This window comes from Lyngbya sp. PCC 8106, assembly GCF_000169095.1.
In the GTDB taxonomy this organism is placed as follows: domain Bacteria; phylum Cyanobacteriota; class Cyanobacteriia; order Cyanobacteriales; family Microcoleaceae; genus Capilliphycus.
This window is the reverse complement of the sequence record NZ_AAVU01000006.1, coordinates 57,672-115,342: the sequence shown is the minus strand read 5'-3', so window position 1 is coordinate 115,342 and position 57,671 is coordinate 57,672. Positions and strand designations below refer to the sequence as shown.

Genomic DNA, 57,671 nt, shown 5'->3' with positions numbered 1-57,671 from the left:
ATTTCATTTAACCAATCTGTTAACAGGTTACTTAATTTTTAGTTTAAATCAAGAATGGCTTTGGGGATTTCAACTCCCTATTTTTTTAATCAATTTCTGTTTAATTTTAGCGTGTTTAATTTTACATTTAAACTTTTTACACTCAAAAACTAAACAGATTTTAGCCGCAATTTGTTGTGTTGTTGCTAGTTTTTCTTCCGCTCAAGGGTTAATAACTTGGTTGGCTGTTATTCCCCTACTTTTATCACAAAATCAAACCCAAATCTCTAAAACAAAGCAACTCTTGATTTGGTTAACTGGATTTATACTTTCTGCGGCTATTTATGCGATTGGTTATCAACAAGAACCCCGAATTATTAACCTTTCGTTCGCTGAATATATATTCACAGCAATTCATTTTTTTCTCAACCTTTTAGCCGCTCCTCTGGTACAAATACCAGTATTATCAAGTCTCATCGGCGTGATTATTTTATCTTTATTTATCGGAATATCAGCCTATTCGTTAAAAACGGGTTATTTAAAATCTCCAGAACCCTTAACTCAATTGGCACCCTGGCTGTCTATCGGCTTGTTTTCTCTCCTCACTTCTTTGTTAATGACGTGGGGGCGAGTCGAATGGGGTGGAAACTATCCCCTAACTGCAACTCGATATACAACTCATACTATACTATTAATTATTTCGCTAATTCAACTGTGTAGAGTTTTAATCACTAATCCTCAAATCTCAGGGAAACTTAACCGGAATAATAGCATTTTAATCTCTAGTTTTTGTGCAGGTATTCTATTTAGTTTAACCTCGGTGAGTTCTCACATCGCCATCACTCAGGCTCAATTAGAATTTCCGTATAAAACCAGTAGTCAAACCTGCTTAACGTTATTTTCCTATCTCGAAGATTCGGAATTTTTTAAAACTTCACCCAATAGATGTTTACTTCCGATGAGTAAATCAACCTGGTGGATTCGAGAGGGAGTAGAATCATTAGAGAAAATCGAGATGAGAAACTTTGCTGAAAATATACCCTTTGTTTCTCAACCGAATCAAGTTTATGGCTATATCGATCATCCGACAACCCCAGAAACCCCTCTAAAAATCAACACAAATGATATAATTAACCTCAGAGGATGGGCAATATTACCCGAGCAAAAACAACAACCCCGTTTAGTTTTTTTATCTCACGGTAAACAAAATTTATTCTTTGCAAATGCTGATGTGATGCGAGAAAGTCCCGATATTGCCGAATATCTCAATTCTAACCGCTATCGTTTAGCCCGTTGGGAGGTTGTATTCTCTGCGGAGTCCTTACCCATCGGGGAAACAGAGATTAAAGCTTGGGTTTATGATCCCCAACACCAGCAATTTGTTCGATTGCAGAGTCAAGTAAAGATTAGCATTGCAACCCAATAAGTCCATTAATTGTGAAAAAATTAAAGATTCAGTCAAATTTTTAGAAAAGTCAAAATTCTTTGTTAAGATGATCTTGGCGAATCGCTGCTTGGATGAGGCATGAATGTAATTCCCACAAAAATTCCGGAAGTTTTAATCCTAGAACCGAAAGTATTCGGAGACGAACGAGGATTTTTCTTTGAAAGTTTCAATCAAAAAAGTTTCGCAGACCAGACAGGTGTAACAACAGAATTTGTTCAAGATAACCACTCGCGATCCCGTCAAGGTGTCTTACGAGGCTTGCATTATCAAACCGAGCAAGTCCAGGGCAAACTCTTACGGGTTGTAGCAGGTGAAATCTTTGATGTTGCTGTCGATATCCGCAAAAGTTCTCCCACCTTTGGACAATGGGTTGGATGTATCATCTCGGCGGAAAACAAACGACAATTCTGGGTTCCGCCTAAATTTGCTCATGGATTTTTAGTCCTCTCAGAAGTAGCGGAAGTTCTGTATAAAACGACAGACTATTACGCCCCACAACACGAACGTTCAATTTTGTGGAATGACCCAGATTTAGGCATAGAATGGCCTGTAGATGGAATCACTCCAGTTCTGTCAGCTAAAGATCAAGACGGTAAAACCTTGAAAACTGCGGACGTTTTTCAATGAGACATATTTTACTCATCGGTAAAGACGGCCAATTAGGTCAGGAATTACAACAGGTTCTCGCCCCTTTGGGAGAGATCAAAAGTGTCGGACGGGACAGCTTAGATTTGGCGAACCCAGAAGCAATCGCTAAAATGGTTGCCGAGGTTAAACCTGATCTGATCGTTAACGCCGCCGCCTATACCGCCGTAGACAAAGCCGAAACTGAACAAAATCTCGCACAGGCAATTAATAGTACCGCTCCCGGCATTTTGGCGAAACAAGCCCAAGAAATTGGGGCGACGTTGATTCATGTTTCGACGGATTATGTGTTCGACGGTAGCCAAAGTCATCCCTATTTAGAAACTGATCCGACTCAACCGTTGGGGGTTTATGGTCAGTCGAAATTAGCCGGAGAACAGGCGATTTTGTCAACTCAAGCTAATGCTGCAATTGTGAGAACTGCTTGGGTTTACGGTGTCGGAGGGAAAGGTAATTTTGTTAAAACCATGCTCCGACTCGGTGCCGAACGAGAAGAATTACGAGTCGTTTGTGATCAGGTTGGAAGCCCAACTTGGACAGGGGATTTGGCGGAAGCAATCGTTCAATTGAGTCAACAGATTAATCCAGAAATTGCTGGAATTTATCACTATACCAATAGTGGTGTTACCAGTTGGTATGATTTTGCGATCGCTATATTTGAAGAAGCCAAACAACTCGGTTTTCCCTTGAAAATTCAACGGGTGGTTCCGATTTCTACGGCTGAATATCCGACTCCCGCTCGTCGTCCAGCTTATTCGGTTTTGAATACCCAAAAAATATCGGCAATACTAGGAAGCTATCCTCCTCATTGGCGACAAAGCTTGAGAAAAATGCTTTCAAAGTTGGCAAAGAAGGGTTAATCAGGTTAGGTTGGATTTGAGGTGTTTGAGGTCGGTCGAGAAACGGTTAAAACCCATTATAAACCTACCCCAAATTCTGCACCTTCTCAACATTTCCCGTGCAAATATTAAAGACTTGACCAATCTTCAGAGATTTTTTTTATGAAAGCACTCATTCTTTCTGGTGGTAAAGGAACTCGCTTACGTCCGTTGACTTATACGGGAGCCAAGCAGCTTGTTCCAGTGGCAAATAAGCCGATTTTGTGGTATGGAATTGAAGGAATTGTTGCCGCAGGGATTACGGATATTGGAATTGTCATCAGTCCTGAAACGGGAGAAGAAGTTAAAGCGGTAACAGGAAATGGCGAGCGCTTCGGTGCGAATATTACCTATATTTTACAAGAGCAACCCGCAGGTTTGGCTCATGCGGTTAAAATCTCCCAATTCTTTTTAGGGGATTCTCCTTTTATTATGTATTTGGGAGATAACCTCATTCAAAATCAATTGAGTCCTTTTGTTGAACAGTTTAAATCCAAACAATTAGATGCGCTGATTTTACTGCGAAGCGTTGAAAATCCCACAGCATTTGGGGTGGCAGTTGTTGATGAACAAGGACGAGTTTTAAAATTAGTTGAAAAACCCAAAGTTCCGCCTTCAAACTTAGCTTTGGTTGGGGTTTACTTTTTTGATAAAAGTATTCATCATGCCATTGCGAATATTCAACCTTCCGCCCGAGGAGAGTTGGAAATTACAGATGCCATTCAAAAACTCATTGAGACCGAGAAAAAAGTCGAAGCTTGTAGTTTAGATGGGTGGTGGCTAGATACCGGGAAAAAAGATGATCTCCTGAGTGCAAATCAGATTATTCTTGATGAATGTATTCAACCTTTAAACAAAGGAGAAATCGATGAAAAGAGTCAAATTATCGGACGGGTACAAATTGGTTCAGGAACAAAATTAATCAATTGTAGCGTGCGTGGCCCTGTTGTGATTGGCGAGAATTGTCACTTAGAAAACTGCTTTGTTGGCCCCTATAGTAGTGTAGCCGATGAGGTCACAATTATTGAAGCAGAATTAGAGCATAGCGTCATTTTACAAGGGTCGAAAATTATCAATATTCATCCTCGAATTGTCGATACATTGGTGGGACGACGAGCGTTATTAACAACTAGCCCTCAACGTCCGAAAGCCATGCGGTTTATGATTGGGGATGACAGCCAAATTGAACTCACGTGATTTACTGGATAACGGTTAATTATTACTCAACTTCATTAATTGAGCAGTTAATTAACTCAATTCCAGTTCAATCTGACATCAATTATCGAGTTATCATCGTTAACAATTCACCGGATGATAGCTCGATTTATGCTTTTAAAAATGAGTCAATTATTATTTTAGATTCTCCTGAAAATATTGGTTTTGGTCAAGCTTGTAACTTGGGATTAAATTGGGTTTATCAACAAAATCATCAAGGAATTGTTTGGTTAATTAATCCAGATGCTTATTTACCAAAAGATAGTCTGAAACAAGTCATTGAGTTTTTTCAAAGCTATCCTGATCTTTCTATTTTAGGAACCGTTGTTGAAGAACCGACGGGAAAAGTTTGGTTTGGGGGTGGAGAGTTTAACGCAAAAACAGGACAAATTATTGCTTTAGATGCGATCGCAGAAAATCCAGAATCTAATTTACCTTATATTACCATGAAATGGGTAACAGGATGTAGTTTATTAATTAATCTCAAAAAGTTTTCTGAATGTCCTCAATTTGACTCCGATTATTTTCTATATTACGAAGATTTTGACTTTTGTATGCGATATGGAAAACAAGGACATTCTGTTGTCATGTCTTCGCAAATTCGGGTTACTCATCAACCTTCATCCATTACCAACCGAAATCAACCCTTAAAAATTCAGCAAAGTATTTACAGTTATCTTCTCAGTTTAGAAAAGCATACAAACTTTTGGGTTTTGGGATATCGTTTATTGAGAATTACTCTTGTTTCTCTGGTGTCCTTACTGATTTCTTCCCAAGTTTCCGATCATAAACTTAGAGGAGTCTGGCTTTATTGTCAGAGATTACACCCAGTAAAAATCATTTCTAAACAAATAAAAAACAATTAAAATTTACTCATCGTCGGTTCAATCTTGATCTTCTATCGGTAACAAAATCTCAAATTCAGTTCCTTCTCCAAGGGTAGAATTTAAAATTAATTGACCCCCATGTTTTTCAACAATAATCTGATGACTAATTGCTAATCCTAATCCTGTCCCTTTTCCCACAGGTTTTGTAGTAAAAAAGTTCTCAAAAATTTTCGCTTGGATTTCGTCTGGAATTCCTAAACCATTATCAGAAATTTTAATGGAAAGGTAGTCTTTAGCCTCATTTAAACAACTCTCGTCTAAACTAAACTCATGATTGGATGAATGATGATAGGAATTGAAATCAGAATCAGATAAGAGTTTGATTTGAGTCTTAATACAGATTTTTGGGGAGTCGTTCCAATCCTTTTTCATCTGTTCTTCCAAAGCATCAATACTATTTGCAATTAAGTTCATAAACACTTGGCTTAATTGTCCGGGATAACAGGGAAACAAAGGTAAATTATCATAATATTTTACAACTTCAATCCCCATCTTCAGACGACTTTTTAAAATCAACAAGGTACTATCTAAACAGTCGTGAATATCGGTTTCTTGTTTGCGAGAATCATCCATATACGAGAAACTTCTCAGACTGCTGACAAGCTGATTCATCCGTTCAGACGACACTTGTATACTTTTTAATAAATCGGGAAAGTCTTGTTGAACAAACTCTAAATCCAAGTCTTCTTTTAACTGTTTGATGTCATTTCCTGAATCTGGAAATTTTTGTTCATAAGCGGCTAAAACCATTGATATCGTTTCATAACTCTCTTGAATAAACTTAGAATTTCCCGAAATACAATTGAGAGGATTTCTTAATTCGTGAGCTAGTCCAGCAACCATCTGACCCAGTAATACCAACTTTTCAGTTTGAATTAATTGGGCTTGAGTTTTTTCATGGAGTAACTGAGTTGCTAGTTGATGAAGATAAGATTGAGCGAGTAATAACTGTTGCGTATCCAGAACTTGGTATTCTTCAGGAAAGAGACGAACTACTATCGGTTCATAGAGCATTTCTGTATCTCTTTGTACGGCTTTATTCGCCGCTTCTAAAATCGGAGTATTCCCTGATAATAACAACAGTTTATCAGAAACAAAACGTTGAAGTAATCGAATAGAACGATTTAAAAATAGTTCTCGTCCATAGGGACGACTCAGCATTTTTAAAAATCGACGGTGAGAAATGATTCCCACAAACTTTCCTTGATCTGTTAGAATAATACCGGGAATAAAAGGATGAGTTTCAAATATACGAGTCAGAGCAATTCCAGGTTGTTCGATATCGACTGTAAAGCTGTAAAGCGGTAAGTCTTGAAGCGTTGATTCTAAATGGATCTCTTGAGTTAAAAAAACCGAAGGACTAGAGAATAAAGATTCTGATGTCATAACCATAATAAACTGAAATCTTCCTGACTAATTTTTTAACAAGTTTATCGTATAACCCAGATTATGTTTTTATAAAAAAAATCTACGATACAACTCAATGATTCATTGAAAACTAGATTTTTTATGCACTACAAACAACTAATCTTCTGGATTAATATACACCCCAAAAAATAAAATTTAATGCAACTTATTGCTGTCAATCATTCCCTGAAATATCTCTGAGCGAGTCTAAAAAAATTGTGAGTACCAACCAATAAACTTGATTCATTTTTAGATCAAAAGGATAAATTACTTTTAAAATCTAAAAACAACCCCCTAGAGCGGTGACTGTCGCAATATATTGATCTGTGCTGAGGATCTCAACTGATTAAGCTGTCTTTTCAACATAACTTGATGCAGTTATGCTTTCCAGTGTAGCCAATTGACCGTCCAAGTTAGGTTAAGAATAGGTTATATTTTAACAGATGTGACTTTCCTCTGAGTTTCACAAAGAGTGAGTCAACTCAATTTTAAACCAACTTGGGCGTTGAGAGGATTTCCCCGATCACCTTTGTAGCGAAACTTGGCGATCGCATCCGTAGAATTACTGAGATTTTCGATTTTCATCAACTATTAATCACACCCTAAACTGTAACATATCTTAATCAAAATATCCCAAATTATCAATCGGATGAGATAGATCTTTGATTAGAATTATGCTAAATTTATCCCCAGAAATTAATCCCAACAATGAGAGGATTATACTATGGGTTATGTTCACGAAATTAAATTTTTTAAAGATCAAAAATCTCAAAAATTAATGATCGCACTCTTTGACATTCCCCCGCTCTTTTGTGCAGAGTTTTGGCTGAAGAACATTGAGGCGAGTCAATATAATATATCCTCACTTCCGACTGGGTTGAAACTCGACAAAAAATATTCAGTTAAAGAACTAGGAATTCAACCCTTTCTCGATTCAGACAAACCTGATTTAAGTTCAATTTTTCAAAAAAACAAAACTCCAGTTGTTGATGAAATCGTGCGTTTATTCAAAGAACAAGTTAACTATAACAGTCAAAATGCAGGATTATTAATCTCTCAGCGAGATGTTGCAAACCATTTCCATATCACCATTTCTGACACTCATTGTTTCAACTTTGGAGGAAATGGCTTTGGCGTTTTTTCCATTCCCCAAAATGCTGAAATCCTTTCAACAGTTAAACTTTTAAACCGTCAACACGTCTTAGATCGATGTCTAATTGCCTATGAACTTTTTCAAGACTGGGACTATGGACTTTTAGGCTGGAACTGTGAACATTTTTCTCGACTGGTAACAACAGGTGTCGCCGTTAGCTATCAAGTCAAAGAATCACCCCTAGCCTGGTTAAATCATAATGGTTATCACCCCTTAGCCCAAGAAATGATGGATCAAGCCGTCAAAATCAAGTAACAAATGATAAATAACTGTTCTTGATGGATGCTCCTGATCCTGATAGTCTAATGAGGACGGTGATTCACTGATCGCTCGTGGCATCGGGTTACACCGTCTGAGCGCACGATCAGTTGCGAATCGCGATCTACTCAAGAACAAACATGGTAGAACCCCACTCAAAACATCCCATAGAACAGAAGACGACTCTTGTTGCCAAAGTATTTCAATCCCTAGATCGTCCTAACATCACATCCCCCCTGAGTAAGTCTCTGTCAACAGTTCCTAGCGAGAGACAGAAAACAAAAACATTAGTCGGAATCACCGTGCTGGCGAGTCTAGCCGTACTCAGTACCCTGATCGCCATTAGCATCTTAGTAGAAAACCATCGACTCAGCGATCGCCTTCAAGCCACAGAATCCCGTCAACAACAACCCTCAGAAAAAGAGAAAAAACAGCGCTTACAACAGCAAACCCTAGCAAACCGTCAATGTCCCGAATGTGATCTCAGTGGTGCAAACTTCCGAGACGCCAACCTCCGCGAAGCCTACCTGTGGAAAGCCAACCTCTCCAACGCCGATCTCTCCGATGCTTATCTAGAAAAAGCGGATCTGCGGGGAGTTAAACTTGAAGGGGCTGATCTCGGCTATGCGATGCTCAAAGGGGCAAACTTGGGTTATGCTAACTTCGTTCGGGCTAGACTCGCCAATACCGATCTCAGCAATGCAAATCTCTGGCAAGCGAACTTAAGAGAAGCTCATCTAGTCGATGCTAACTTACAACAAGCCGATCTACGCGGTGCTAAACTCGAAGGCGCAAATCTCAGCAATGCCAAACTGGTCCAAGCTAACCTCGAATCTGCTATCTTTGTCGGTGCAAATTTGGAAAACGCCAACTTACATCAAGCTTCCCTCAAAGGCGCCAATCTTGCTAAAACTCAAATGACTCGTGCTGATCTGGGTTTTGCAAACCTCCAAAAAGCGAGTCTCGGTGATGCACAACTCAGTCAAGCCAACTTAGAAAGTGCAGATCTCACCGAAGCCAAACTCTGGGTTGCTAAACTCGAAGACGCTAACCTCAATAATGCCATTTTAGAAAAAGCAAAATTAGGATTTGCCCAACTCAAAGGCGCAAATTTAGAAGACGCGAATTTAACTGATGCTATCCTCGAAGGCGTTATTCTAGAAGATGCTAACCTAGAAGATGCGAACCTCGAAGGTGCAAAATTAGAACAGGCGAACCTGATTGGAGCCTATCTCAAAGATGCTAACCTGACTGAAGCAAACCTACAAGGTGCGGATCTGCGAGGAGCAAACCTGACTAAAGCTAATCTTAGAAATGCCTATTTACAGGGGGCAAATTTGCGGGGGGCGAACCTGAAAGGGGCTAGCCTGAAAGGAGCGAATTTGCGAGATGTGGATCTGACTGGGGCGATTTTACCCAATGGAAAAATCTATTCAGATTAGAGGAGTTTGATGTTGCCCTTGTCAATCAATGTTCATACTTATTTACAAAATTGTATTGAATTGTATCGGCTGAATTGAAGTGATTCACGAAATGCAATAATAATGAACTTGATCAGTTGTCTAATGTTCTCACCGCAACTGAATAATTAGAGCCACAGTTTCTTAACTCCAGAATTGACACTTTTAACGCATCTTTTGAGATTCTTATGAGTAACTCCTCTCGCTTAAATCTTGTTCAACGTCCCCGTCGAATTCGTCGTACAGAAGCCCTGCGACGGATGACTTGTGAAACCCAACTCACCGTTAATGATTTAATTTATCCCCTGTTTATTATGGAAGGGGAAAATACCAAAGTTGAAGTGACTTCAATGCCCGGTACCTACCGTTATACCTTAGATTTGTTGTTGAAGGAAGTCACAGAAGCTCATGCTTTAGGAATTCCGGCGATCGCTTTATTTCCTCTCGTTGCTGAAGATAAAAAGGATAACGCGGGAACCGAAAGTTACAACCCTGATGGATTGATTCAACGCACTGTTCGGGCGATTAAACAAGAACTTCCCGACATTATGATTGTAACCGATGTTGCCCTCGATCCTTTTTCGAGCAAAGGTCACGATGGTATTGTCAGCGATGACGGAGAAATTCTCAACGATGAAACCGTCGAAGTTTTGGTGAAACAAGCCGTTTCTCAAGCAGTCGCGGGGGCTGATATTGTTGCGCCTTCTGATATGATGGATGGTCGAATTGGGGCGATTCGTCAGGGCTTAGATGCAGCTGGATATACGAATGTCAGTATATTAGCTTATTCTGCGAAATATGCTTCGGCTTATTATGGCCCGTTCCGAGATGCCTTAGATTCGGCACCGAAGTTTGGGGATAAAAAAACCTATCAAATGAACCCCGCCAACGCCCGCGAAGCATTAACTGAAGTGGAATTAGATATCGCCGAAGGGGCGGATATGGTGATGGTTAAACCCGCACTGGCTTACTTAGATATTATTCAGTTAGTGCGATCAACAACGAACCTTCCGGTTGCGGCTTATAATGTGAGTGGAGAATACGCCATGATCAAGGCAGCCGGGGAAAAGGGTTGGATTGATGAGAAAAAAGTAATGTTAGAAACCCTAACGAGCATGAAGCGAGCAGGGGCAGATGTGATCTTAACTTATTTTGCCAAAGAAGTCGCTTTAATTCTACACTAAACCGCACTGTTCTATTCTACAATGTAATAACTTTTGAGCCAAAGAGTTTTTTCCTTGGCTCGTCTTTTTATAAAGAATTAATAATTTTTATAAAGTATTGGCGATAAATAGAGCAAAATGGCGTAGAAATTGACCAATATTCAAAAAAATGATAACATTAAAGGTATAAAAACAAACTCAGCTTTAAAGAAATCCATCCTAAAATCAACCTTATTTAAAGACAAAAAATATTATAAATGCAACATCAAGAATACTTTCTGCATCAAATCACCAACCGGATTCGGCAATCTCTAGAATTGTCAGAAATCCTCAATGCAGCAGTTGAAGAAATTCGTTCCTTTTTAAAAGTGAATCGTGTTAAGATTTACCGTTTTGATACCGATGGGAGTGGTGAAGTCATTGCTGAGTCTCTAGAAGAAAATAGTCTTCCTTCGCTTTTAAACTTGAAGTTTCCAGCAACCGATATTCCCAATCGCGATCGACAACTCTTTCTCAAAGCAAGACAGCGAGTGATTGTAGATACCGCCACGCAACGCCGAATAACCAGTAACCTCGACAGTCAAACCACCGGAGAACAACTCCCCCAAGAAGACATTCGTTACGCCCCGGTTGATCCTTGCCATATTAAATATCTCAATGCCATGGGTGTGCAAGCCTCACTGGTGACTCCAATTTTACATGGGAAATATCTCTGGGGCTTACTCGCCATTCATCATCAAACACCTCGTCCCTACAAACCGCGAGAACTCCAAATTATTCAACTGATCGTTGATCAAGTCTCCATTGCCATCTCTCAGTCAGACCTTCTCCGTCGCACCCGAGAACAAGCCCGTTATGAAGCCATCATCAATCAAATCAGTCAACTGCTTCACTGTCCGCTTTCAATCAATCAAATTCACCAGCAAGTCCTAGAAGAAGCGGTAGCCGCCCTCAACGGTTCTGGGGGTCGATTATACATCGTTGCTGAACCCACAGGTGTCCCCTCCCAACTTTACATCACCGGAGAGCAACCCTGTCAACCCTTCCTCGAAGAAATCCCTCGATGGAAAAATTTTATTCATCGCCTCAGAAAACTCGACGGAGAACAGCCGGAAATAGAGTCAATTGAACAATGGCAACAAAATTACCAACACCTCCTGAACACTCAAAAAGTCTCCTGGAATCTCGCAGAACAAAGCCATCGGGTGATCACCCTCGCCCAATTGCAAGCCAATCCCCATCTCAAGCCAATCGCCAATGCGTTTGAGAGAACCAATATTCGTTCAATAGCCCTGATTCCCATCCAGTTTAACCACCAACAAGTCGGCTGTCTGACTATCTTTCGCAACGGCTACAACAGCGAAATCTACTGGGCAGGCCATCACAGTCAGGACGAACGGCACAAAATTCCCCGTGCTTCCTTTGAAGCCTGGCGAGAACAAAAATTTGACCAAAATCCGACTTGGAGTTCTCAAGAACTCAAACTCGCTCTTGCCATCGGACTTCATCTCTACATGGCGATCGCTCAAAAACGAGTCGAATCCATTATTCGTTATCAAGCCTGCCACGATGCCCTGACTCACCTTCCCAACCGTCTCCTGTTTGACGAACAACTTGCCCTCGCCCTCGCCAACAGCAAACAACAGCCAGAACTTTTAGGGGTTGCCTTTTTAGATCTTGATCGCTTTAAAGTGGTCAACGATACCCTCGGCCATGGCATCGGAGATCAGCTATTACAGCAAGTCGCCACCCGTCTCAAGCAATGTTTACGAAACTGTGACACCATTGCCCGTTGGGGAGGAGATGAATTCACCCTACTTTTCCCTCATCTAACCTCTACCGACGAAATCACCAAAATTGCTCACAGAATACTCGATAAACTCAGTATTCCCTTTGTGATCGACAATCAAGAACTGTATGTCACCGCCAGTCTAGGTATCGCCCTGTGTCCCTATGATGCTGAAGACGCCCAAACCCTACTCAAACACGCTGATGCCGCCATGTATCGCGCCAAAAAGCAAGGTCGTAACAACTTTCAAGTGTTTGCCGAAGAAATGCACCGTGAAGCCCTCAACCAATTAACCCTGGAAGCAGACTTACGACGTGCTTTAATCAAAGAAGAATTTTTACTCTATTATCAACCTCAAGTCGAAATCAGCACAGGCAAAATTGTCGGTTTAGAAGCCTTAATTCGCTGGCAACATCCTACACTCGGCTTCGTTCCCCCTGACCAATTCATTCCCCTCGCTGAAGAAATTGGCTTGATTGCACCGATTGGACAATGGGTGTTGCAAACGGCTTGTATTCAACATCAATCTTGGCAGGCTGAAGGTTTGCCTCCCGTGCGAATTGCCGTTAATTTATCAGCCCGACAATTCCATCAGTCTCAACTGATCAATATTATTCTCCAAACCCTCGAAACCACCGAAATCGATCCTCAATATTTGGAGTTAGAAATTACCGAAAGTGCCGCCATGCAGGATGTTGAATTTACCATCCAAACGTTACAAGAACTGCGAGAAATGGGCTTGCACATCACCATTGATGATTTTGGGACAGGTTACTCCTCCCTCAATGTTCTCAAGCATTTTCCCTTGAATACCCTGAAAATTGACCGCTCTTTTGTCCAAGATATTGTGGAGAATTCTCGTGATGCCGCGATCGCTCAAACCATTGTCGCACTCAGTCAAGGACTCAAACTAAAAGTCGTTGCTGAAGGGGTAGAAACACCTCAACAACTGTCTTTTTTACGTTCCATTCACTGCGATCTCGCCCAGGGCTATTACTTCTGTCCTCCGGTTCCCGCCATTGAAATCGCTAAATTGCTTCGTCAGTCTGACTTCAGTTTGAAACTCAATCCTTCTATCTGTTCCTAAACTCTCCCGACCCTGCGAGTGCATCTTTTTTTCGGACAATTCGTGCAATTTCCTACCGTCCCCGTCCCCGCTTTCAGTTAGACTGAGAATAGATGAGGTCTATTTTATTGCCTATCATGTCATCAACTGCAACACCCCTACCGCCATCACTTGATCGCATCGTTCAACGGTTCAAACGTGCATCTTCCAATAAACTGCGCTACGAACAACTGATCACACTTGCCCAAAAATTGTCCGAATTTCCGCCTGATGCTAAAATTCCAGACAATAAAGTTTCCGGCTGTGTATCTCAAGTTTACGTGATTGCCGATTTAGATGAAAACGGTAAAGTGCAATTTCAAGGAGACTCAGATTCCCAACTCACCAAAGGATTAGTTGCCCTATTAATTCGGGGTTTAAATGGGCTTGAGAGTGCAGAAATCGAAAAAATTGCCCCCGACTTTCTTCAAGAAACCGGCTTACAAGCCAGTCTCACACCCTCACGCGCGAACGGATTTTATAACATCTTTAAAACGATGCAGCAAAAAGCGATCGCCACTCAAAGCTAATTGACTTTAACCCCTCATTCCTCATTCCTCCTCGAGCTGCTTTTGTTGAATAAAAGATGATCAATCAAGATTATTTGTGGATAGAAACCCTAAAATTTAACGACCAAGGCTTAATTCCAGCCATTGCCCAAGACTATCACGATCACACGGTTTTAATGATGGCCTGGATGAATCACGCAGCCCTGAAAAAAACCCTCGAAACCGGAGAAGTTCACTATTGGAGTCGTTCTCGTGCTGAACTTTGGCACAAAGGGGCAACATCCGGGCATCTTCAAATTGTTAAAGAACTCTACTATGATTGTGATGCAGATGTATTGTTAATCAAAATCGAGCAAGTCGGAGATATTGCTTGTCATACCGGAGTTAGAAGTTGTTTTTTTAACTCTGTTCCGCTCAAAAATAATTCTAGATAAGTAGGAGTGCATGGCAATGCGCCCTCAAAAAAATTAGACAATAAAGTAAAAGTCAGAAGTAAGTGCGATCGCGTACAGGAGTTCAGAAATTTAGAATTACTTCTTACCTCTTGCCTGATCCGGCGTTCCCTATTCCCTGTTCCCTATTCCCTATTCCCTATTCCCTGTAAAGAATGGCTCTTAAAATTTATAACACCCAAACCCGTACTAAAGAAACCTTTATTCCTCTAGAACCCCAGCACGTTAAAATGTATTGCTGCGGAGTCACAGTTTATGACTATTGCCATTTGGGTCATGCCCGTTCTTATATTTTTTGGGATGTGGTTCGCCGTTATTTAGAATGGTTAGGATATACCGTTCAATACGTGCAGAACTTTACGGATATTGACGATAAAATTCTTAACCGAGCAAAAAAAGAAAACTCCTCAATGGAAGCTGTATCTGAACGCTTTATCGAAGCTTATTATGAAGATCTCCGGCGTTTAAATATTCGAGATGCAGATGCTTATCCTCGCGCTACTGATAATATTTCTGAAATTTATCAACTCATTCAACAACTCGAAAAAAAAGGGTATGCTTACGCCAGCAAAGGCGATGTTTTCTACAGTGTAGAAAAATTTCCCGAATACGGTAAACTCTCTGGGCGCAAACAAGATCAACTTCAAGCAGGCGCCAGTGGGCGAGTTTCAGGCGCTGAAGGGGAAAAGAAACATTCCTCTGACTTTGCCCTTTGGAAAGCCTCAAAACCCGGAGAACCCGCTTGGAAGTCTCCTTGGGGCGAAGGGCGTCCAGGTTGGCATATAGAATGTTCGGCAATGGTACGACAACTCTTGGGTGCAACTATTGATATTCACGGGGGCGGTGGAGATTTAATTTTCCCTCACCATGAAAACGAAATTGCTCAGTCAGAAGCGGCGAACTGTGAACCTTTGGCTCGTTTTTGGATGCACAATGGGTTTGTAACTGTCGGTGGTGAAAAGATGTCAAAATCTTTGGGCAATTTTACCACGATTCGCCAATTGCTGGAAACGGTTGACCCGATGGTAATTCGCTTGTTTGTGTTTCAAGCTCATTATCGTAAACCTCTAGATTTTACCCCGGATGCGATCACTTCCGCCGAAAACGGTTGGAATACCCTCTGTGAAGGGTTGTTGTTTAAATCTCAACACGGTGAAAAATTGGGGTGGCTGGATAAGAACGATTTGCCGCCCGCTCTGCATTCAGAAGCCGTTGAACGCTTCCAAATCGCAATGGATGACGATTTTAACACTCCAGGAGGTTTGGCGGTTTTATTTGAACTGGCAAAGGAATTACGCACCGAAGGGAATATCCTCACTCACGAAGGCAAAACCGAAACTCCGCTTCCACAGATCCAGCAAACCTGGTGGACTTTGGTACAACTCGCCGAAGTATTGGGGTTGGAAGTTAAACCCGAAGATACCTCAATACCAACAGCTTCAGGGTTAAGCGATCAGGAGATCGAAGACTTAATTCAACAGCGTCTCGCCGCCCGCAAAGCTAAAAATTATGCCGAAGGTGATCAAATTCGCGATCGCTTAAAAGAAGCGGGAATTACGTTAATTGATCGTCCGGGAGGAGAAACAGTCTGGCATCGATGAGTTGAGGATAGGGGTTGAGAGACAGTTATCACTTCTGCCTCTTTCTTTTCTAAAAAAGTAGCTTTTGTAACAGATTTTTAATTCTGTATTCTAAGCTACAAAAAATTGATAAACTAAATAAAGAGTCATATTTGACAGCAGTAAGGGGATTGAGGTATGAATACTCAAGAACAGTTAAAGTGTTATCGAATTGAGTTGAAGCGGGGTGATCGCCTCAGTCTGGTTGTGATCATTGTATTAAGTTCTTGGTCGATGGGATTACTTCCGATTGCGATGCTGCCTATGTCTATGATTTCTGCTGATTTCATTCCCCACGAAGCTAGTTTGTGGAAAAATTAAAGATAAATAATTCCTTAAATTGTCATCTGGGCAAAGCCGAGTGTCAAACAGACAAAGTTGATCTGTAACATAGAGAGTCTAGGGGTAGATTTTTGTCAACTTTCAGGAAAGCCAGACCCCGAGTAATAGAGCGAAATTGCCTAAATATAAGCATCTTAACGATCTCGAATGGCGTTCGTCGCGATCGCCATGTCGCCCTAATTTGTATCATAGATAACTTTAACAATCCTCGATCTGAGAAACAATCAGAACATCAAAAATTAAAATTTTAGAATACCTGTCCAAAAACAGATGAGAATGAGACAGGAAATATGTAAGAATATCATCCAATTCTTATGTTATAACAGCAGAGGTATTAAGTATGCAGACAAAATATGAATCCTCCTCAACTCCGACCGAAGCCCAACACTCAAGTCATTTATCACCAGTGAAATCAATCGGCACCTCCGAACTCTCTCCCGCAGTTAAAACCTCCTCATTGGTTGCTTTAGTTGCCATCATATTCGCAACCTTCATCGGTTCTTTGTTAGCAAGTCCTTCACCGGAAGAAATCGCCAGCGAAAGCGAAGAGATAGAATCACTCACCCCAACATCAACCGAAACCAGTCCCATCATTGTTGTTGAAGATCTAGAGACTGAAACCCCAGTAACAACGACAACAGAGACAGACAGCGATATTGCCACCTCAACCCCAACACCAGAGACAGACAGCGATATTGCCACCTCAACCCCAACAGCAGAGACAGACACGACTATGGGGACTCTGGACTCTGAGATTGACATGACCCAACCCGATGTTACAAACCCCACAGCAGGTTCAACAACTTCAACCCTAACCCCAGAAACAGAAATAGAAACAACCGCACCGACAGCCGATGCAACCGTTTCTCCCCCCGAAGCATCAACCCCACCCACATCAGGGCTACCCGCCGTCACGTCTTCACCCAGCGTTGAGGCAACTCAACCCCCAGTAGACACTGACCCCGCAGCGACCCCATCCACTCAACCGGATACCCTTAACCCCGTTGCTGAAACACCAGACAGTGAAATCGCTGCATCAACTCCCGAGACAGCAACAACAACAGAAGATACAATGACCGCAGCGGCATCTTCAGAAGTCGATACAACCCAGTTAAGCCAGAGTCTTTATAATCAAATTGACTCCACTTGGACATCTCCGGTCGATGGAGAGTCTGCTTATGTGGTGAAACTCAATAGCGAGGGTGAGATTATCGGATACGAAGCCAAATCTCAAGTCGCAAAGAACAACGTCAATAATACACCCCTGCCTCAATTAGTGAAGTCTGATGCCGCCTCGACTGACCCGGCTGCCCAATTTGAAGTGGTATTTTCGACTTCAGGAATATTAGAAGTGAAGCCTCCTCAGTAGTTTTTGAGAAGATTTCCCCCGATAAAAATCAACTGGGGCGGGTTTATAGAATTTGTCTATAAGAGATGATCGATTGACTCTGAACCCACCCCTACACCGAGTGTGTGGAGGATTGACAATTGGGGGTATTTTAGGTAAAATGGAATATAATGTATCAGGGTGAACACGCAACTACGCTTGAATTTTTGTTCAACAGACAAGCCTGCTCCCTGTCTTTGTGGTACTAATGATAGCGACTGGTGTAATTAATCTGATCGCTTAACTGTCGGAGAGTTTGAGCTAACTCTAAATCTTTATTGCGTAACTGAGTAATTTTTTCACAAGAATACATGACCGTGGTGTGGTCTTTTCCCCCAAATAATTCCCCAATTTTCGGCAAACTCAAATCCGTATGTTGGCGCATCAAATACATCGAAACCTGACGCGCCAGACTAATTTCTCGCCGTCTAGACGTCCCTTTCAAATCCTCAACAGAGACTTTAAACGTTTCAGCAACAATTTGAATCACCGCTTCTGGGGAAGATTCTTGAGGCTGTTCAGCCGGACTCAAAACGGGGGCAATACTTTCGACGGTCATCGGTAAACCCGAAATCGAAGTATAAGCAACCGCCCGAATTAATGCCCCTTCCAGTTCCCGAATATTAGACGTGTAACGACTGGCAATATATTCAACCACTCCTTCAGAAAGACGAACATTTTCATACTCTGCTTTTTTCTGCAAAATAGCCATCCGAGTTTCCAAGTCAGGCGGTTGAATATCAGCCACTAACCCCATCGAAAAGCGAGAACACAACCGTTCTTGTAAACGAGGAATTTGATTCGGAGGACGGTCAGAGGCGAGAACCACTTGTTTTCCGGCTTCATGCAACGTATTAAACGTATGAAAAAATTCCTCTTGAGTATATTCTTTCCCTTCAATAAACTGAATATCATCGACCAACAAAACATCAGCCGCCCGATAATGATCGCGGAAACTTTGCATACTATCTTTGCGAATAGCAGCAATCAAATCATTCGTAAACTTTTCTGTCGAAACATAAAACACCTTAGCATCGGGATTAATTTCAATCCGATAATGTCCAATCGCTTGCATCAAGTGAGTTTTGCCCAACCCGACACCGCCACACAAAAATAACGGATTAAACTCTCGTCCAGGAGACTCCGCCACCGCCAACGCCGCAGCATGAGCTAAACGACTATTCGCCCCAACCACAAACCGAGAAAACACATATTTAGAATTAAGATTAGGGGGTTTTAGGCGTTGATTTGAGGGCGTTTCAGTCACTGTAGACGGCCAAACCCGTTGTGATTTTGCCTGATCGAGAGTCATCTGGGTTTCAGTCGTCACGTAAATTTCCACCGGGTAGCCCAAAATATCTTGCGCCGCCTCCGCGATAATTTCCTTGTAATGTTTTTGCAACCAATTACGAGCAAAAGGATTAGGCGTGCGAATTACCAAACAATGATTTTCGAGTCGTTCCGCACTCGCCGTTTTGATCCACGTGTCGAATGTCGGCCCACCTAGTTGTACCTGGAGACGGTCTAAGACCTGATGCCATAAACTTTCAAGGGAAATTTCCACTGCTGACTTCCGATTTTAATAGAGTTGAGACACTGTGGGACAATAGACCCGTACACAAGCTGACATTCGAGCCTACAAACAATACCAGTGTGAACTACCCGGCCCTATAGAGAGCAGAGCTTCCATTTTCAACGGGAAATGCGTCCATCCACTTCAATCATGCCTAGATTACAAGTTTAACGAATCTTTTCATCGCGATCATCTAAATAGAGTAAGGAGACTCCACGAGAGCATCTGGGATTGACTGAGAAACCCACGCAGACAGCCCCTCAGGAATTGGCAACCGAAAGAAACAGAAACCGACCCGACCGTTTGTTCAGGACGAGGCTGGGGAATCTCCTGCGATCATCGAGTCAACCGTCTCCCGATCAAAACTAGAACCGGAAAAACTGCTGGTTCCAGCATCGATAATGTTACAGTTGAGAGAAGCAATTGAACACCTGTTCCTTGAAAATGGTTCAAACGATCTAAACTTCGGGAAAACCCGAAACCTGTAAGAATCCTATTAGTCAACCGGACAATCTGGCGATGAGTGGTACAACGGAAAAAGTTTTTTGGAAGCAACCCATAATCTATCTAGTGCTTCTGCTCACCGGGGCAGGAGGTGCTTTACTCGGCGAACGGTGGATAGAAAACCAAACCCTTCTCTCTTCAGAAGACAGCACTCAGGAGGCGATCACTCAAGTTCCGATTCCCCCAAAAACAGAAAAAGATGCTGATCAAGCAAGTTCACCGTCCTGGTTTGCCCAAAAACCTTCCATTCCCCTCCCCAAAACGGCAAACGCTAACTTTATTGTTTCTGCGGTTGAACAGGTTGGGCCTGCGGTCGTGCGGATTAACGCTTCTAGACGGATCGGACGTCGAGGATTAGATCGCTTTGATGAGCAATTTCCCGAAGACTTTTTTGGATTTGGAGGGCCGCGTGACCTCCCGGACGAATCTCCCACTGAACAAGGCACCGGATCAGGATTTATTATTAGCTCCGAAGGTCATATTTTGACCAATAGCCATGTGGTTGAGGATACGGATACAGTTCAGGTCGTTCTCAAGGATGGTCGTTTGTTTGAAGGTCGGGTTTTGGGGACAGATTCGGTAACAGATGTCGCTGTGATTAAAATTGATGCCAATAACCTACCTAGTGTTCGCATCGGGGATTCTGAACAGCTAGCCCCCGGAGAATGGGCGATCGCGATTGGTAATCCTTTGGGTTTGGATAACTCGGTTACAGTGGGAATTATTAGCGCGACAGGTCGCTCAAGTAGCGATGTCGGGGTTCCCGATAAGCGCATTGGCTTTATTCAAACAGACGCCGCCATTAACCCAGGTAACTCCGGTGGCCCGTTGTTGAACGCCGAAGGAGAAGTGGTTGGGATGAATACCGCCATTATTAGCGGCGCTCAAGGCTTAGGATTTGCCATTCCGATTAATAAAGCGCAACAAATCGCCCAACAGTTAATCGCAACAGGTCGGGCAGAACACGCTTATTTGGGAATTGAGATGGTGACACTCTCGAACGAGGTCAAACGCCGCCTGAACCCAGAATTAACGTCTCCCATTGCTAGCGATGAAGGGGTTTTGATTGTGAATATTGTTCCCGGTTCTCCGGCGGAACAGTCGGGACTACAACCTGGAGATGTGATTCAAAAAATTGATAGCAAATTGGTGCGGAAATCCGAAGCGGTTCAACAAATTGTTCAAAATCAAACCGTCGGTAGTTCGCTGCAAGTTGAAGTCAACCGCAACGGACAAAATGTCACCCTGGATGTGATGACGGGGAATTTACCTCCTGAGTTTTAAAGTTATGACTGAGATTTTACAAGTGGCTCAACTCGGAAATCCAGTGTTGCGCCGTCATGCTCAACCGATTACCGACATTGCGGATCAGGATCTTCAAACTCTGATTGATAATCTGATTGCCACTGTCCTCAAAACTAATGGAGTGGGAATCGCCGCACCTCAAGTCTCTCGTAGCGATCGCCTGTTGATTGTGGCTTCTCGTCCTAACCGTCGCTATCCTCAGGCTCCTCTGATGGCTCCGACTGCCATGATTAACCCCAAAATTGTCAATCACTCCACTGAACAAGAAAAGGGATGGGAAGGCTGTCTGAGTATTCCGGGGGTGCGGGGATTGGTTCCCCGATATCAAACGATTCAGGTGGAATACACGGATCGATCCGGCCAACTTCAGCGACAGCAACTCACCGATTTTGTCGCTCGTATTTTTCAGCATGAATATGACCATCTCGAAGGAATCGTCTTTTTAGATCGAGTCAACGATGAGCAGGATGTGATCACCGAAGCTGAATATCAAGCTTTGTATTGTCGTTAGGGGTTGATGATTCAATCTGTTGAGATATTTTGATCCGAAATAACAATTTGAGTGCTTGTAGAGTAACGAAAAGAGATAAACTAAAAGAGAACTTGCCGATCAACTTTAATATTCAATTGCTAGAACCTGTTGATCCAACTGCATCCAGGAGAACCGCGATTTATACTTAATCATTTTTGAGTTGATTGTCAGGTAAAAAATGATGTCTGACCTTGAGGTCGTGTTTTCTCCCGATGCTTGGAAATTGTAATTGAACAGAATGTTTATCCTTGAATTAAGTGGAGTCAGAAAAAATGACGATTAATCTTAAAAAAGGCGAAGGAATTAATCTCTCTAAAGAATCACCCGGCTTAAAAAAAGCAGGAGTTGGACTTGGATGGGATGTGAATGCTTCTGATACGGGCGATCAATTTGATTTAGATGTTTCGGTGTTTATGTTAGAGGCAAGTGGTAAAATCCCGAGTGAGAAGTTTTTTGTATTTTACAATAACTTAGAATCTCTAGATGGGGCGGTGATGTCATCGGGAGATAGCCGCACTGGAAAAGGAAGCGGAGATGATGAAACCATTAGAATAGACCTAGAAAAAATCGAGGGTTCTATTCAAGAAATCGTGTTTATTGTGACGATATTTCAAGCCGAAGCCCGTCGTCAAAATTTCGGACAAGTTAGAAATTCCTTCATCCGGATTTATGATGAAACGACTCAAACCGAAATCACTCGCTATGAGTTAGAAGAAGATTTTGCCCGAGAAACAGCCATAGAAATAGGTCGTCTGTCTAAAACCGGAAATGAATGGCAATTTAAAGCCGTTGGACAGGGGTATAATAGTGATTTAGAGAGTTTTGTTGCTCAGTACGCATGATAATTATAGGGTTTTAAGTTGAGGGTTAAGATTGAGTTAGAACTATGTCAATTAACATCAAAAAGGGAGAACGAATTAACCTCGCTAAAGAAGCACCTGGACTGAGAAAAGCAGCAGTGGGGTTAGGATGGGATGCTAACTTGACCGATACCGGGGCTGCCTTTGACTTAGATGCTTCAGTTTTTATGTTAGGCGAAGATGGCAAAATTCCCCAGGATGAATACTTTGTTTTTTACAACAATTTACTGTCTCCAGATCATGCAGTCAAACATTTAGGAGACAGTCGTACAGGCGAAGGAAGTGGTGACGATGAAACCATTGAAATTGATTTAACTCAAATTAATCCTACCATTCAAGAATTAATTTTTGTCGTTACAATTCACGAAGCCGACGGGCGCCGTCAAAATTTCGGACAGATTCGTAATTCTTTTATTCGGATTTATGATCGAGAAACGGATACCGAAGTAACTCGATATGATCTAGAGGAGGATTTTTCGAGAGAAACATCAGTTGAATTTAGCCGACTCTACAAAAAAGATGGAGAATGGCGATTTCAAGCCGTTGGACAGGGTTATAACGCAGGTTTACAAAGCTTTGTAGACAAGTATGTGTAATCTCAGTTGAAAGATTTTCAGGAACATTTTGATCGAGATCAGGAGAAGTCTAACCCGAAGAAAGAGTGAGTAACCTGTCAATAAATGATAGATTTTCTCCTGATTAATTAGTCTTTATTAGTCAACATAATACTTCAAAAAAATGACGATTAACCTCAAAAAAGGACAAAGCATTGTTCTCGATAAAAGTGAATATGATTTATCAAAATTAACAATGGGACTGGGTTGGGATGTCGCTAAACCCAAAGGATTAATCGAAGGATTGTTAGGGAAAACCGTTGATTTTGATTTAGATGGATATGCTCTGCTACTCAACCGAAGCGGGAAGTTAAAAAATTACAAAGAAGATGTTATTTATTACGCTCATTTAGAATCTAAAGATCAAACAATTGTTCATTCTGGAGATAACCTCACAGGCGAAGGAAAGGGCGACGATGAACAAATTTTAGTCTATCTTAACAGTCTTTCTGAAGCTTATGAACGAATAATTTTAGGTGTGAATATTTATGAAGGACTCGCCAGAAAACAACATTTTGGAATGGTTGAAAATGCCTTTGTACGGGCGGTTGATGCGTCGGGGATAGAAATTGCCCGTTATAGTTTGTCTGGGGAAGCCTCCTATGAAGGCAAAATTTCAATGTTGATGGGAGAAGTTTACAAAGACAACGAACAGTGGAAATTTAAAGCTTTAGGAAGTCCTATTCAGTCTGATCTCAATGGTATTGTAAAAACTTTTTTGTAGACCTATAAACTTGTAAAGTAGTCTAAAATAGTCGCTGTCAAGGGCTAAACCTTCAGTGTTTTTGTCTTGAACTTAACAATTAACCCCTAAGTCTAACTCCTGACAGCGACATAAAAAGCAATGGATTAACAGAGCAAAAAGACTCTATAATCCGTTGTTAAAGCTTTACTTCTTACGATAGGGAACCATCGTGGCAATATTGATATCACCGACAGCAACTCGGGTAATCGTGTTGGTTGCCGGAGTAACATCCTTTGCCATACCCAAGAACATAGAAGGATCGCCCGCTTTGACTTGCTTCTCTTGAGGAACAAAACGACGAACAGAGGTTTGCCAAATGATTTGAGGGAAACCAAGCTGGTTACGATGGTACTCGCCGTAACGAGGAGTTTTCAGGTTAAAAGGTGTTTCTCCCTGGTTGCGTTGGGCGATAACCCGACGACGCTGATAGGGAACCTTATCGTACCCGAAGTTTTCTAAATATTCATCGCTATCAACTAAAGCGTTGATAAAGCCAAGAGGCCCTTTAGTCGCAACAACGATAGACCAGGCGATTTTTTCCCGTTCGCTGTAAACATCGCGTCCTAAAATGCGCTGAACACACATTTCAACAAAACGGTAGTTGCTGTTGGTTTGGTAGTTGAACCGCAAGAAGGGATCAGAAGTTGCTAAACCTCGGATAAAATCTCTGACGGTAATTTGACCAAACTTAAGCTGAGACTCCAGGAACTTTTGACGGTTGCTCTTGAGCATCTGGTGTTCACTGAAAATTTGGCGATAAGCCGCCCAAATTAAATCGTCCCATTCAGTCCCAGAGGGTAAATCTTCAGACGAATAGATTCTGGGTTGCTCATCACCCCCGACTTCGTATCCGGCAACCCGTACATTTTGGCTGACGGGTGTGTAGTCTAATAAAGGAAGCGCCACTTAAAATCTCCTTAATCTCAAAGTTAACGTTGATAACTTCATGTGGCTGTTAAGCCATCCCTTAATAACAAGGGATTATATTGGCATCACTATACCATCCTTCAGATTAGGGGATCACGGGGTTTACGTCTCTTTTTTGTGAATAAATGCAACAATCTGTAATATTCCCGGCACAAATCCTTTTTTCTCAAGAGAAGCAATCGCCGATCTGTCTATCTTTTGTAGAAAATCAAACCGCTTCAAAGTTGATGAGAATAAATGCTTCCGCTTCATTTACTCCAAAAAATTAGCTGCAACCAGTTTCTTTTGGATAGCAACTAAAGCCGCTTGGGTGCGATCGCGTGCATTTAATTTCTTCAAAATAGTATGCACATGAACCCGCACCGTACCCGGTGCAATATACAAAATATCGGCAATTTCTTGATTTGATTTACCCGAAGCAATTAAAGCTAATATTTCCTGTTCTCTTTTCGTTAAAGGATTACTCGCAGAATATGCTTCTGAACCTTCTGGAACCTCTGCAAATTGTCCGAAAGTTTTTTGTATTTCCTGGGTTGCTATTGAGTCCCACCAAGACGCACCTGCGGCTACCGAACGAATGGCTAAAATTAATGCTTCCGGTGCAATTCCTTTTAAACAATACCCTTGTGCTTTGGCTTCAATGATGCGATTAATCAGAGGTTTTTGAGAGTGAGAAGTCAAAACTAAAACCGGAAGTAAGGGCTGTTTTTGTTTGATTTGGCGACAGGCTTCTACACCACCAATTCCCGGAAGTCCGACATCTAAAATCACCACATCAAAAGAATGCTGACTCACCAATTCAACGGCTGTTTCTCCATCTTCGGCTTCTGCAACAATTAAAATATCTCCTTCTTGCTGAAGTCGAGTCACTAAACCGAGACGAAATAATTCGTCATCTTCCACTAATAAAATGTTTAACGGTTTGGAGTTCATTAATTAAGAATTCGCCATCACAGAAGAAATCTCAGCGGTCAGACGAAAAGCAAATATCGCACCGTGAGGCGATCGCTGTTCTGCCCAAATTTTACCACCATGCGCCTCTACAATTTGACGACTGAGATACAATCCTAATCCCGATCCTTTAGCTTGGCGATCGCCATTTCCTTGATAGAAGCGTTCAAATAACATCGGGAATTCCTCATCTCGAATGCCTTGACCTTCATCTATTACCTTTACCACAAAATCGCCATTATCCGCCATCAGCATCACCTGTACAGTGCTTCCGCGACGAGAATGATTAATTCCATTAGAAATCAGGTTAACCAGGACACGGCGCAATTGTAGGGGGTCTGCATTCACCCAACACCGGGAACGAAAATCGGAATTTTCTTGAGTTAAACGGATGTAAACTTGACGGCTAGAAGCGAGATCGGTCATCGTAGAAATTGCTTCTTCGGCTAAAATTACTAAGTCTAGAGACTTTTGTTTCAACTGCAAACCTTCGGTGTCATTTCGATAAACATCGAGTAACGTTTCCACCAATTCCAGAGTATTTTTATGACTGCGTTTGATAATCTCAATCACTTTAGTTTGAGTCGAAGTTACCGGGCCAAATTTTTCCTGTTCAAAGGCGGTTAAAGTTTCGATTGCACCCAATAGGGGCGTTTTCAAATCGTGAGTTAAAGTAGACGCAAAATCTTCTCGCAATTGAATTAGTTTTTTTTGGGTAAACAGTTGCATTCGTTGACGATTTAGAGTTTCTTCATAGCTGCGGTTTCGTTGACTTAACCAACCCGTGACAATTAAAGCAGAAATCGCAATAAAACGGTTAGCAATTGTTGCGGGTGAAATCGATTCTTTTCCCGGAATTACCAAGTTTAACACGGTTAATATTACCGCAAATAAGACCACTTGTGCAGTCGCTTTGCGGCTGAGGCGGGAGTTAGCCAGTAATACCGCCCCAATGTAGAGATAGCCAAAAACATAGGGCGGAGGGGTAGAATATTCCAAAGCAATAACAATCGCAAATACCGCCACAATTAGCCATTGAGTCTTGGGAAGATACAGCCAGAGACGATGAAAGAAAGCGGGTAATCTAAATTGCATATTGAATGACCAAAAACAGTTTAAGGATGGGCGATAACCCGATCTCGATTAATGATCTAGTTTAATAACAAACCGGGCGTTTAGGCAAATATATATCTGTGGATATAAACGTTTAGGTTAAATCTAAACGCTTCTATATTCTTCGGCTTAAACAGATTAATATAAATTTCCAATTAACTCACCTCTATACCTTCTTTTTTCGGAAAATCTTCGGCATAATCAAGCTATCAACTGTTTTATCGATAGCCAAATTTAGGCGATATCAGAAAAATGATGCACACAGAAAAACCAAAAGTGGTGAGTATTAGAGTAAGTTTAAACAGCTGCTATTGCGGCTCAAAATTGAGAGATATTGTTCCACCAGAAGAATGTTAAATGCTGGGATTATTTCGAGAAAATCACATTATTCTTGCCAATAACAATCCCCAAATTCAACCCAATGACATTCTGTTAGACGTTGCCATTAATCCCATTTTGAATAAACTTAAACCCCTGTCAGCCTGTCAATTTTCCCAACAATAGTATTTTCTAAAACCATGTTGCAAGGATTCTATCAAATTGTCTTAACTTTATTCATTTTGCTGCTAATTTCCCCGCTTGTAGGGGCTTATATGGCGCGTGTTTTTTTACATCAAAGAACCGCACTCGACCGAATATTAAAGCCCGTTGAACAGTTTATTTATGCCGTCAGCGGAGTTCATTTCAAAGACTCAATGAACGGTTGGCAATATATTCGGGCGGTACTTTTTAGCAACCTTGTGATGGGAATATTTGTCTTTTTAATATTTCTATTTCAAGGGATTTTACCGCTTAACCCAACTCAATTATCAGCCCCCAGTTGGGATTTAGCCCTACACACCGCTATCTCATTTGTTACGAATACAAACCAACAGCATTATTCAGGAGAAACAACCTACAGTTACTTCTCACAAATGCTGGCGTTAGGGTTTTTAATGTTTACCTCTGCGGGGACAGGAATTGCCGTTGCAATTGCCTTTATTCGCGGACTAACGGGTAAACCTTTGGGCAACTTTTACGTTGACTTAACCCAATCTATTACCCGAATTTTACTCCCTATTTCTATCATTGGCGGAATACTTTTACTCATCGCTGGAGTACCCGAAACATTAGCCCAACCTGCGGAAATTACCACCCTAGAAGGCGCAACCCAATATATCGCGCGTGGTCCCGTCGCCCACTTTGAAATTATCAAAGAATTGGGCGAAAATGGCGGGGGATTTTTTGGAATCAATTCCGCCCATCCCTTTGAAAACCCCAACGGATTTACCAACTTGTTTGAAACCGTGATTATGATGATTATTCCAGCCGGATTAATCCATACTTACGGCATCATGGCAGATAACCCCAAACAAGGTTGGTTAGTGTTTTGGATGGTGTTTATTATGTTTGCAATTTTAATTGCAATTACGGCAATTGGCGAATACCAAGGCAACCCCATTGTTAACGGTATTTTAGGCGAACCAGCAGCAAATTTAGAAGGAAAAGAAGTTCGGTTTGGTTGGGCGTTAACAGCACTTTGGGCAGTTTCTACCACCGGAACAATGTGCGGTGCAGTCAACGGAATGCACGATTCACTAATGCCTACAGGCGGTTTTACCACATTGTCCGATTTGTTTTTACAAATAATTTGGGGCGGACAAGGAACCGGAACCGCTTATCTGTTTATCTTTCTAATTTTGTCCGTTTTTATAACAGGATTAATGGTCGGACGCACCCCCGAATTTTTGGGACGAAAAATCGAAAAACGAGAAATTGTTCTCGCAAGCGTGGTGTTATTGGTTCATCCCATAGCCATCTTAATTCCCGCAGCAATTACCCTCGCTTTTCCCGATACCCTGTCAGGAATTACCAACCCCGGTTTTCACGGAATTTCTCAAGTCATCTATGAATATGCTTCGGCTGCGGCTAACAACGGTTCCGGCTTGGAAGGACTCAGTGATAACACCCTTTGGTGGAACTTAAGCGCCAGTTTTTCACTGCTTTTAGGTCGTTATATTCCGATTATTGCCTTGTTGTTACTAGCTGATAATATGACTCGCAAACAAGCTGTTCCTGAAACCACAGGAACATTGCGAACAGACACCATTTTATTTACCAGTATCACCGCCGGGGTAATTGTCATTTTAGGTGCCTTAACCTTCTTACCCGTTTTAGTCTTAGGTCCCGTAGCAGAAGCCTTTAAAATAGCAAGCATTTCCTAACCCAAAACCAACCCATCCATCTCCAAAAACCAACAATCAACCCATCCGCTTCTAAAAGCATCAACCCCAAAAACCAACACCCAACCCATCCGCTTCTAAAAGCATGAATTCCCAACTCTCAAAAAAAAATCCATCCGCTTCTAAAAGCATCAACCCCAAAAACCAACACCCAACCCATCCGCTTCTAAAAGCATGAATTCCCAACTCTCAAAAAAAAATCCATCCGCTTCTAAAAGCATCAACCCCAAAAACCAACACCCAACCCATCCGCTTCTAAAAGCATGAATTCCCAACTCTCAAAAAAAAATCCATCCGCTTCTAAAAGCATGAATTCCCAACTCTCAAAAAAAAATCCATCCGCTTCTAAAAGCATCAACCCCAAAAACCAACACCCAACCCATCCGCTTCTAAAAGCATGAATTCCCAACTCTCAAAAAAAAATCCATCCGCTTCTAAAAGCATGAATTCCCAAATCTCCAAACCAAACCATCCGTTACCCAATCTATCGGGTTTATATCAACGCGCCTTCAAACAAGCTTTCGTTAAACTTCACCCGCGCATCATGGCAAAAAATCCCGTCATGTTTGTGGTTTGGGTGGGAACAATAATCACCGCTTTACTAACCGTAAACCCCAATTTATTCGGTACTGTAACGGGAGACAATCTTTATTTATTTAACGGGCTAATTGCGGTTATCCTGCTGTTTACCGTTATTTTTGCCAACTTTGCAGAAGCCGTCGCCGAAGGACGGGGAAAAGCCCAAGCCGATGCGTTACGATCAACAAAATCCGAAACTATTGCGCGAAAATTGCTCCCAGATGGTACAATCGAACAAGTAAGCTCGACCAACCTCAGACAAGGCGATCGCATATCTGTTGTAGCCGGGGACGTGATTCCCGCCGATGGTGAAGTGTTGGAGGGTGTGGCATCGGTTGACGAATCGGCGATTACTGGAGAATCTGCACCAGTCCTCAAAGAAGCGGGTTCGGATGTCGCCAGTTCAGTCACAGGGGGAACGCGGATTATTTCTGATGAACTAATTATCCGTGTGACGGCTGACCCCGGAAAAGGGTTTATTGACCGGATGATTGCTTTAGTTGAAGGGGCCGAACGCAGCAAAACCCCCAATGAAATCGCCTTAACGGTTCTATTGGCGGTTCTAACCTTAGTCTTTTTAATTGTTATTTCAACCATTCCCCCGGTTGCGTTTTATGCCAATAGTTCCGTTAGCATCACCCTGTTAATTGCATTATTAGTCGCGTTAATTCCGACAACCATCGGCGGACTTTTAAGTGCAATTGGCATTGCGGGAATGGATAGAGTCGCCCAATTTAACGTAGTTGCAACATCAGGACGGGCGGTGGAAGCTTGCGGCGATGTCAATACTTTAGTATTAGATAAAACCGGAACCATTACGTTAGGAAATAGACTCGCCGAAGAATTTATTCCCGTCGATGGATACAGCGTGGAAGATGTCGCCGAAGTCGCCCTCGCCGCTAGTATTTTTGATACCACTCCCGAAGGAAAATCCATCGTGCGGTTAGCCGAAGGAATGGGCGCTCAAGTATATTTTAACATAAAAAAAGCCACAGGAGTTGAATTTTCCGCCCGGACTCGGATGAGCGGAACCGACTTACCCGACGGGGGCGAAGTTCGTAAAGGCGCGGTAGACGCGATACGGGGGTTTGTTCGTTCCCGAGGGGGACAACCTTCGGAGGATGTAAATGCAGCTTACGAGAAGGTTTCGTTACTCGGAGGAACACCTTTGGCGGTTTGTCGCGATAACGAAATTTACGGCGTAATTTACCTCAAAGATATTATCAAACCCGGAATTCGCGAACGTTTTAATCAACTCCGTCGGATGGGAGTTCGTACTGTAATGTTAACCGGAGATAACCGCATTACGGCGTCTGTTATCGCTAAAGAAGCGGGGGTTGATGACTTTATCGCCGAAGCTACACCCGAAGAAAAAATTCAAGTTATTCAACAAGAACAAGCCCAAGGAAAGTTAGTCGCCATGACGGGTGATGGAACAAATGACGCGCCTGCTTTAGCCCAAGCAAATGTCGGTTTGGCGATGAATTCGGGAACTCAAGCGGCGAAAGAAGCGGCGAATATGGTGGATTTAGATTCGGACCCGACGAAGTTAATTGATTTAGTTACGATTGGGAAACAACTGTTAATTACTCGCGGTGCTTTAACGACTTTTTCGGTGGCGAATGATATTGCAAAATATTTTGCAATTATTCCGGCGATGTTTGCGGGTGCGGGAATTGGGGCGTTAAATATCATGGGTTTAAATAGTCCGAATTCGGCGGTTCTTTCGGCTTTGATTTACAATGCGTTGATTATTCCGGCGTTAATTCCGTTGGCGTTAACGGGGGTTAAATTTCGTCCATTAACGGCCAATCAATTGTTACAACGCAATATCTTAATTTATGGTCTTGGGGGTGTGATTGCACCGTTTATCGCTATCAAATTTATTGATGTGGCGATTGCGGCTATTGGTTTAGCGTAACTGATTTGTACATTTATCTGGGCGCAAGCAAGAGCGCCCCTACAAGCGATGAAACTCAATTCTTTTCTCGAAACCTCTGATTTAATTTGGAGTCGATTTTTACATCGAAAACTCTCCCTCAGTGTGTTTTTAGCCCTTTGTTTCAATATTGTTCTCGCACCGCTCGTTTATGCAGCAACTAACAACAATATTGCTAAGGGTTCCGCCTATGCTTTAGGACTTTTAGGATTAGTCGTTATCGGACTTGCTGTTTATCTATTTGTTGTCATTGTTCAACCCGAGAGGTTTTAATCATGTTGAGACAATTACTTCTAGAACTTCGTGAAATTCTTCGCTTTTCTCGGTTCAAACGCCGACTTTCCGATGTCAGAAAACGCCGCATCGAACGCCGTCAAAAACCCAAACAATATTTACACGAAACCCAACCTTAAATGTTGTTGGTCGTAGGGTGCGAAAAATTACACAGTTTTTTCTTCATAAATTCAGAGTAAAACTGTTTTACGCACCTGAAATTTACCTCTAACAATCTTCGTTCGTTGAAAAGGAGTCAATCTCATGATTCAACAATTTATCACCAGAATTCACAATACTATAATCCGGGGAATTGTTCTGTTGATTCTCTATCCATTGAGTCTATTAACAATCGGTCAATTGGCGTTTATTGAACCGATGAATAATTCCGTTATCCCTTCCCCAAGCTTATCTGTTGAAAATGCTGTTGCTTTTGAACAGACTCTCACCTCTGAACATTATTTCCCCAGTCGTATCACCCGTTTTAAAAATATTCGGAGACTGCGACGCCATCAAACCCAAAAACACAAACTTTTTAATCTCGCTTAAGTCTCTATTTCCGAGTCGTTAACCTAATAGGAGTTCAAAACATGATTTCAGAATTAATGATTGGAGTTCGTAACACGTTGATTTTGTGGGTAATCACCGCAATTTTCTATCCAGCTTTACTTCTAATTATCGGTCAAGTTGCTTTTCCCTATCAAGCCAATGGAAGTTTAATTAATAACGCTCAAGGTGAAATTATTGGTTCTGCTTTAATCGGACAATCTTTCACTTCTGAGCGCTATTTTTGGAGTCGTCCAAGCAGTGTTAATTATAGTGAGGGAGAAGATAGCGCCCCGACAGGAATTTCAGGCGCGAGTAATCTTGCACCTACTAATCCTGATTTAATTACCCGAATTCAACAGGAAAAAACTCGACTTCAACAAGCCGGAATTAAACCCACTGCTGATTTAGTTTATGCTTCTGGTTCGGGTTTAGACCCTCATATTACCCCAGAAGCGGCTCAAGTTCAAGTTGCAAGAGTCGCACAAGCCCGTTCAGTTTCTCCCGAAGAAATTCAAGAATTAATTGTTCAAAATACCGACGGACGCTTTCTCGGAATTTTCGGAGAACCGGGCGTTAATGTCCTCAAGTTGAATTTGGCTTTAAATCAAAAGTAGGGTGGATCAAATTTACAAAGGTTTTTTTTGAGGCTAAAACATTTATTGTTTGATGCACCTAAACCCCCAGTAGGGTGGATCAAATTTACAAAGGTTTTTTTTGAGGCTAAAACATTTATTGTTTGATGCACCTAAACCCCCAGTAGGGTGGATCAAATTTACAAAGGTTTTTTTTGAGGCTAAAACATTTATTGTTTGATGCACCTAAACCCCCAGTAGGGTGGATCAAATTTACAAAGGTTTTTTTGAGGCTAAAACATTTATTGTTTGATGCACCCTACAATTAAAGTATGAATTGACAGTCTAAGTTTACAGGAAAAAATAAAGTGTCACTTCGTCGCGGAAAACACAAAATTTTTATTGGAATGGCACCCGGTGTTGGTAAAACTTACCGGATGTTGGAAGAAGCCCAAATTCTCAAACGAGATGGAATAGATGTGGTTATCGGACTGTTAGAAACGCACGGACGAGAAGAAACTGCAAATAAAGCGATGGGGTTGGAATTAATTCCTCGCAAAAATGTGATTTTATCCCATCGAAACTTGACAGAAATGGATACCAATGGGATAATAGAAAGACGGCCTCAACTGGTGCTAGTCGATGAACTCGCTCACACCAATATTCCCGGTTCAAAGTTTGTCAAACGTTATCAAGATGTGGAACAAATTATCGCCGCAGGGATTGATGTTTTCTCAACGGTTAATATTCAACACCTGGAAAGTTTAAATGATTTGGTCTTTCGCATTTCAGCAGTTGTGGTTCGAGAACGAATTCCGGATTCTGTGTTGGATGAAGCCGATGAAGTGGTTGTGGTTGATGTTACCCCAGAAACGCTACAAGAACGCTTACAAGAAGGAAAAATTTACGCTCCCAATAAAATCGATCAAGCCCTAAATAGCTTTTTTAAACGGCGAAATTTAATCGCGTTGCGGGAATTAGCACTGCGAGAAGTTGCAGATAATGTTGAAGAAAGTGGCAATGGAAGTGAATCAAATTATTGTAATATCCGCGAACGGGTTTTAGTTTGTATTTCCACCTATCCTAATTCTATCAGACTTTTGCGGCGAGGCGCAAGAGTTTCCAACTACATGAACGCCCAATTATACGCTTTATTTGTTGATAATCCCAATCTGTTTTTATCAAAAGAAGATAGCCTTCATGTCGAAACCTGCGAACGACTTTGTAAAGAATTTAATGGAGAATTTGTTCGAGTTCAATCAACGAATGTTTTAGATACAATTATAGAAGTCGCCCGCACAGAAAGAATTACTCAAATCGTCATCGGTGAAACCCATCGTTCTCGCTGGCAATTGTTTTTTAAAGGCTCAATTATTCAGCGTTTAATGCGATCGCTTCCCGATATTAATATTCACATCATCGCCACAGAAAATCAAGAAAAAGAGGGCGGGTTTATACAGTGACCAGTTAACAGTAAACAGTTCCCAGTGAATAAATTGATAGCTTATCCCTGAAATAACTGTAAACTTTTCATAGAAAAAACTGGTCACTGTAAACTGTAAACTGTAAACTACCAACCTAAAGCAGAATAAAAGGCTGTATTTTCTGCATTTTCAGACTCAGAAGAAGCCTTTGAGTCTGTCTCCTCAAGGCGAATTTCTGTACAGAATGTAGAAGTATTAAACCCACCGAACCGTTTGACAGCACTGGTTCGCATTCTGACATTTGGACTGGCAAACCAAAAGCGTTCAATAGAACTCATAGTTTCATATTCAGTCACCAAGATTAAAGCATCATCTTCATCCATCTCAAACTGTCCGACAACTGGAACAATTTCCGCATACCCTCGTTCTCGCAACATTCGGCCTTTGCGAGGGTTATCGAGATCAGGAACAATTGCAAAAACCGTCGAACCGGAGTGATTTTCATCCTCTTTATCCCAAGCCATCTCACCATTCCAAGTGACATAAGCACCCCCGGCAGCGATCGCTGAATCAACGTCGTGCATTTGGCAGATTTCAATCACTTTCGGATCATCGGCATCGAGGGCCTCAACGTTGATTTTAGAATTGCCTTTTTCGGCTTGTCTAAAGGCGAGATGATGAGTAGTTCGCAGTGACTGCCATTGTCCGGCACTCTGTCGAAAGAATTGCATTGCATCCATGCAGATAGTCCCTTTGATTGATTTTTTAGGTTGATACCTTTTCTGTAAACTACCCAACGCCAACGTGTAAACACTTATGACGTGGGCTTTATCCCTAACCCAATCCCATCGGAGAATAACAAAAGCTGTCACTCTAACTGACAGGAATAGGTCGAGATTTCAGGCGGATTTACGGCAGCCCCATCTTGAAAACTTTGGCTAGACAGAAATTGCCAAGTTTCAGCAAGTTGAGCGATATTTAACGCCCCATTGACATCAGCATCATGTTCAAGGCCACAAAAACCACATTTAAAAACCTTTCCTTTTCGGTAAGACTTTCCTTTTTGGGGATGGATATGGTGACATCTCGAACAGGTTTGAGAGGTAGATCTCGGCTCAACCAAAATTATACTAATTCCAGCAATACGAGCTTTGTATTCTGTGAACAATCTCAACTGGTAAAAAGCCCAACTATTGATTTCTGTTCGGGTTTTCTTCCTAACTTTCGTCCTCAGTCGAATACCCGACAAGTCTTCAAAAGCAATTGCCGAGTTAAGTTGTTCAGCCTCTTGTACAAGCTGTTTGGATATATTGTGATTGACCCAATGCCCGAAACCTCGATTCCTTTCCAGAGAGCCTTCTAAGCAAGCGTTTTGCCGACTTAGTGCGTTTGGATTGAATCGAAGCACGGACGCGGACAAATTTATTTCGAGTTGCTCGAAGTTTGTTTCCGTTCCAGGTTTTTCCTGTAGAAGTAGTTGCAATATCTCTCAGCCCCAAATCGACACCCAACACTTTCGGAGTTTTCCCTTTGGGTTGAATGGGAACTTGAACTACTATATTAATGTAATAGTTGCCATTCCTACTCTTAGAAAGCGTGGCACTTGTGGGGAGTTGACCTCTAAGCAATGCGATTTGATAGCCACCAATTTTGAGTTGAAAATTGACCCGTCCCGACTTAAGTGTGACTCCAACTTTTTGCAAGGACTCAATATATTTGAATGTTCTCGCGTCAAGGGAAATACTTGTTGGTCGAAACTTGTGAATTTGTTTGGTGGTTTTGTGTTGGTTAACAACCCTTCTGATGGCTTGACAAACGTGGTTAGCTTTCAACCCCGTCGCCTCTCTGACTGGTTTGTAGGTCAGGTGATGCAGCTTGGTTGTGTTCCAACAGTTCTGTTCTTTTGCCTCGAGCAATATTTGGTTACAAGCATCGGAAAATCCCACCAAAGTTTCATCGACCGATTGGGTCAAGTCTGGTGTGACTATCAACTTGCATTTGACCGTTATTGCTTGAGTCATACCCCTACAATATCTCAAGCACGGGGTTTTTGTAAACTTTATGTGGAAGCGGCATTCCTCCCATCGCCAACTCAGACTTATGGCGTGGGTCTTCTGCCGAAATCTAGATGATAAGGCTGTCGAGACTAATCCATAAAGTTTTGCAAACAATATGAGTTGTAAATTGTGCATTATGGACAGATTGTCAAGCAGTTGTTACGATAATTTACAATAAGAGATCAGTAGGATAGACGGCAACACGTTACCTGCTGATAATCGTAGGTTCAAGTTGACCGAAAGAGGAGAAAACAATGACAGCACCTGGAAATCTTAGTTTAGAGCAACAATTCAAACTCCAAATTCTACGGGAGCAAGTTAAAGACCTTAGTTTAGAAGAAGCTCAAGACTATTTGCTAGAAGTCTTACGCCAAAGTATGGTTAAAGATAATTTGATGCGTCACTGGATGAAAAATCCTGAATAGAGTTGAAGAACAACACAAAAAAGAAGTCAGAGGACATCGTGCTTCTGACTTCTATTAACCCACCTCAAGAGCGAGGCAGAGAGAGTAAAACTGTAGTTTGCGGTTTTATCCGAAACGACCACTCACATACTGTTGTGTAGATTCTTCTTGGGGATTTTGGAAAATACTCTGGGTATCATTAAACTCAACTAAATACCCAAAACGCTTACCCCCTTCAATGGCTTTAGCGTTATAGAAAGCCGTCATATCTGCAACCCGTGAAGCTTGCTGCATATTGTGAGTGACGATAATAATAGTATAATTTTCCTTGAGTTCGTGAATCAAGTCCTCAATCGAAAGGGTAGAAATCGGGTCAAGAGAAGCACAAGGTTCATCCATCAAGACAACATCGGGGTTCACCGCAACAGTACGAGCAATACAAAGACGTTGCTGCTGACCTCCAGAAAGAGCAAACCCACTTTGACCCAATTTATCTTTAACTTCATCCCAGAGTACCGCTTGACGGAGCGATCGCTCTACAATTTCATCCATTTGTTCTTTTGTTTTCGCCAGTCCGTTCACCTTCACCCCATAGGCAATATTGTCATAAATTGACTTCGGGAACGGATTTGGCTTTTGAAAAACCATCCCAATACGACGTCTGACTTCTACGGGGTCAACATCAGGGTCATAGAGGTTTTTATTTTGATAGTAAATCTTCCCATCTAAATGAAAAATCGGAATCAAATCATTGAGGCGATTAAAGCAGCGAAGAATTGTACTTTTACCACATCCAGAAGGGCCAATAAACGCAGTCACCTTATTTTTCGGAATATTTAGAGAAACACCCCGAACCGCTTTAAAATCGCCGTAAAAAACGTCTAAATTCTCTGCTTGTAGAACCGTTTCTGTATCGTTAGTTGTTGGCTTGCTATAATCCATCATTGCATTTTAATTCCTATAAATTGTTGAGGGTTTAATAGTCACGCATCCCGATGTAAAATTTTGAGGATTTATTGATTTTTCGACCTTAATAATCACTTTTGCCAGAAGCCCAGCGAGATAAAACACTGGTCAATAAAACCAATAGTACCAAAACGAGAGAAGCAGCCCAAGCAAATTCCTGTAACGTCTTATCGAAGCCTCTAGCAAATTCGTAAATCAGGTATGCCATCGAAGGTAGAGTCGGGGCAAAAGGGCCTCTTGGCCAGTTGTTCGTATAAACCACAGTAAATAATAGAGGAGCCGTTTCTCCGGCCGCCCGAGCAACTGCTAAAGTGACACCCGTTAAAATTGCCGGAATCGCTGCCGGAAGTACCACTTGTAAAACCGTTTGATAGTTGGATGCTCCAATACCGACAGATGCGGCTCGAATATCTTGAGGAATAATTTGTAGGGCTTCATCTGTGGTTCGGACAATCGTGGGTAACATCAAAACAGCCAAAGCAATTGCTCCTGCCATCACAGAAAACTGTCCAACGGTCAGAACAATTAAACTATAGGCAAAAACTCCGGCAATAATTGAAGGAACTCCACTCATCACATTCGTCGCAAACCGAATCGACTGAGCAACCTTTCCGCCGCTAAACTCCGAGAGGAAGATTGCCGCTAACACTCCAAACGGAAGAGCAATCAAAGTTGCAATTAGAACCACCATAATTGTGCCTAAAATTGCACTGGCAATTCCCCCTGTCTCTTGACCCGCAACGGGAGGTAACTGAGTAAATAAAGCCAGATTAAAACGAGCAGCTCCCTTCAGTAAAACATAGAACAGTACCGCAAATAACGGAATCACCGTCAAAGCGATACAAGCCCCAGAAATACCTGTCATGATGATGTCTAAAATATCTCGGGGACGACTGCGATTGCGGATTAAAGCTTTCGCGCCAGAATCAGTATAAGCTTGATCATAATTTGACATAACAACAATGAGAATCTCTTTTGATAAACAACTTTAAGCCTCAGAAAATCAGGGATAAATTACCCACTGTGACTTTAATTATTGGTATTTAGATTGAACTCGGCTGACAATCAACTGAGCCAAAACATTAACCAGTAAAGTCAGTAAAAAAAGTACAATTCCGGCATACATTAAAGCTGAAACTTGTAAGCCCGAAGCTTCCGGGAACTGGTTTGCCATCAAAGAAGCAATCGTATTTCCCGGTGCAAATAGAGAAATATTGACTCGGTTGGAGTTCCCAATAATCATCGTTGCTGCCATCGTTTCTCCCATGGCTCGCCCCAGCCCTAGCATCACGCCCCCGACAATCCCAGAAAAAGCCGCTGGAATTAAAATCTGGAAAATCGTGATCCAACGAGTCGCCCCGAGTCCGATAGAAGCTTGTCGCAAATCTGGAGGTAAACTCGCCAGAGAATCCCGAGCAATCACGGTGATAATCGGCAAAGTCATAATCGCCAAAATCACACCCGCCGGAAACATCCCTGGCCCTGCTGGAGGGGTACTAAAGAAAGGAATCCAGCCCAAAGTGTTGTAGAAAAACATCTGAATAGGTCGTAGGAAAGGAATCAAGACAAAGATTCCCCATAAACCATAAACCACACTGGGAATTGCAGCCAGGAGTTCCACAAGAAAAGTTAAAATCCGGCGAACACTAGGAGGGATAAAATCCTCACTCAGAAAAATCGCAGTCCCTAAACCTAAAGGAACCGCAATCAATAGGGCAATCAAGGAACTCACGATGGTTCCATAAATCATCGGAAAAGCCCCATAATTTTCATTAGGAGGGTCCCAAGCACTGGTAAATAGAAACCCTAACCCAAACTTTTGCAAAGCAGGAAGGGCTTGTTGAGCAATGGGTAATGCAATTAAAAGCAAAATTACCGCAATCCCCCAGGCAAAAATGCGCGTTAGCCAAATAAAACCGGAGTCAAACTGCTTCTCGGCTTTCGTGCGAGATCGTCCAACATTTAGAATATTATCAACAGGTTCAACCATAATTCAGTGTTTAATTTTAGGGGTTCTGTGTTTGTTTTCCTGATAAATTGTACGAAAGAGATCAAGATTTTTAGGTTAGGGGGAGGTCGTCTAAACGATCAATTCACTCACTCAACCTCGCCTGACTTGATAGATAGATGCGGTACTTGACTTCAATCTCGACGTCTGGGGGATGGGGTGCAACTTCTGCAACTCTCTGTCTCTGATTTTGGGGAAGTTTGACTAGCCTATATCAATAAATCCCCTTAAATCCTCTCCTGATATTACCCAGAAAGATATCAGCATAATTTTTCTGAGACAATCTCAGGTTCTCCACACCCGCGAGATTATAGGCTAAAACAATACCCCCTGCTGTCATTGGCAACCCGAAAACACCTCCTCGAACCCGAGCAATTTGTTCATCCAATCCTTGAGTAAATCGCTCAATCCCCACGCCACTCCCGACAGACTGAGAATCAATTTGCAGATTTCGGGTTTTTCGAGAGAGTTCTTGAACCCAACGTTGATAGAACGATGCAGGAAAAGATGCACCCACTCCCCGACTCTATTGACTTGTTGTCAGATCGGGCTATCTCGGATATCGCTAGTAGGTAGAACCATCATTTAGAGGTTGATCAAGGGTTCGTTATTGACCGAATGAAAGTGAGGAAAATGGGTCTGCGAAGCTAAGGCTATTTGTTTTAAGTCTCTATGAGCTAGCTAAGTCTAGACTGACCTGATTCAAAACTACTCAATTCTTGGATTACTCTATTAATTTACATTAATTTGGTAATCAGGAGTCAGTTGATCGGCTTGTTGTGCAACTTTCTCTCTAACGTTTTGAGGGAGTTTGACATAACCCAATTGGGGAGCGATTTCTTGACCTGCGGTTAAACCGTACTCTACTATCGCTTCAACGGATTTGGCAACTTCTGGATCGTCATATTCTTTGTAAGCCAGCAACCAAGTATAGGTCACAATCGGATAGGATTCAGCCCCTGCGGGATCAGTAATAAAGGCTCGTAAATCACCCGGTAATTCTACGGCTTCGAGGGTCTTGGAAGCCGCCTCATTAGTGGGTTGGATATAATTTCCAGATTGGTTTTCCAAAGAAGCCATCGGTAAGCCAGCGCTTTCGGCAAAACCAAATTCCACATAACCAATTGCACCGGGAGTTTGGGTAAGTTGAGCGGCTACACCATCATTTTTAGCACCACCAATTCCTGTAGGCCACTGTACTGTTTTTCCTTCACCAACAGAATTTTTCCAATCTTCACTGATGGAGCTTAGGTGCTTGGTAAAGACTCCTGTGGTTCCACTCCCGTCTGAACGATAAACAACAGTGATCGGCTGATCGGGGAGTTGTAAGTCGGGGTTATTTTCAGCGATCGCCGGATCGCTCCAGTTGGTGATATTACCAAGCAGGATATTAACATAGTTGTCGCGAGACAGCTTCAGTTCTCCGTCTACACCGGGAAGATTATAAGCGAGAACGATACTTCCTGCGGTCATGGGCAGCATTAAAACGCCTCTGTCCACTTGGGCAATTTCTTCATCACTCATGGCGACATCACTAGCGCCAAACTGTACTAGCCCTTGGGTAAACCGCTCAACTCCCGCACCACTCCCAACAGACTGATAGTCAATTTGTAAGTTCTGGGTATCTTGAGAAAATTCTTGGAACCAACGCTGATACAAGGGAGCGGGGAAAGACGCTCCTGCACCGACGAGGTTGACTTGTTCGTTGAGAACCAGTTTTACTTCACCGCCCGAACCGCCTGTAGAACCTGTATCACCACCCATTGTGTCGGTTGCAGTATCAGTACCGCCTCCACAAGCCCCGAGACTCACAACGAGAGCCGCTGCCGAAATTTTGGTGATTACATTGGATAGATTAATTTGATTGAGACGAAAAATCATAAGGATTGGGATTCTTTTGTATGACTGCACGAATACCATAGAGGATAACGTCTCCCTACTCAATCAAGGTAAAGAAAAGGTTAAAGATTAATTAGAATGACTAATCGAGAAGGGCATCTTCAATAAGTAATCTGAACGTGAACTACTCCGCCCACAAGGGGACGGAGCTTCCCAACTCAACAGCAACCGCCTCTACAGATGGCCCTGCGCCCCCGTTTTGGTCTTACATTGCCTCCTTGGGCAGTAGCGCTGGTTCCCAACGCTAATATCCGTAAGCCTTCGTCTCGAATATTTACAGCCGCATTTATGTCTCTGTCGTGCTTAGTTTTGCAGTTGTAACACTCCCAACTCCGAATATCAAGCGGCAAGCTGTCAATTCGATTTAGGCATACATGACAAGTCTTGCTAGACGGGAAAAATCGACCAATTTCAAGGTAGGTTTTCCCGTCTTTTTCTGCTTTGTATTTTAACTGTCTGGTAAATTCAGACCAGCCACAATCGCTAATTGCTTTCGCTAGATTGTGGTTTTTTATCATGTTTTTAACTGCTAGATTCTCTACAATGATGACTTGGTTTTCGTTCACCAATTTGCGAGAGAGTTTGTGCTGGAAGTCTTTGCGAGTGTTGGCGATTCGCTCATGCACTCGCGCTACGATGCGTCTTGCTTTTTCTCGACGCTTTGAACCCTTCTGTTTTCGGGAAAGTTTGCGCTGTTTACGTTTTAGATTTTTCTCTCGTTTTGTGAACGGCTTGGGGTTGTCAAACTTTGAGCCGTCAGATGTAATTGCGATCGGGGGTTAATCCTACATCAATACCAATCACCTTGCCCTGACTGCTTATCTCAGGCTCAGGTAATCCATCGTCAAAGAGCAAAGAGGCGTAGTATTTGCCAGTTTTGTTCATGCTGACGGTAACGGTTTTCAATTTGCCATCAAAAACACGGTGAAGCTTTGCTTTGACTTCACCAATCTTAGGGAGCTTAATTACTCCATCTAGTAGCTTGACGTGCTGCGGATACTGGATTGATTGTTTGCCGTGCTTGCCTTTGAAGTTGGGATATTTCGTTCGACCTTCAAAGAAGTTGATAAAAGCCCGAGATAAATTCAGGGACACAGACTGAAGCACCTGAGAATAGCATTCAGCCAACCAAGGAAACTCCTTCTTGAGTCCTGGTAAGCGGTTGTTATATTCCTGTCTTGATAATCCTTTCCCAGTTACCTTGTAAATTTCGTTATTTAGGTTCAGAGCGTGGTTCCACCACCATCTAGCACAGCCAAACGCCTTTGATAAGGCTACTTGCTGTTCAGTGGTTGGATAGATTCTGACCTTGACAACGTTTCTCATAACTTGAATTTAGCACGGAAAAGATTGATGGTAAGTTCGGTGGATCGTTGTAAATCTGCGCGACATCGAACCGCTTGATTGACCTGCCTTTCATCCCCACCCACGAGGGGATGGGGAATTCCGGCAATTTCAGTTAAAAGCCATATTCTATGGTTTTTCAGGAGACATTTAGAAAAAATCAGAATCAAGACGTTGAATCACACATCTATTGACGAGTAATCACTGAGAAGATGGTACGATGATAAAATTTGAATGAAAATTGCAAACTAAAAAAGTGTAACGTGGTTCAAATCCCACTCTCAACCCATTCTCACGAGATCAAGGTCCCCGATCACGATCAGGTTCCAGTGCGGGGAACATTACCCGATTTTCAAATCTGGCTCAATGATTTAGCCGATCAAATCATTGCAGGTGATCCCATCAGTCGCTCAGAAGCACTCGCTCTGACTCAACAAGTCAAAACTCAAGACGAGATTATGCTCCTGTGTCAAGCGGCCGATCGCGTTCGTCAAGCCTGTTGTGGTAATATTGTAGACTTGTGTAGCATCATCAACGTCAAGTCCGGAAACTGTTCAGAAAACTGTAGCTTTTGTTCTCAGTCCTCTCATCATCCCGGCGAAAATTCTCCGGTTTATGGCTTAAAAACCCCTGAAGACATTTTAGCCCAAGCCAAAGCAGCCGAAGCCGCAGGTGCCAAACGGTTCTGTTTAGTTTCTCAAGGACGAGGCCCCAAATATAGTAGCCCGAAGTCCGGCGAATTTGAACAAATTTTAGCAACCGTCAAGCAGATTCTAAGTGAAACCCAAATTAAACCCTGCTGCGCCCTGGGAGAAGTCACACCCGAACAAGCGACAGCTTTAGCCGAAGCAGGCGTAACTCGCTACAACCACAACCTAGAAGCCTCAGAAAACTTCTATCCCCAGATCGTCAGTAGCCACAGTTGGCGCGATCGCATCGAAACCGTCAAAACCCTCAAAAATGCAGGAATTCAAGCCTGTACAGGGGGAATTCTCGGTATGGGAGAAACCTGGGAAGATCGAGTCGATCTCGCCCTAGCCTTGAGGGAACTCGAAGTCGAGTCTGTTCCTCTCAACCTATTAAACCCCAGAGAAGGAACCCCCCTCGGCGATCAACCTAAACTCGATCCCTACGAAGCCTTAAAAGCGATCGCCATTTTTCGTCTGATTCTCCCCAAACAAATTCTGCGCTACGCAGGAGGACGAGAAGCCGTCATGGGAGAACTACAAAGCCTGGGATTAAAATCCGGGCTAAATGCCATGTTAATCGGACATTATTTAACCACGCTCGGTCAGTCTCCTGAACAAGATCAAGCCATGCTAGAGTCTTTAGGATTGGAGGGAGGAGAAGCCCCAGTTCACTCTCAAAGCTGATCACTGTTAACTGTTCACTGTTAACTGTAATGACTCCTCCCTTAGAATTGCTATGGGCAATTATTGGTGTTCTTTTAACGATTGGTGGCACATTTTTAGAAGCCTTTGCCGCCGATCCGTCTTGGCTATGGGAACAACAAGAAATCTCCGTCTATTCTTTGGGAGTGACCTATCAAATTGGGGCGGTTTTATTAGTAGGTTGTATGGGGGGGAAAAATGCAGCCGCCATCTCACAAATTGCCTATGTAGTATTGGGTTTAACCGTATTACCTGTTTTTTCGGAAGGCGGAGGAATTGGTTACTTACAAGAACCAACTTTTGGTTATTTACTCGGTTTTATTCCTGGGGGTTGGATCTGTGGAACGCTAGCATTTAAAGCCGCCCCAAAACTAGAACTTTTAGCCTTTAGCTGCTTTTGTGGTTTACTGATGATTCATGGAGTAGGATTAACCTATTTAATCTTAAACTATTTATTTGAGGGAGTTGCCACTCAAAATCTACTGTTAACAGAAGCCATTCAAAAATATTCCCTGTATCCGCTTCCCGGTCAACTCGGTGTCACCTGTGCAATTAGCGTGTTATCCTATGTGTTGCGTGGGTTAATGTTTTATTGAATCAAAAATTGGGTCAAAATATAGACTAAATTTTTGCTTTGTGTTCCGGGTTCCCCTTTTATGAAATTTCAAAAAAATCCGATTTTTTGGATCGCTGCAATTCTCAGTTTAATTGTCGATCATGCCACTAAGTTTTGGGTGCTTCAAACCTTAGAATTGACCAGCCCTCCACAAACCATTCCACTCTGGCCAGACGTTTTTCACTTCACCTACGTCATCAATACTGGAGCAGCATTTAGCTTATTTAGTAATGGCGGAGTCTCGTGGTTGCGGTGGTTATCGCTAGGAGTTAGTCTAGGTTTAATGGCGCTGGCTTGGTGGGGGCCGCAATTTATTCGATGGGAACAAACCGGATATGGTTTAATCTTAGGAGGAGCATTAGGGAATGGAATTGATCGATTTATCTCCGGTCATGTCGTTGACTTTTTAGATTTTCGTCTGATTCAATTTCCCATCTTTAATTTAGCCGATGTCTCGATTAATATCGGGATTATTTGTTTACTGATCGCCATGTTTATTCACGAACACCCAAGGCATCCCCCCAGTGACCCCTCCTCTGGGAACATTTAAGGGTGGAGAGAAGCAGAACTCCACAACTTATCGCACTTGTGAGTAAAATGAGTGAAACGCCTTGTCCTGCTTGCCGATCGCTCAGTATGACATCAACGAAGCCTCCACAGAAGCCGAAAACCCTTCTGGGTGCAATCACTCAAGTTGTTCAGACCCTTCATGCGAAGGTCAACTTTTCTCGGCTGATTCTCAAACCCAATGCCAAAGTCCCTGAACTTTGGGTACAAAACGCAGATGCTGATACCGCCGATGTATATCCTTTACTTGGCGATCGCTATATCTTAGGACGTTCATCTCGTTCTTGTGATATCGTGGTGCGAAATCCGGTTGTCAGTCAAGTCCATCTGTGTTTGGTTAGTTATGGACGATCGAGATCCCGAAAATTTTTCATTCAAGATGAAGATTCCACCAACGGCATCTATCTAAAGCAGCGTCGTATTGGTCAACTTCCCCTACGTCACGGAGATACAATCACCTTAGGGCCACCTGAACTCGCCAATGGAGTCAGACTCCAGTATGTTGATCCGCCCCCTTGGTACAGTCGTTTGTTGTGGTATGGCTTTATCAGTCTGTGTGGGATGACGGCTTCGGCGACTTTGTTGGTGTTGGTGGAGTGGCAAAAATTCACGGTGCGTCCCCTTCCTAAAAGCATTACTGGGCCTGTAATTGTGTTTTCTGAGGATAACCGTCCTTTGCGTCAACCGAGTAATAACGCCCATTTAGAAGTTCAACAACTTTCAGATGTTTCTAAATATCTCCCCAAAGCGGTGATTGCTTCTGAGGATAGTCGTTTTTATTGGCATTTAGGCGTTGATCCGATTGGGATTACTCGGGCTTTTTTGACGAACGTGGAAGGGGGAACGATTCGGGAAGGGGGAAGTACGATTTCCCAGCAATTAGCCAGAACTTTGTTTCGCGATTATGTCGGAACAGAAGATTCGGCGACTCGGAAGCTACGAGAAGCAATTGTAGCGTTAAAGTTAGAAACAATTTACAGCAAAGAAAAGCTCTTATTGACTTATCTTAATCAGGTTTATTTAGGCTTAGATTTGTACGGTTTTGAAGATGCTGCTCAGTTTTATTTTGACAAATCCGCAAAAGAGTTAACGCTCTCGGAAGCCGCAACCCTGGCTGGAATTTTACCCGCTCCCAACACCTTTAACCCGATTCAAAATTATCAGCTAGCAGTACAATATCGCGATCGCGTCATTAGCCGGATGTTAGAATTGGGAATGGTCAGCGAAGAAGAAGCCGATCGATCCAGGCGATCGCGGATTGAGATTAACCCCAAAGCGAAAGAACTTTTACAAAGCACGATTGCGCCCTATTTCTATGATTATGTCTTCACGGAAATTGAGCAACTTTTAGGCGAACAACTAGCCCGAGAAGGAAACTTTATTGTTGAAACAGCTTTAAACTCCAACTTACAAAAACAGGCGGAAAATTCCCTTCGTAATACTTTAAATTCTACAGGTGCGACGGCTGACTTTTCTCAAGGTGCGCTTGTCACTTTAGACTCGATAACCGGGGAAGTGGTTTCGATGGTGGGCGGACCAGACTATCAACAAAGTCAGTTTAACCGGGGGACTCAAGCCCTACGTCAACCGGGATCGACCTTTAAGATTTTTGCCTATGCTGCTGCTTTAGATCAAGGTATTCCCCCTGGAAGTAGCTATTCCTGCGCCCCTCTAACTTGGAGAGGTCAAAGCTTTCGAGGGTGTGATCGATCTCAAGGGAGTGTTGATATGTATCGAGGGATGGCATTATCGGAAAATGTTACCGCTTTGCGAGTTGCTCAAGAAGTGGGTTTAGATTCAGTGATTCGTATGGCGGAACGTTTGGGGGTTCGTTCTCAACTCAAAGCGGTGCCGGGGTTAGTAATTGGTCAAAGTGAAGTGACGTTGTTGGAAATGACTGGGGCGTTTGCGACAATTGCGAATGGGGGATCATTTAATCGTCCCCATACCGTTAAACGCATTTTAGATAGTAGCGATTGCACTGATTTTAATGATATTACCACCTGTCGAGTGATTTATTCTTATGATCGCGAAAATCCGGTTCGCCCTCAAGTTTTACCGCCCTTAGTTGCGAGTACCATGACTCAATTATTGCAGGGTGTTGTTAGAAATGGAACCGGACAAAATGCCTCTCTCGGAGTCGGAGAAGCGGGGAAAACAGGAACGACTGATGATAATGTGGATTTATGGTTTATTGGGTTTGTACCGGAATATAAGTTAACAACAGGGGTGTGGTTGGGAAATGATGATAACTCTCCCACGAATGGGAGTAGTGCAAATGCGGCTCAGTTGTGGAAAGATTATATGGGTCAGGTGTTAGGTATTCAGTAAAAGTTCGACTTCCTGGAGAAACATAACCTCTTAAATATTGCTCTTTTTCTAGATAAGTTATAGCGCTTCGCACTAGGCAAGAGGCAATAGGCAATAGGCAATAGGCAATAGGCAAGAAAATGCCGATCTAGTCAGGCTTTTGGCTATTCTTCGTTCGGGGCATTTGTAAATATACCAGTGCGACCTGCTATAAGTGGAGTTCCATGCGATCGCACAAATCCGATTTTACCGTCCCTAAATTCTCCATTTGCTGGGGGGTTAATTTTGCAACCTGATAATTATCGGGAACGGCAAATCTCTTCTCGAAAATTGATTTTAAAAATTCTACGTCCATCTCCTTTTCTGTTTTAAACTATGGGAATATCTGTTTCCTTTATTGCTAAAATTGCCACATATTCTAGCGGTTGACCGTTAAAAAAACGACGATGGAGATAGGATTTTGTCCGATGTATTTTTAAGTAATCTTTTTCCACTGCTTGACGGTAAAAATTGACAAACTCCGGGCAATTTTCTTCGCACTCATAACTGGTTTTTGCTACGTTAAATAACACCCAACCTCCATCTTTAATTAAGTTCATTCCGGTCGCAAAAGCTTTTACCGGAATATGACCTTCACTCAAAGCAGAACAACAGACAAAACCATTTAATTTTTGCTGTTTGAGAATATCGTGAGTTGCTGTCGATAATTGAGTCAGGTCTTCCACAAAGTAATTTTCATAAACTCCTGGACAATCTCTTCGAGTCGCTTCAGCAGCTTCGGGAACGATATCAATACCAATAATAGATGTTACTCCCCGTTTGGCAATTGCTTGACCAAATAATCCACTTCCTGCTCCTAACTCTAATAGTTTTAACTCCTCCACCGACTCACCGCTATTTTTTAATTTCTCGGTTAATAGAGAAGCCATAACTTCAGGCGATAGATAATGGAGTTTTTCTAAAGCAAGATAATTATAAAGTCCAGGAATGCGATAAACTTCAGCATAATCGTGGAGTTTTAACCGACGCTCTTTGTCGTTTTCTGTAATGAAAAAATATTCTTCATTAATTGGTAAATTTTCGATATTATCAGGTAAGCGAATTTGAAAGTTTGTTGACATTTTGTTAAAATTTATTAATAATTTTGTCTAGCAATAATGACTCTTTTATCCTGTCGGAATTGCCAAAGCTTTCCCATTATCGCTCGCTCCAATTTGCAACAGAAAAGGAACGGCAATTTTCACCCAATCTTGAGGTTGGATATACTTAGCAGCTTTTTCGTCTCCATAAATTGTTTCTAGGGTATCTGTATGGATGGTTCCCGGCCACAAAGAAACTGCGGTCATGCCTAGAGGTAACTCTTGTGATAGTGCTTTGGTCAATCCTTCAATTGCCCATTTACTAGCACAATAAGGTGCCGCATTAGCAGTGGTGTAACGTCCCCAACCCGCACTAAAATTAACAATTACTCCTTGACTTTTAGGGAGCATTTGTGGTAAAAAATGCCGGAGAACATTAGCCACTCCTTTGATATTGATATCAATAACGCGATCAAAAATTTGCCCTTCTATTTCCCACAAGGGTGCAAGTTCGTGTACGATGCCAGCATTATTAATAATTAAGTCTGGAGCATCATATTTTGAGCTTATTGCTTGACTCCAATTTTTGACTTGCATTTCGTCGGCAATATTAACTGATGTAAAATGATGGGGTTCGCCAAATTTTTGTGTTAGGTCAGCGATCGCCTCTTTATTCAAAGAGCAACCGATAACAGTATGACCCAATTGAATAAAAGCCTCGGTCATGGCGCGACCGAGACCCCGACTGACACCTGTAATCAGAATTAATTTAGACATTATTATAATTAAGGAGCAATACAGAAATCACTCTGCCAATAACTCATGGGTTTCATCCAAAAATGTTTGGCATAACCAACGCTTACTGCTTCACTACTTTCTCGATACATAAGAGATGGAGAATTATTAACCACATAAAAAGTATGCCCTTGCTCGTCGGTGTAGATGGGGCGATCGATTGAGGTATATTTTGTCCCTTCAATGGCTCTTCCTGCATCTGCTGCTACATCAATAACCCATGCTTCCGGTTTCATCGAATCTAGCATTTCTTGGGTAACAATTGCTTTTTCTCCTTCATCAATTTCTACTCCATTAATAAAAATATCATAACTACTAAATTCTCGCTGCATTAGAGCTAGATTGCTTCTCCTGCGTAACAATGGGTCGATACCTTTTTGAGCTAAATATTTCATTGCCCCATAAGCAACATTACCAGAGCCAAAAACAGCAACCACCTTATCTTTTAGAATACCACCCCGCAGCGTAATAGCTTGCATCGTAGAAGCATACCCCGCTAAGATACTATTTTTGCGAGTTATGTCTCTCGGAATATTGATAACTTCTGATTTTCCTTGATGGTGACGAATAGAAATACGATTCGTTACATCAAATACTGTCATATTTTTCGCTTTGGCGCAGTTTTCCATAAAATGTTTCCCAGAACCAAGGGGATGAACCCAACCCACGAGAGTTTGGTTTTCTTTAAAGTATTGGTAATCTTCAGGTTGAGGCACTTTAAGGCAGTAAATGACATCTGCCCACTCAAATAAACTTTCTCTAGAATAACCAGCACCATTCCCATAAGCTGCATCGGGAATATCTAAAGTTTCCCCATAACCTTGTTCAAATCTACGTTCATCTTCTAGACTGCAGTAGGATAAATGTTGCGGTAATAAACCGACTCTTTTTTCATTAGGGAAACTAGGTTTAATGTAGGCAATTTTCATTTCATATCCTCCCATGATTAAATTTATTGTTATTGAAAATTTCTTCTTCCTACAAAGAAGTTCCAATCAACATACCCTGAGTTGAGCTTTCTCTTACCTAGTGCTGGATCGAAAGCTGTTCTCCCGTGTAAAATTCTGAAATTTTGGAAGAGCAGACAGTTATGTGATCTCAACTGAAACTGATGTTTATAATCGTTTTTTTTCAGATAGTGGAAAAAAGTATGATATGCTTGATAGAAATCTTCTAATTGCTCAAAAGGTAAATGAGGTCTACAGTTTCTTTTACTAAAACGGACTGTAGTCAAGTTCCCATATCTGTCGCATTCCAAGATTGTTGCGATATTACAAAACCGATATTGATGTGTTTTGTCTACTAACCAAAATTGTACGGGAGTTTCCAACAAAGTTTGATAATATTGTGGATAATCTTGACTAAAGTCTTGAGCTACCTGAAAACCATCTACTAAGGTAGATTCACCCCCTGAATTTTGATTTTCTACACAATAAAGAAACTCGACTAAGCGGTGTCCTCCCCAATAACTTAAATCGTGATGAGGAGGTAAGGGACATCCATCGCGGGAAGGTAAAGATTCTGTAGTTTTATCTCTAGTTTCCAGAGGCATTATTGTCCCGTAATCGGCATTAAAAATTGGACCGATAGATGACAGAAAAGATTCTAATTTTTCTGGAGGGATATTCTCTAAAATCACAAATCCCAAACTAAATAATTGCTCCATCCAACCATCGTTATTAATAGTCTCGGCGTTATATGTTTGGGGGGGTTTTAATTCTAGTTTTGCTCTCTCCCAGAAAATGTAGTTGTCTGACTCTAATTCCGGTTGAGGATCGTAACTATTTTTCAGCAACCACTCCACAGAAAATACGCTACGGTGAGCGGGCGTTTCATCCCAGTCAATGGTTAAAGTTTCCTCATTTAATTCTACTGATAAAGGTTGGGGGTATTCTGGGCGATCGCTAATATTTGGATCGTATAGTTGTTGGTAAGGAGCTGCATACCGACAACTCGGACAATTTTCTCGTAACCAAATATAGTGAAAACGTTTATTTTTGATTGTAATAAAAGATTTGGTTTTAGTTGTAGTCATTTTAATTTTCCTCGACTAAGGTTCACTGAATTAATTCCAAGGAGAAAATTCTGGCTGTTTCAAAAGTTTTCGTCTAATATTATTTGCTTGTTCGTGTATTTCTGCATAACTATTTCCTACTAAATTTACTGTTGCTAATGTCAAACCACTAGCACTAATTTCAGTTATTTCCTGTTCGGGACTTGCCCTAAATTCCAGATTAGAAAATTGATTAGCTAGTTCAAAATCAAATAAATTTTTAGCAATATCTTTGGCAAAAGTAGTAAGATAAAATATCCCGCCAACCAATCCATTGAGAGTAGGATTTTTAGGTTTTTCCCCCATGCAAATTGAAATTATAGCAGTATAAGGATCGCCATGATTTAAGCATTGACGATATAGAGATGTAGATATAGGTATCATCCTTCCATTAATTTCCATAACTTTAATCTCTCCTTTATTACTAACAAAAAATTCCACATCAACAAATTGATTGTCAAATCCATACTCTATTAATATTTCGATTATTCTTTTATACCCTTGATTGAGCTTTTTTTGAATAGATAAAGGTAAAGTTGAAGGAAATGTATAATCAGCAAAACATTCTGGCTTAGTAGAATAGTAATGACCATCAGAAATTCCCCAGATTAATATTTCTCCATTACTAACACAACCATCTACACAACATTTATGAGGAAAGTTGATATATTCTTCTATTAAAATTGAATTACTATTAATCAGTGGATATTTATCTGAGTCTAAATAAGCTGATAAAAAGGGTGATAAATAATTGAGATTATCTATCACAAATTCTTGGTAAAATTCAATTCCATTGTTAGCTTCTTGAGTATTATTAACTTTCAAAATTGATGAAGAGCAAGCACCCGTACAAGGTTTCATTATCCAAGGAAAAGGAATATCTATTTCCTGAATATATTCAGATAAATTCTTTCCCGTTTCTAACAAACAAATTGCATATTCGCTGGAGGGAAAATTAATCTGTTGATGGGTGTAATATTTATGCAAACATAAAAAAGAAGATTCGACGCTCGGACCTCGCAAATGTTCGAACTCTTGACTCAGTTGTGCTTGCAATAAACTGGGAATATCGCGAGTTGCTAATACTACTTGAATATTGTGCTGCTTAATATATTGACGACACTCTTCCAAGTATTTTTTCATATCAAAACTTTGACTAAAACCACTTAATTCTAAGGGTGCATCCAGAAAATGAAATTCATACTTTTCTGCTTCAGGTATAGTCTTGCAGTTGAAGTAATCTATTTGTCTGGGACAGATTACTAAAATTGGGATAGGTTCCATAACATTTTCATCAGTTTTCTACTCTTCAAGATAAGGGCTATGATGGCGAGGTCGAGCAAGTATTTTGCGGACCATTGGTTCGAAGAACTCTAAAGGGAGCGTATCATAATTCGGGTCAAAACTATTTTGGTCGTAGTTATGACAACAATCGACAGTCGCTTGATAATACGGATGTTCGCGATATTTTTCCCTAGCATAGCGGTCTAAACCTAGATAATGTCCACAGTAATACTTCATAAATAGATCGTGATGTTCGACTATCCAACAAATCTTTTCAGAGACATAAGGTTGAAGAATTGCAGCAGCTAATACACCATGATTATAAGGTGCTAAAGTTCCGCCGATATCGTGAACTAATGCTGCTACAATAGTTTCTTCATTTTCTTGATTCCGATATGCTCTAGTAGCTGTTTGCAAAGAATGTTCGTAACGGGAAATTTGATAACCTTCATAAGCTGTTTTCAATTCTATGAGGCCATCTAAAATCCGTTTTGGCAAGTTAGAGGTATATTCTTCAAAACTTTCACATAATAAATCGTAATCTTGTTGATCGCCATTTTCCATGGCTGTAAACTTAACTTGTTTCATCTTAAATAGAAGTAATTAATTCTTTTTCTAGATTTGTCGCAAAAGGTAATTTTTGATTCAAGAAAAAATCTTCTATTTTTCCAGGTTCGCGAATGAGTTCCATTTCTCCGTCACTATAAGCTACTTCTGCTGGATAATTGTGCAAGGCAAAATTGGTCAAACTATGATTAAACCCATAAGCTCCACAATTATAGATGACCAGGCGATCGCCTATTTCTATATCTTCTGGAACCATCACATCCTCCACCATAATATCTAAGGGGGTTGGTAGTTTTCCTCCCAGAGTTGCTTTCTGAGTATAGTTACCATTTTTTCCCAGCACTTCCATATATTTGCTTGCTGGTTTCATCGACAGTCTTAATAGTTGGTGGACGCCCCCATCCAAAATAATAAATTTTTGCCCTAGAGATTCTTTGATGTCAACCACCTCTGTGATATAACATCCTGCTTCTCCGACCAGATAACGCCCAATCTCTACAATACAATGATAAGAATAAGGATTATTCTCAAAAATCCTTTGTAACTCTTTACCAAAGGATTCCATATCAAATTCAGGATCGACAGTATTATAAGGTATACCAATTCCACCACCAAAATCTAACAGGGAAATATGATAACCTTGGTCATTAATTTTGTTGGCTATACTGATGGTATTTGTCCAAGAAGCTAATAGTTGTTGGTAGTCTAGGACATTACTTTCAGTAAAGATATGAATACCTTTTAAGTTGAGATTCTCCAAAGAGTTGATCGCTGCAATTTCTTCTATAGCTTTATTTTCATCTACACCAAATTTGCTAGAGCTACTGGCGATGGTTTGAATTGTTAGACTAGGCTGGACACTATTAGTATCATTGGCCCCACAACTACTTGCTTTTTCCCTAATTTCGCAACTTTGATTTGTTCTGTATAAGGGGTTAATCCGAATTAAAACATCTTGCTTTTTACCATACTTTTGAGCCAAATTATTCAAACGACGAGCTTCGTTTATTGATTCTAGTACGATTATGCCAATTCCTGCTTCTATTGCTGCTGCTAGTTCTGAGTTAGTTTTTCCTGGCCCTGTAAATACAATTTGTGGGGCTGAAAATCCTGTTTTGAGTGCTGCCTTCAATTCTCCCGTCGAACTGATATCTGCTCCACATCCTAATTGAGCTAATCTATGGCAGATGGTTAAATTGCTATTGGCCTTGAGAGTATAGAGAATGTTGAAATTTGGGGGCAGGTAATCTCGTAGTTTGGAATATTGACGGCTAATTTTATTGAGATTATACAAGTACAGCGGAGTGCCGTATTCTTCTGACGCGGCTTGTATTTCCTGCTGAGATATGAGAATTCGTGCCACTGCATCCCTCTATTTAAATCAGAATTATTCACTAATTATGCTGGAATTTGCCTATATTCAATCTTAACATCCTCCCATCGGCAGAGGCAAGGGATTCCTAAATCTCACGATTTAAGTTTCTGCTTCATCCACATCTGCGTACACAACGCGCTTCGCATTAGTTATATCCCGTCTTACGTCATGTCCACAGACTTTCGACCCATTACAGAGTCCCGATTCCGCCAGCCCTGCGGTACGGTGTCTCAAAGACTTGTACTTGTTGCGAGCGAGTTTTTACCCAGTCAAGCCTTCCTGCCTGGAACCCCCTAACTCTAGTTTTCAAGGTGCTGATACCTACTCTGCTTGGTTTTTGCGTTTCGGCTTTTTCATTGTATTACCACATGGGGACGGCGTTTCCTCTCGTCGTTGAAAACGATCTGCTCCACGCCGAAAATTGATAAACCCGCCCCACCCCATAACAAAATTAATCAATCGGATATCATATCACCTGTTACCTTTCACCTGAAACCTGTTCACTGGTCACTGTAAACTGTTTTAGGCTTGTTTCTCGATAATACCGCACCCTAAACGACCACCGCCTGCACCGCCTTGAACGCCAGTTGTGCCTTGATCTTCATCGATGTGTACGATAAAAGCACTGCCATCTTCATCAAATAAACTTAACGGCCCTGATGAAAGGGTGACGCGACTGGTACGATGGGTAAAAACAGCATTTCCTTGGGCATCTGCGACTAAATTGGGTAAGTCTCCCATGTGAAATGGATGATTGGCATCGGGGTTTGTTTCTCCATAAGGGCCGGGATCAAAATGTCCACCTGCCGCCCCAAAATCGGGTTCACATTTTGCAGTTTGATGAATATGAAATCCATGTTTAGTATTCGGAGGTAGGCCACTAACTTCGGCTTTGACTTCTACCGTGGGTAAGATTTCTGAGGTGTCTAAAGGTTGATTTTCAGTTAAAGTGATGGTTCCTGATAGGTTAGAATCTGATGCGCCTTTGATCTCTGCAACGGCTACAATTTGCTCGGTATTATCGGCTTCTGCGGTTGATTGAGAATCACCAATTTGATCACAACTGACCGTCGCCACCATCAACAACAATCCAAATAAAAGGGATAAAATTTTTCTGGGTATATTCATCTAAAATTTCCAATCAACATCATTAATAACAATTTCTGTACTATTATACCTCGATTGTAGAAGAATTAAGAGTCAAAATTTAGAATGATTTTCATTATATTACTTATTGAACGCTGCCACGACTAAACACTCGACCAATCACTTCTTCAATCGGAGGATCACTAATGGTTAAGTCTAACACTTCCATTTGCGCTAAAATTTCAGCAATCGTGTTGGTTAGGGTTTCTCGCTGCACTAACAACCGCACAGATTGTCCTTGAATAGATTCGATTTCTCCATATTTTGCGAAGATATTCTGGAAGGCTTGGGGATGTTCTTGGGGAGAATTTGCTAACTCAATTTTAACTTCTCGATAGGGGGAAAATCGTTCAAGTAATCCCTCTAAATTACCATCATAAATCAACTCGCCTTGATGAATTAAAATTACCCGTTTACACAAAGCGGTAATATCTGCCATATAATGACTGGTGAGCAGAATTGTTGCATGATAACGTTGATTATATTCGGCTAAAAATTGGCGGACAGCAACTTGAGCATTAACATCTAAACCGAGTGTGGGTTCATCTAAAAATAACACTTGCGGACGATGTAACAAAGCTGCTAATAATTCCGCTTTCATTCGTTCACCCAAAGACAGCTTTCTGACGGGTTGTTTTAACTGTTCTTTGAGGAAAAGCATCTCGCTTAACTCTCCCAAACGAGAGCGAAATTCTGAGTCAGAAATCCCATAAACGGCTGCATTAATTCGCAGAGAGTCTAAGGCGGGTAAATCCCAAATTAACTGTTGCTTCTGCCCCATAATTAGGGTAATCTGATGTAAGAAGGAAGATTGGCGCTCAAAAGGGGTATAACCTGCGACTTTGACCACACCGCTAGACGGATGAATTAGTCCAGTCAGCATTTTTAAAGTTGTGGTTTTTCCCGCCCCATTTGCACCCAAAAACCCGACAACTTCTCCGGCTTCTAAGCTAAAAGAAACTTCACGCACCGCTTGAACTTGGCGATAGGTTCGATTAAAAAAGTGACGCAGGGTTCCTTTCAACCCCGGTTCTTTTACGGCGACGGGATAGACTTTACTCAACTGTTGGGCGACAATAATTGACATAAGCGGTTAGGGTAAGTAGATGCAGAAAATAGAGTTTTTAGTCTGAATTGAGAGGGAACACAAACAGACAAAGACACAAAGATTTATTTGGGGGTTTTCTCTGTGTCTTTGAGGTATTTTGAGTCTCCGTTAATTGCGGTTTAGCTGTGAATTAACATTTCAGATAAGCTGCCCAAACATAACCTTCCATAATAGAAGTGCGAATAAACGCCCATTTGTTATTATCGGAGGTTTTCAGCCATTCGACTTTCACGCCATCGGGTAAACTGCCAATAATTTTCCATTAGGAGTTGAACGCACATTGAGGGGGGTATCTGTCGGGTCAGCAACGGAACAACTGCGAATA

At 41.8% G+C, this 57,671-nt stretch carries 59 protein-coding genes (2 of these 59 cut by a window edge); 32 read left to right on the top strand and 27 right to left on the bottom strand.

Going from position 1 to position 57,671, the window contains the following annotated elements; genetic code table 11:
- The 5 genes from L8106_RS06215 to L8106_RS06195 all read left to right on the top strand — a co-directional run.
- On the top strand, positions 1–1,405 hold the 3' portion of the coding sequence (locus tag L8106_RS06215) for a hypothetical protein (protein WP_009783381.1). 365 nt of this gene lie to the left of the window's left edge; the window shows 1,405 of its 1,770 coding nt (coding positions 366–1,770); its start codon lies beyond the left edge, outside the window; the stop codon is at positions 1,403–1,405.
- A gap of 99 nt (positions 1,406–1,504) precedes the next feature.
- Entirely contained in the window at positions 1,505–2,053 is a 549-nt protein-coding gene (gene rfbC / locus L8106_RS06210; RefSeq protein WP_009783380.1) for a dTDP-4-dehydrorhamnose 3,5-epimerase, read from the top strand.
- The gene (gene rfbD, locus L8106_RS06205) at positions 2,050–2,931 is read left to right on the top strand and encodes a dTDP-4-dehydrorhamnose reductase (protein WP_009783379.1); all 882 of its coding nucleotides are present in this window, start codon (positions 2,050–2,052) and stop codon (positions 2,929–2,931) included. Before rfbC ends, rfbD begins: the two co-directional genes overlap by 4 nt.
- A 141-nt stretch (positions 2,932–3,072) precedes the next feature.
- Complete coding sequence (locus L8106_RS06200) at positions 3,073–4,146, top strand: glucose-1-phosphate thymidylyltransferase (RefSeq protein WP_009783378.1); 1,074 nt, start codon at positions 3,073–3,075, stop codon at positions 4,144–4,146.
- Positions 4,143–5,030: a glycosyltransferase gene (locus tag L8106_RS06195; protein WP_009783377.1), complete on the top strand. Its 888-nt coding sequence runs from the start codon at positions 4,143–4,145 to the stop codon at positions 5,028–5,030. Before L8106_RS06200 ends, L8106_RS06195 begins: the two co-directional genes overlap by 4 nt.
- An 18-nt stretch (positions 5,031–5,048) precedes the next feature.
- On the opposite strand, the gene L8106_RS06190 is transcribed toward L8106_RS06195, so the two are convergent.
- Positions 5,049–6,443: a sensor histidine kinase gene (locus L8106_RS06190; protein ID WP_009783376.1), complete on the bottom strand. Its 1,395-nt coding sequence runs from the start codon at positions 6,441–6,443 to the stop codon at positions 5,049–5,051.
- A 739-nt stretch (positions 6,444–7,182) separates the two neighbouring features.
- Here L8106_RS06190 and L8106_RS32805 point away from each other — a divergent pair.
- From L8106_RS32805 to L8106_RS29395, 9 genes are all read left to right on the top strand, one after another.
- Complete coding sequence (locus L8106_RS32805; RefSeq protein WP_009783374.1) at positions 7,183–7,866, top strand: hypothetical protein; 684 nt, start codon at positions 7,183–7,185, stop codon at positions 7,864–7,866.
- 143 nt (positions 7,867–8,009) lie between these two features.
- Positions 8,010–9,311 carry a pentapeptide repeat-containing protein gene (locus L8106_RS06175; RefSeq protein WP_009783373.1) on the top strand — a complete coding sequence of 434 codons (1,302 nt, stop codon included), beginning with the start codon at positions 8,010–8,012 and terminating at the stop codon, positions 9,309–9,311.
- Positions 9,312–9,517: 206 nt separating this feature from the next.
- Positions 9,518–10,513: a porphobilinogen synthase gene (gene hemB / locus L8106_RS06170; protein WP_009783372.1), complete on the top strand. Its 996-nt coding sequence runs from the start codon at positions 9,518–9,520 to the stop codon at positions 10,511–10,513.
- 236 nt (positions 10,514–10,749) lie between these two features.
- Complete coding sequence (locus tag L8106_RS06165) at positions 10,750–13,368, top strand: EAL domain-containing protein (protein ID WP_009783371.1); 2,619 nt, start codon at positions 10,750–10,752, stop codon at positions 13,366–13,368.
- A gap of 116 nt (positions 13,369–13,484) precedes the next feature.
- Positions 13,485–13,916, top strand: a complete 432-nt coding sequence (locus L8106_RS06160) for a SufE family protein (RefSeq protein WP_009783370.1) — start codon at positions 13,485–13,487, stop codon at positions 13,914–13,916.
- A gap of 56 nt (positions 13,917–13,972) precedes the next feature.
- Positions 13,973–14,329 (top strand): phosphoribosyl-AMP cyclohydrolase, encoded by a 357-nt coding sequence (gene hisI / locus L8106_RS06155; RefSeq protein ID WP_009783369.1) that lies wholly within the window; start codon positions 13,973–13,975, stop codon positions 14,327–14,329.
- Positions 14,330–14,502: 173 nt separating this feature from the next.
- Positions 14,503–15,948, top strand: coding sequence for a cysteine--tRNA ligase (gene cysS, locus L8106_RS06150; RefSeq protein WP_009783368.1), 1,446 nt, complete (start codon positions 14,503–14,505; stop codon positions 15,946–15,948).
- A 156-nt stretch (positions 15,949–16,104) separates the two neighbouring features.
- A complete protein-coding gene (locus L8106_RS06145; RefSeq protein WP_009783367.1) occupies positions 16,105–16,287 on the top strand; it encodes a hypothetical protein in 183 nt (60 codons plus the stop codon).
- A gap of 361 nt (positions 16,288–16,648) precedes the next feature.
- The gene (locus L8106_RS29395) at positions 16,649–17,677 is read left to right on the top strand and encodes a hypothetical protein (RefSeq protein WP_009783365.1); all 1,029 of its coding nucleotides are present in this window, start codon (positions 16,649–16,651) and stop codon (positions 17,675–17,677) included.
- A 223-nt stretch (positions 17,678–17,900) separates the two neighbouring features.
- Here L8106_RS29395 and dnaA read toward each other — a convergent pair whose 3' ends face one another.
- Entirely contained in the window at positions 17,901–19,259 is a 1,359-nt protein-coding gene (gene dnaA / locus L8106_RS06135) for a chromosomal replication initiator protein DnaA (protein WP_009783364.1), read from the bottom strand.
- Positions 19,260–19,787: 528 nt separating this feature from the next.
- On the opposite strand from dnaA, the gene L8106_RS06130 reads away from it, so the two are divergent.
- From L8106_RS06130 to L8106_RS06110, 5 genes are all read left to right on the top strand, one after another.
- On the top strand, positions 19,788–21,056 hold the full coding sequence (locus L8106_RS06130; protein WP_009783363.1) for an HhoA/HhoB/HtrA family serine endopeptidase: 1,269 nt from the start codon (positions 19,788–19,790) through the stop codon (positions 21,054–21,056).
- A gap of 4 nt (positions 21,057–21,060) precedes the next feature.
- The gene (gene def, locus L8106_RS06125) at positions 21,061–21,588 is read left to right on the top strand and encodes a peptide deformylase (RefSeq protein WP_009783362.1); all 528 of its coding nucleotides are present in this window, start codon (positions 21,061–21,063) and stop codon (positions 21,586–21,588) included.
- Between the two features lie 293 nt (positions 21,589–21,881).
- A complete protein-coding gene (locus L8106_RS06120) occupies positions 21,882–22,451 on the top strand; it encodes a TerD family protein (protein WP_039895591.1) in 570 nt (189 codons plus the stop codon).
- Between the two features lie 44 nt (positions 22,452–22,495).
- Positions 22,496–23,065, top strand: coding sequence for a TerD family protein (locus tag L8106_RS06115; protein ID WP_009783360.1), 570 nt, complete (start codon positions 22,496–22,498; stop codon positions 23,063–23,065).
- A gap of 142 nt (positions 23,066–23,207) precedes the next feature.
- Positions 23,208–23,807, top strand: coding sequence for a TerD family protein (locus L8106_RS06110; RefSeq protein ID WP_009783359.1), 600 nt, complete (start codon positions 23,208–23,210; stop codon positions 23,805–23,807).
- A 165-nt stretch (positions 23,808–23,972) separates the two neighbouring features.
- On the opposite strand, the gene L8106_RS06105 is transcribed toward L8106_RS06110, so the two are convergent.
- From L8106_RS06105 to L8106_RS06095, 3 genes are all read right to left on the bottom strand, one after another.
- Positions 23,973–24,734, bottom strand: a complete 762-nt coding sequence (locus tag L8106_RS06105) for a phycobilisome rod-core linker polypeptide (protein WP_009783358.1) — start codon at positions 24,732–24,734, stop codon at positions 23,973–23,975.
- A gap of 273 nt (positions 24,735–25,007) precedes the next feature.
- On the bottom strand, positions 25,008–25,688 hold the full coding sequence (locus L8106_RS06100; protein WP_009783356.1) for a response regulator transcription factor: 681 nt from the start codon (positions 25,686–25,688) through the stop codon (positions 25,008–25,010).
- A gap of 3 nt (positions 25,689–25,691) precedes the next feature.
- On the bottom strand, positions 25,692–26,801 hold the full coding sequence (locus L8106_RS06095; protein WP_009783355.1) for a sensor histidine kinase KdpD: 1,110 nt from the start codon (positions 26,799–26,801) through the stop codon (positions 25,692–25,694).
- Positions 26,802–27,176: 375 nt separating this feature from the next.
- Here L8106_RS06095 and L8106_RS31990 point away from each other — a divergent pair, with 375 nt between their 5' ends.
- Together L8106_RS31990 and kdpA are read left to right on the top strand one after the other, a co-directional pair.
- Complete coding sequence (locus tag L8106_RS31990; RefSeq protein WP_009783354.1) at positions 27,177–27,323, top strand: hypothetical protein; 147 nt, start codon at positions 27,177–27,179, stop codon at positions 27,321–27,323.
- A 14-nt stretch (positions 27,324–27,337) separates the two neighbouring features.
- On the top strand, positions 27,338–29,023 hold the full coding sequence (kdpA, locus tag L8106_RS06090; protein ID WP_009783353.1) for a potassium-transporting ATPase subunit KdpA: 1,686 nt from the start codon (positions 27,338–27,340) through the stop codon (positions 29,021–29,023).
- Positions 29,024–29,261: 238 nt separating this feature from the next.
- On the opposite strand, the gene L8106_RS31985 is transcribed toward kdpA, so the two are convergent.
- Positions 29,262–29,450, bottom strand: a complete 189-nt coding sequence (locus L8106_RS31985; protein ID WP_156803598.1) for a hypothetical protein — start codon at positions 29,448–29,450, stop codon at positions 29,262–29,264.
- A gap of 33 nt (positions 29,451–29,483) precedes the next feature.
- Here L8106_RS31985 and kdpB point away from each other — a divergent pair, with 33 nt between their 5' ends.
- The 6 genes from kdpB to L8106_RS06065 all read left to right on the top strand — a co-directional run bounded on the left by kdpB (position 29,484) and on the right by L8106_RS06065 (position 34,416).
- Positions 29,484–31,541: a potassium-transporting ATPase subunit KdpB gene (gene kdpB, locus L8106_RS06085; RefSeq protein ID WP_009783350.1), complete on the top strand. Its 2,058-nt coding sequence runs from the start codon at positions 29,484–29,486 to the stop codon at positions 31,539–31,541.
- Positions 31,542–31,589: 48 nt separating this feature from the next.
- Complete coding sequence (kdpF, locus tag L8106_RS06080) at positions 31,590–31,832, top strand: K(+)-transporting ATPase subunit F (protein WP_009783349.1); 243 nt, start codon at positions 31,590–31,592, stop codon at positions 31,830–31,832.
- Positions 31,833–31,834: 2 nt separating this feature from the next.
- Entirely contained in the window at positions 31,835–31,972 is a 138-nt protein-coding gene (locus L8106_RS31980; RefSeq protein WP_009783348.1) for a hypothetical protein, read from the top strand.
- 124 nt (positions 31,973–32,096) lie between these two features.
- Positions 32,097–32,381, top strand: coding sequence for a hypothetical protein (locus L8106_RS06075; protein WP_009783347.1), 285 nt, complete (start codon positions 32,097–32,099; stop codon positions 32,379–32,381).
- A 41-nt stretch (positions 32,382–32,422) separates the two neighbouring features.
- On the top strand, positions 32,423–32,995 hold the full coding sequence (gene kdpC, locus L8106_RS06070) for a K(+)-transporting ATPase subunit C (RefSeq protein WP_009783346.1): 573 nt from the start codon (positions 32,423–32,425) through the stop codon (positions 32,993–32,995).
- Between the two features lie 326 nt (positions 32,996–33,321).
- The gene (locus L8106_RS06065; RefSeq protein ID WP_009783345.1) at positions 33,322–34,416 is read left to right on the top strand and encodes a sensor histidine kinase; all 1,095 of its coding nucleotides are present in this window, start codon (positions 33,322–33,324) and stop codon (positions 34,414–34,416) included.
- Positions 34,417–34,523: 107 nt separating this feature from the next.
- On the opposite strand, the gene L8106_RS06060 is transcribed toward L8106_RS06065, so the two are convergent.
- From L8106_RS06060 to L8106_RS32795, 3 genes are all read right to left on the bottom strand, one after another.
- Positions 34,524–35,117, bottom strand: a complete 594-nt coding sequence (locus L8106_RS06060; RefSeq protein ID WP_009783344.1) for a phycobiliprotein lyase — start codon at positions 35,115–35,117, stop codon at positions 34,524–34,526.
- A 128-nt stretch (positions 35,118–35,245) separates the two neighbouring features.
- On the bottom strand, positions 35,246–35,686 hold the full coding sequence (locus L8106_RS32800) for an RNA-guided endonuclease TnpB family protein (protein WP_232228436.1): 441 nt from the start codon (positions 35,684–35,686) through the stop codon (positions 35,246–35,248).
- The gene (locus L8106_RS32795) at positions 35,658–36,398 is read right to left on the bottom strand and encodes a transposase (RefSeq protein ID WP_009783342.1); all 741 of its coding nucleotides are present in this window, start codon (positions 36,396–36,398) and stop codon (positions 35,658–35,660) included. The genes L8106_RS32800 and L8106_RS32795 overlap by 29 nt, the downstream gene beginning before the upstream one ends.
- Before the next feature lie 290 nt (positions 36,399–36,688).
- On the opposite strand from L8106_RS32795, the gene L8106_RS06050 reads away from it, so the two are divergent.
- A complete protein-coding gene (locus tag L8106_RS06050) occupies positions 36,689–36,859 on the top strand; it encodes an NblA/ycf18 family protein (protein WP_009783341.1) in 171 nt (56 codons plus the stop codon).
- Between the two features lie 105 nt (positions 36,860–36,964).
- Here L8106_RS06050 and pstB read toward each other — a convergent pair whose 3' ends face one another.
- From pstB to L8106_RS34410, 7 genes are all read right to left on the bottom strand, one after another.
- Positions 36,965–37,783 carry a phosphate ABC transporter ATP-binding protein PstB gene (pstB, locus tag L8106_RS06045; protein WP_009783340.1) on the bottom strand — a complete coding sequence of 273 codons (819 nt, stop codon included), beginning with the start codon at positions 37,781–37,783 and terminating at the stop codon, positions 36,965–36,967.
- Positions 37,784–37,868: 85 nt separating this feature from the next.
- Positions 37,869–38,759: a phosphate ABC transporter permease PstA gene (gene pstA / locus L8106_RS06040; protein WP_009783339.1), complete on the bottom strand. Its 891-nt coding sequence runs from the start codon at positions 38,757–38,759 to the stop codon at positions 37,869–37,871.
- A 78-nt stretch (positions 38,760–38,837) separates the two neighbouring features.
- Positions 38,838–39,794, bottom strand: a complete 957-nt coding sequence (gene pstC, locus L8106_RS06035) for a phosphate ABC transporter permease subunit PstC (protein ID WP_009783338.1) — start codon at positions 39,792–39,794, stop codon at positions 38,838–38,840.
- Positions 39,795–40,026: 232 nt separating this feature from the next.
- Positions 40,027–40,329: a substrate-binding domain-containing protein gene (locus L8106_RS06030; protein WP_009783337.1), complete on the bottom strand. Its 303-nt coding sequence runs from the start codon at positions 40,327–40,329 to the stop codon at positions 40,027–40,029.
- Positions 40,330–40,544: 215 nt separating this feature from the next.
- Positions 40,545–41,693 (bottom strand): phosphate ABC transporter substrate-binding protein PstS, encoded by a 1,149-nt coding sequence (pstS, locus tag L8106_RS06025; protein WP_009783336.1) that lies wholly within the window; start codon positions 41,691–41,693, stop codon positions 40,545–40,547.
- Positions 41,694–41,869: 176 nt separating this feature from the next.
- Positions 41,870–42,478, bottom strand: a complete 609-nt coding sequence (locus L8106_RS34415; protein WP_369747951.1) for an RNA-guided endonuclease TnpB family protein — start codon at positions 42,476–42,478, stop codon at positions 41,870–41,872.
- Positions 42,468–43,037, bottom strand: a complete 570-nt coding sequence (locus L8106_RS34410; RefSeq protein ID WP_009783334.1) for an RNA-guided endonuclease TnpB family protein — start codon at positions 43,035–43,037, stop codon at positions 42,468–42,470. Before L8106_RS34410 ends, L8106_RS34415 begins: the two co-directional genes overlap by 11 nt.
- A 347-nt stretch (positions 43,038–43,384) precedes the next feature.
- On the opposite strand from L8106_RS34410, the gene bioB reads away from it, so the two are divergent.
- The 4 genes from bioB (at position 43,385) to L8106_RS05995 (ending at position 47,960) form a co-directional block, all read left to right on the top strand.
- Positions 43,385–44,428, top strand: coding sequence for a biotin synthase BioB (gene bioB, locus L8106_RS06010; RefSeq protein WP_232228433.1), 1,044 nt, complete (start codon positions 43,385–43,387; stop codon positions 44,426–44,428).
- Between the two features lie 29 nt (positions 44,429–44,457).
- Positions 44,458–45,042, top strand: coding sequence for a biotin transporter BioY (locus tag L8106_RS06005; RefSeq protein ID WP_009783331.1), 585 nt, complete (start codon positions 44,458–44,460; stop codon positions 45,040–45,042).
- A gap of 60 nt (positions 45,043–45,102) precedes the next feature.
- Positions 45,103–45,612, top strand: a complete 510-nt coding sequence (lspA, locus tag L8106_RS06000) for a signal peptidase II (protein ID WP_009783330.1) — start codon at positions 45,103–45,105, stop codon at positions 45,610–45,612.
- A gap of 86 nt (positions 45,613–45,698) precedes the next feature.
- Positions 45,699–47,960, top strand: a complete 2,262-nt coding sequence (locus L8106_RS05995; RefSeq protein WP_039895587.1) for a transglycosylase domain-containing protein — start codon at positions 45,699–45,701, stop codon at positions 47,958–47,960.
- Positions 47,961–48,147: 187 nt separating this feature from the next.
- On the opposite strand, the gene L8106_RS31975 is transcribed toward L8106_RS05995, so the two are convergent.
- The 11 genes from L8106_RS31975 to L8106_RS29390 form a co-directional block, all read right to left on the bottom strand.
- Positions 48,148–48,294 (bottom strand): hypothetical protein, encoded by a 147-nt coding sequence (locus tag L8106_RS31975; protein ID WP_009783328.1) that lies wholly within the window; start codon positions 48,292–48,294, stop codon positions 48,148–48,150.
- A gap of 13 nt (positions 48,295–48,307) precedes the next feature.
- Positions 48,308–49,060 (bottom strand): class I SAM-dependent methyltransferase, encoded by a 753-nt coding sequence (locus L8106_RS05990; protein ID WP_009783327.1) that lies wholly within the window; start codon positions 49,058–49,060, stop codon positions 48,308–48,310.
- Positions 49,061–49,105: 45 nt separating this feature from the next.
- A complete protein-coding gene (locus L8106_RS05985; RefSeq protein ID WP_009783326.1) occupies positions 49,106–49,795 on the bottom strand; it encodes an SDR family oxidoreductase in 690 nt (229 codons plus the stop codon).
- 8 nt (positions 49,796–49,803) lie between these two features.
- Entirely contained in the window at positions 49,804–50,742 is a 939-nt protein-coding gene (locus tag L8106_RS05980; protein WP_039895603.1) for a N(5)-(carboxyethyl)ornithine synthase, read from the bottom strand.
- Positions 50,743–50,771: 29 nt separating this feature from the next.
- Positions 50,772–51,848, bottom strand: a complete 1,077-nt coding sequence (locus L8106_RS05975; RefSeq protein ID WP_009783324.1) for a TauD/TfdA family dioxygenase — start codon at positions 51,846–51,848, stop codon at positions 50,772–50,774.
- Positions 51,849–51,878: 30 nt separating this feature from the next.
- Positions 51,879–53,150, bottom strand: coding sequence for an acetyl-CoA carboxylase biotin carboxylase subunit family protein (locus L8106_RS05970; RefSeq protein ID WP_009783323.1), 1,272 nt, complete (start codon positions 53,148–53,150; stop codon positions 51,879–51,881).
- Between the two features lie 18 nt (positions 53,151–53,168).
- Positions 53,169–53,738 carry an HD domain-containing protein gene (locus tag L8106_RS05965; protein WP_009783322.1) on the bottom strand — a complete coding sequence of 190 codons (570 nt, stop codon included), beginning with the start codon at positions 53,736–53,738 and terminating at the stop codon, positions 53,169–53,171.
- Position 53,739: 1 nt separating this feature from the next.
- A complete protein-coding gene (locus L8106_RS05960; RefSeq protein ID WP_083798373.1) occupies positions 53,740–55,080 on the bottom strand; it encodes a hypothetical protein in 1,341 nt (446 codons plus the stop codon).
- 534 nt (positions 55,081–55,614) lie between these two features.
- Positions 55,615–56,220, bottom strand: coding sequence for a superoxide dismutase family protein (locus tag L8106_RS05955; RefSeq protein WP_009783320.1), 606 nt, complete (start codon positions 56,218–56,220; stop codon positions 55,615–55,617).
- Positions 56,221–56,323: 103 nt separating this feature from the next.
- A complete protein-coding gene (locus L8106_RS05950) occupies positions 56,324–57,325 on the bottom strand; it encodes an ATP-binding cassette domain-containing protein (protein ID WP_009783319.1) in 1,002 nt (333 codons plus the stop codon).
- A gap of 249 nt (positions 57,326–57,574) precedes the next feature.
- Positions 57,575–57,671: the 3' portion of a hypothetical protein gene (locus L8106_RS29390; RefSeq protein WP_009783317.1), read on the bottom strand. It continues 167 nt past the right edge of the window; 97 of the gene's 264 nt are visible here — the last part of the coding sequence; the start codon falls outside the window, past its right edge; its stop codon occupies positions 57,575–57,577.

What these genes read in the sequence shown, in the direction of transcription:
- rfbC (WP_009783380.1), top strand. Translation starts at nt 1,505, where the DNA reads ATGAATGTAATTCCCACAAAAATTCCGGAAGTTTTAATCCTAGAACCG.
- rfbD (WP_009783379.1), top strand. Translation starts at nt 2,050, where the DNA reads ATGAGACATATTTTACTCATCGGTAAAGACGGCCAATTAGGTCAGGAA.
- L8106_RS06200 (WP_009783378.1), top strand. Translation starts at nt 3,073, where the DNA reads ATGAAAGCACTCATTCTTTCTGGTGGTAAAGGAACTCGCTTACGTCCG.
- L8106_RS06190 (WP_009783376.1), bottom strand. Translation starts at nt 6,443, where the DNA reads ATGGTTATGACATCAGAATCTTTATTCTCTAGTCCTTCGGTTTTTTTA.
- L8106_RS32805 (WP_009783374.1), top strand. Translation starts at nt 7,183, where the DNA reads ATGGGTTATGTTCACGAAATTAAATTTTTTAAAGATCAAAAATCTCAA.
- L8106_RS06175 (WP_009783373.1), top strand. Translation starts at nt 8,010, where the DNA reads ATGGTAGAACCCCACTCAAAACATCCCATAGAACAGAAGACGACTCTT.
- hemB (WP_009783372.1), top strand. Translation starts at nt 9,518, where the DNA reads ATGAGTAACTCCTCTCGCTTAAATCTTGTTCAACGTCCCCGTCGAATT.
- L8106_RS06165 (WP_009783371.1), top strand. Translation starts at nt 10,750, where the DNA reads ATGCAACATCAAGAATACTTTCTGCATCAAATCACCAACCGGATTCGG.
- L8106_RS06160 (WP_009783370.1), top strand. Translation starts at nt 13,485, where the DNA reads ATGTCATCAACTGCAACACCCCTACCGCCATCACTTGATCGCATCGTT.
- hisI (WP_009783369.1), top strand. Translation starts at nt 13,973, where the DNA reads ATGATCAATCAAGATTATTTGTGGATAGAAACCCTAAAATTTAACGAC.
- cysS (WP_009783368.1), top strand. Translation starts at nt 14,503, where the DNA reads ATGGCTCTTAAAATTTATAACACCCAAACCCGTACTAAAGAAACCTTT.
- L8106_RS06145 (WP_009783367.1), top strand. Translation starts at nt 16,105, where the DNA reads ATGAATACTCAAGAACAGTTAAAGTGTTATCGAATTGAGTTGAAGCGG.
- L8106_RS29395 (WP_009783365.1), top strand. Translation starts at nt 16,649, where the DNA reads ATGCAGACAAAATATGAATCCTCCTCAACTCCGACCGAAGCCCAACAC.
- L8106_RS06130 (WP_009783363.1), top strand. Translation starts at nt 19,788, where the DNA reads ATGAGTGGTACAACGGAAAAAGTTTTTTGGAAGCAACCCATAATCTAT.
- def (WP_009783362.1), top strand. Translation starts at nt 21,061, where the DNA reads ATGACTGAGATTTTACAAGTGGCTCAACTCGGAAATCCAGTGTTGCGC.
- L8106_RS06120 (WP_039895591.1), top strand. Translation starts at nt 21,882, where the DNA reads ATGACGATTAATCTTAAAAAAGGCGAAGGAATTAATCTCTCTAAAGAA.
- L8106_RS06115 (WP_009783360.1), top strand. Translation starts at nt 22,496, where the DNA reads ATGTCAATTAACATCAAAAAGGGAGAACGAATTAACCTCGCTAAAGAA.
- L8106_RS06110 (WP_009783359.1), top strand. Translation starts at nt 23,208, where the DNA reads ATGACGATTAACCTCAAAAAAGGACAAAGCATTGTTCTCGATAAAAGT.
- L8106_RS06100 (WP_009783356.1), bottom strand. Translation starts at nt 25,688, where the DNA reads ATGAACTCCAAACCGTTAAACATTTTATTAGTGGAAGATGACGAATTA.
- L8106_RS06095 (WP_009783355.1), bottom strand. Translation starts at nt 26,801, where the DNA reads ATGCAATTTAGATTACCCGCTTTCTTTCATCGTCTCTGGCTGTATCTT.
- L8106_RS31990 (WP_009783354.1), top strand. Translation starts at nt 27,177, where the DNA reads ATGCTGGGATTATTTCGAGAAAATCACATTATTCTTGCCAATAACAAT.
- kdpA (WP_009783353.1), top strand. Translation starts at nt 27,338, where the DNA reads ATGTTGCAAGGATTCTATCAAATTGTCTTAACTTTATTCATTTTGCTG.
- kdpB (WP_009783350.1), top strand. Translation starts at nt 29,484, where the DNA reads ATGAATTCCCAAATCTCCAAACCAAACCATCCGTTACCCAATCTATCG.
- kdpF (WP_009783349.1), top strand. Translation starts at nt 31,590, where the DNA reads ATGAAACTCAATTCTTTTCTCGAAACCTCTGATTTAATTTGGAGTCGA.
- L8106_RS31980 (WP_009783348.1), top strand. Translation starts at nt 31,835, where the DNA reads ATGTTGAGACAATTACTTCTAGAACTTCGTGAAATTCTTCGCTTTTCT.
- L8106_RS06075 (WP_009783347.1), top strand. Translation starts at nt 32,097, where the DNA reads ATGATTCAACAATTTATCACCAGAATTCACAATACTATAATCCGGGGA.
- kdpC (WP_009783346.1), top strand. Translation starts at nt 32,423, where the DNA reads ATGATTTCAGAATTAATGATTGGAGTTCGTAACACGTTGATTTTGTGG.
- L8106_RS06060 (WP_009783344.1), bottom strand. Translation starts at nt 35,117, where the DNA reads ATGGATGCAATGCAATTCTTTCGACAGAGTGCCGGACAATGGCAGTCA.
- L8106_RS32795 (WP_009783342.1), bottom strand. Translation starts at nt 36,398, where the DNA reads ATGACTCAAGCAATAACGGTCAAATGCAAGTTGATAGTCACACCAGAC.
- L8106_RS06050 (WP_009783341.1), top strand. Translation starts at nt 36,689, where the DNA reads ATGACAGCACCTGGAAATCTTAGTTTAGAGCAACAATTCAAACTCCAA.
- pstB (WP_009783340.1), bottom strand. Translation starts at nt 37,783, where the DNA reads ATGATGGATTATAGCAAGCCAACAACTAACGATACAGAAACGGTTCTA.
- pstA (WP_009783339.1), bottom strand. Translation starts at nt 38,759, where the DNA reads ATGTCAAATTATGATCAAGCTTATACTGATTCTGGCGCGAAAGCTTTA.
- pstC (WP_009783338.1), bottom strand. Translation starts at nt 39,794, where the DNA reads ATGGTTGAACCTGTTGATAATATTCTAAATGTTGGACGATCTCGCACG.
- pstS (WP_009783336.1), bottom strand. Translation starts at nt 41,693, where the DNA reads ATGATTTTTCGTCTCAATCAAATTAATCTATCCAATGTAATCACCAAA.
- L8106_RS34410 (WP_009783334.1), bottom strand. Translation starts at nt 43,037, where the DNA reads ATGAGAAACGTTGTCAAGGTCAGAATCTATCCAACCACTGAACAGCAA.
- L8106_RS06005 (WP_009783331.1), top strand. Translation starts at nt 44,458, where the DNA reads ATGACTCCTCCCTTAGAATTGCTATGGGCAATTATTGGTGTTCTTTTA.
- lspA (WP_009783330.1), top strand. Translation starts at nt 45,103, where the DNA reads ATGAAATTTCAAAAAAATCCGATTTTTTGGATCGCTGCAATTCTCAGT.
- L8106_RS05995 (WP_039895587.1), top strand. Translation starts at nt 45,699, where the DNA reads ATGACATCAACGAAGCCTCCACAGAAGCCGAAAACCCTTCTGGGTGCA.
- L8106_RS31975 (WP_009783328.1), bottom strand. Translation starts at nt 48,294, where the DNA reads ATGGACGTAGAATTTTTAAAATCAATTTTCGAGAAGAGATTTGCCGTT.
- L8106_RS05990 (WP_009783327.1), bottom strand. Translation starts at nt 49,060, where the DNA reads ATGTCAACAAACTTTCAAATTCGCTTACCTGATAATATCGAAAATTTA.
- L8106_RS05985 (WP_009783326.1), bottom strand. Translation starts at nt 49,795, where the DNA reads ATGTCTAAATTAATTCTGATTACAGGTGTCAGTCGGGGTCTCGGTCGC.
- L8106_RS05980 (WP_039895603.1), bottom strand. Translation starts at nt 50,742, where the DNA reads ATGAAAATTGCCTACATTAAACCTAGTTTCCCTAATGAAAAAAGAGTC.
- L8106_RS05975 (WP_009783324.1), bottom strand. Translation starts at nt 51,848, where the DNA reads ATGACTACAACTAAAACCAAATCTTTTATTACAATCAAAAATAAACGT.
- L8106_RS05970 (WP_009783323.1), bottom strand. Translation starts at nt 53,150, where the DNA reads ATGGAACCTATCCCAATTTTAGTAATCTGTCCCAGACAAATAGATTAC.
- L8106_RS05965 (WP_009783322.1), bottom strand. Translation starts at nt 53,738, where the DNA reads ATGAAACAAGTTAAGTTTACAGCCATGGAAAATGGCGATCAACAAGAT.
- L8106_RS05955 (WP_009783320.1), bottom strand. Translation starts at nt 56,220, where the DNA reads ATGAATATACCCAGAAAAATTTTATCCCTTTTATTTGGATTGTTGTTG.
- L8106_RS05950 (WP_009783319.1), bottom strand. Translation starts at nt 57,325, where the DNA reads ATGTCAATTATTGTCGCCCAACAGTTGAGTAAAGTCTATCCCGTCGCC.